The organism is Pseudoalteromonas sp. ABV4_021 (assembly GCF_056159365.1).
This window is the reverse complement of sequence record NZ_JBSWVB010000001.1, coordinates 546,370-603,073: the sequence shown is the minus strand read 5'-3', so window position 1 is coordinate 603,073 and position 56,704 is coordinate 546,370. Positions and strand designations below refer to the sequence as shown.

General features: G+C 39.7%; 63 protein-coding genes and 1 pseudogene (2 of these 64 running past the window's edge). 32 read left to right on the top strand and 32 right to left on the bottom strand.

Annotated elements, in window-relative coordinates:
* The 4 genes from rsmA to ACXAFE_RS02845 all read left to right on the top strand — a co-directional run.
* Positions 1–495: the 3' portion of a 16S rRNA (adenine(1518)-N(6)/adenine(1519)-N(6))-dimethyltransferase RsmA gene (gene rsmA / locus ACXAFE_RS02860; protein ID WP_054979717.1), read on the top strand. 312 nt of this gene lie to the left of the window's left edge; the window shows 495 of its 807 coding nt (coding positions 313–807); its start codon lies beyond the left edge, outside the window; the stop codon is at positions 493–495.
* The gene (apaG, locus tag ACXAFE_RS02855; RefSeq protein WP_010560925.1) at positions 479–862 is read left to right on the top strand and encodes a Co2+/Mg2+ efflux protein ApaG; all 384 of its coding nucleotides are present in this window, start codon (positions 479–481) and stop codon (positions 860–862) included. Before rsmA ends, apaG begins: the two co-directional genes overlap by 17 nt.
* A gap of 10 nt (positions 863–872) precedes the next feature.
* Positions 873–1,703, top strand: coding sequence for a symmetrical bis(5'-nucleosyl)-tetraphosphatase (locus ACXAFE_RS02850; RefSeq protein ID WP_475148326.1), 831 nt, complete (start codon positions 873–875; stop codon positions 1,701–1,703).
* A 161-nt stretch (positions 1,704–1,864) separates the two neighbouring features.
* Positions 1,865–3,880 carry a methyl-accepting chemotaxis protein gene (locus tag ACXAFE_RS02845; protein WP_475148322.1) on the top strand — a complete coding sequence of 672 codons (2,016 nt, stop codon included), beginning with the start codon at positions 1,865–1,867 and terminating at the stop codon, positions 3,878–3,880.
* Between the two features lie 389 nt (positions 3,881–4,269).
* Here ACXAFE_RS02845 and ACXAFE_RS02840 read toward each other — a convergent pair whose 3' ends face one another.
* The 5 genes from ACXAFE_RS02840 to rplU form a co-directional block, all read right to left on the bottom strand.
* On the bottom strand, positions 4,270–4,644 hold the full coding sequence (locus ACXAFE_RS02840; protein WP_475148318.1) for a DUF3718 domain-containing protein: 375 nt from the start codon (positions 4,642–4,644) through the stop codon (positions 4,270–4,272).
* 71 nt (positions 4,645–4,715) lie between these two features.
* Positions 4,716–5,216 carry a type 3 dihydrofolate reductase gene (folA, locus tag ACXAFE_RS02835; RefSeq protein WP_475148313.1) on the bottom strand — a complete coding sequence of 167 codons (501 nt, stop codon included), beginning with the start codon at positions 5,214–5,216 and terminating at the stop codon, positions 4,716–4,718.
* A gap of 82 nt (positions 5,217–5,298) precedes the next feature.
* Positions 5,299–6,456 carry an Obg family GTPase CgtA gene (cgtA, locus tag ACXAFE_RS02830; protein WP_054979722.1) on the bottom strand — a complete coding sequence of 386 codons (1,158 nt, stop codon included), beginning with the start codon at positions 6,454–6,456 and terminating at the stop codon, positions 5,299–5,301.
* Positions 6,457–6,571: 115 nt separating this feature from the next.
* A complete protein-coding gene (rpmA, locus tag ACXAFE_RS02825) occupies positions 6,572–6,829 on the bottom strand; it encodes a 50S ribosomal protein L27 (RefSeq protein ID WP_010560931.1) in 258 nt (85 codons plus the stop codon).
* Positions 6,830–6,846: 17 nt separating this feature from the next.
* Positions 6,847–7,158, bottom strand: coding sequence for a 50S ribosomal protein L21 (rplU, locus tag ACXAFE_RS02820; protein ID WP_010560932.1), 312 nt, complete (start codon positions 7,156–7,158; stop codon positions 6,847–6,849).
* A 291-nt stretch (positions 7,159–7,449) separates the two neighbouring features.
* Here rplU and ispB point away from each other — a divergent pair, with 291 nt between their 5' ends.
* Positions 7,450–8,421: an octaprenyl diphosphate synthase gene (gene ispB / locus ACXAFE_RS02815; protein WP_336434543.1), complete on the top strand. Its 972-nt coding sequence runs from the start codon at positions 7,450–7,452 to the stop codon at positions 8,419–8,421.
* Positions 8,422–8,678: 257 nt separating this feature from the next.
* Here the strand turns inward: ispB and rpoS are convergent, their stop codons facing one another.
* From rpoS to ACXAFE_RS02765, 10 genes are all read right to left on the bottom strand, one after another.
* Positions 8,679–9,635, bottom strand: a complete 957-nt coding sequence (gene rpoS / locus ACXAFE_RS02810; protein WP_010560934.1) for an RNA polymerase sigma factor RpoS — start codon at positions 9,633–9,635, stop codon at positions 8,679–8,681.
* 63 nt (positions 9,636–9,698) lie between these two features.
* Positions 9,699–10,523, bottom strand: coding sequence for a peptidoglycan DD-metalloendopeptidase family protein (locus ACXAFE_RS02805; RefSeq protein ID WP_100912729.1), 825 nt, complete (start codon positions 10,521–10,523; stop codon positions 9,699–9,701).
* A gap of 9 nt (positions 10,524–10,532) precedes the next feature.
* On the bottom strand, positions 10,533–11,177 hold the full coding sequence (locus tag ACXAFE_RS02800) for a protein-L-isoaspartate(D-aspartate) O-methyltransferase (RefSeq protein ID WP_475148296.1): 645 nt from the start codon (positions 11,175–11,177) through the stop codon (positions 10,533–10,535).
* Positions 11,167–11,931 carry a 5'/3'-nucleotidase SurE gene (gene surE / locus ACXAFE_RS02795; RefSeq protein WP_475148289.1) on the bottom strand — a complete coding sequence of 255 codons (765 nt, stop codon included), beginning with the start codon at positions 11,929–11,931 and terminating at the stop codon, positions 11,167–11,169. Before surE ends, ACXAFE_RS02800 begins: the two co-directional genes overlap by 11 nt.
* Positions 11,909–12,949, bottom strand: a complete 1,041-nt coding sequence (gene truD, locus ACXAFE_RS02790; RefSeq protein ID WP_475148284.1) for a tRNA pseudouridine(13) synthase TruD — start codon at positions 12,947–12,949, stop codon at positions 11,909–11,911. Before truD ends, surE begins: the two co-directional genes overlap by 23 nt.
* Positions 12,942–13,415, bottom strand: coding sequence for a 2-C-methyl-D-erythritol 2,4-cyclodiphosphate synthase (gene ispF, locus ACXAFE_RS02785; RefSeq protein WP_010560939.1), 474 nt, complete (start codon positions 13,413–13,415; stop codon positions 12,942–12,944). The genes truD and ispF overlap by 8 nt, the downstream gene beginning before the upstream one ends.
* Entirely contained in the window at positions 13,406–14,116 is a 711-nt protein-coding gene (gene ispD / locus ACXAFE_RS02780) for a 2-C-methyl-D-erythritol 4-phosphate cytidylyltransferase (RefSeq protein WP_475148275.1), read from the bottom strand. The genes ispF and ispD overlap by 10 nt, the downstream gene beginning before the upstream one ends.
* A complete protein-coding gene (ftsB, locus tag ACXAFE_RS02775) occupies positions 14,103–14,387 on the bottom strand; it encodes a cell division protein FtsB (protein ID WP_054979728.1) in 285 nt (94 codons plus the stop codon). The genes ispD and ftsB overlap by 14 nt, the downstream gene beginning before the upstream one ends.
* Before the next feature lie 9 nt (positions 14,388–14,396).
* Complete coding sequence (locus tag ACXAFE_RS02770) at positions 14,397–15,029, bottom strand: hypothetical protein (RefSeq protein ID WP_475148268.1); 633 nt, start codon at positions 15,027–15,029, stop codon at positions 14,397–14,399.
* Positions 15,030–15,112: 83 nt separating this feature from the next.
* The gene (locus ACXAFE_RS02765) at positions 15,113–15,514 is read right to left on the bottom strand and encodes a GtrA family protein (RefSeq protein WP_475148265.1); all 402 of its coding nucleotides are present in this window, start codon (positions 15,512–15,514) and stop codon (positions 15,113–15,115) included.
* Positions 15,515–15,636: 122 nt separating this feature from the next.
* Here ACXAFE_RS02765 and ACXAFE_RS02760 point away from each other — a divergent pair, with 122 nt between their 5' ends.
* From ACXAFE_RS02760 to ACXAFE_RS02745, 4 genes are read left to right on the top strand one after another with little or no spacing between them, the layout of a single operon-like run.
* Positions 15,637–16,665 carry a glycosyltransferase family 2 protein gene (locus ACXAFE_RS02760; RefSeq protein ID WP_475148262.1) on the top strand — a complete coding sequence of 343 codons (1,029 nt, stop codon included), beginning with the start codon at positions 15,637–15,639 and terminating at the stop codon, positions 16,663–16,665.
* The gene (locus ACXAFE_RS02755) at positions 16,652–18,073 is read left to right on the top strand and encodes an ArnT family glycosyltransferase (RefSeq protein WP_475148259.1); all 1,422 of its coding nucleotides are present in this window, start codon (positions 16,652–16,654) and stop codon (positions 18,071–18,073) included. The genes ACXAFE_RS02760 and ACXAFE_RS02755 overlap by 14 nt, the downstream gene beginning before the upstream one ends.
* Positions 18,074–18,751: a response regulator transcription factor gene (locus tag ACXAFE_RS02750; protein WP_475148255.1), complete on the top strand. Its 678-nt coding sequence runs from the start codon at positions 18,074–18,076 to the stop codon at positions 18,749–18,751.
* Entirely contained in the window at positions 18,741–19,985 is a 1,245-nt protein-coding gene (locus ACXAFE_RS02745; RefSeq protein WP_475148250.1) for a sensor histidine kinase, read from the top strand. The genes ACXAFE_RS02750 and ACXAFE_RS02745 overlap by 11 nt, the downstream gene beginning before the upstream one ends.
* A gap of 50 nt (positions 19,986–20,035) precedes the next feature.
* On the opposite strand, the gene ACXAFE_RS02740 is transcribed toward ACXAFE_RS02745, so the two are convergent.
* Positions 20,036–20,509, bottom strand: coding sequence for a DUF2947 family protein (locus ACXAFE_RS02740; protein ID WP_010560948.1), 474 nt, complete (start codon positions 20,507–20,509; stop codon positions 20,036–20,038).
* Positions 20,510–20,628: 119 nt separating this feature from the next.
* Entirely contained in the window at positions 20,629–21,363 is a 735-nt protein-coding gene (locus ACXAFE_RS02735) for a substrate-binding periplasmic protein (protein WP_475148238.1), read from the bottom strand.
* Positions 21,364–21,505: 142 nt separating this feature from the next.
* On the opposite strand from ACXAFE_RS02735, the gene ACXAFE_RS02730 reads away from it, so the two are divergent.
* From ACXAFE_RS02730 to ACXAFE_RS02720, 3 genes are all read left to right on the top strand, one after another.
* Entirely contained in the window at positions 21,506–22,342 is an 837-nt protein-coding gene (locus ACXAFE_RS02730; RefSeq protein WP_475148231.1) for an AAA family ATPase, read from the top strand.
* 5 nt (positions 22,343–22,347) lie between these two features.
* Positions 22,348–23,535, top strand: coding sequence for a vWA domain-containing protein (locus ACXAFE_RS02725; RefSeq protein WP_475148228.1), 1,188 nt, complete (start codon positions 22,348–22,350; stop codon positions 23,533–23,535).
* Between the two features lie 74 nt (positions 23,536–23,609).
* Positions 23,610–24,002 carry an MmcQ/YjbR family DNA-binding protein gene (locus ACXAFE_RS02720; RefSeq protein WP_475148224.1) on the top strand — a complete coding sequence of 131 codons (393 nt, stop codon included), beginning with the start codon at positions 23,610–23,612 and terminating at the stop codon, positions 24,000–24,002.
* A 77-nt stretch (positions 24,003–24,079) separates the two neighbouring features.
* On the opposite strand, the gene ACXAFE_RS02715 is transcribed toward ACXAFE_RS02720, so the two are convergent.
* A complete protein-coding gene (locus ACXAFE_RS02715; protein ID WP_475148220.1) occupies positions 24,080–24,586 on the bottom strand; it encodes a DUF3087 domain-containing protein in 507 nt (168 codons plus the stop codon).
* A gap of 139 nt (positions 24,587–24,725) precedes the next feature.
* On the opposite strand from ACXAFE_RS02715, the gene azu reads away from it, so the two are divergent.
* From azu to ACXAFE_RS02690, 5 genes are all read left to right on the top strand, one after another.
* Positions 24,726–25,178 carry an azurin gene (gene azu, locus ACXAFE_RS02710; protein WP_394227107.1) on the top strand — a complete coding sequence of 151 codons (453 nt, stop codon included), beginning with the start codon at positions 24,726–24,728 and terminating at the stop codon, positions 25,176–25,178.
* 241 nt (positions 25,179–25,419) lie between these two features.
* The gene (locus tag ACXAFE_RS02705; RefSeq protein WP_010560955.1) at positions 25,420–25,590 is read left to right on the top strand and encodes a hypothetical protein; all 171 of its coding nucleotides are present in this window, start codon (positions 25,420–25,422) and stop codon (positions 25,588–25,590) included.
* A 214-nt stretch (positions 25,591–25,804) separates the two neighbouring features.
* Positions 25,805–26,827, top strand: a complete 1,023-nt coding sequence (locus ACXAFE_RS02700; RefSeq protein WP_054979737.1) for a phospholipase C/P1 nuclease family protein — start codon at positions 25,805–25,807, stop codon at positions 26,825–26,827.
* Positions 26,828–27,922: a hypothetical protein gene (locus ACXAFE_RS02695; RefSeq protein WP_475148213.1), complete on the top strand. Its 1,095-nt coding sequence runs from the start codon at positions 26,828–26,830 to the stop codon at positions 27,920–27,922.
* Positions 27,919–28,437, top strand: coding sequence for a hypothetical protein (locus ACXAFE_RS02690; protein ID WP_475148210.1), 519 nt, complete (start codon positions 27,919–27,921; stop codon positions 28,435–28,437). The genes ACXAFE_RS02695 and ACXAFE_RS02690 overlap by 4 nt, the downstream gene beginning before the upstream one ends.
* 27 nt (positions 28,438–28,464) lie before the next feature.
* Here ACXAFE_RS02690 and ACXAFE_RS02685 read toward each other — a convergent pair whose 3' ends face one another.
* From ACXAFE_RS02685 to ACXAFE_RS02670, 4 genes are all read right to left on the bottom strand, one after another.
* The gene (locus ACXAFE_RS02685) at positions 28,465–29,166 is read right to left on the bottom strand and encodes a DUF3581 family protein (protein WP_010560959.1); all 702 of its coding nucleotides are present in this window, start codon (positions 29,164–29,166) and stop codon (positions 28,465–28,467) included.
* A gap of 88 nt (positions 29,167–29,254) precedes the next feature.
* Entirely contained in the window at positions 29,255–29,896 is a 642-nt protein-coding gene (locus tag ACXAFE_RS02680) for an outer membrane protein (RefSeq protein ID WP_475148205.1), read from the bottom strand.
* Positions 29,897–30,041: 145 nt separating this feature from the next.
* On the bottom strand, positions 30,042–31,526 hold the full coding sequence (gltX, locus tag ACXAFE_RS02675) for a glutamate--tRNA ligase (RefSeq protein ID WP_475148201.1): 1,485 nt from the start codon (positions 31,524–31,526) through the stop codon (positions 30,042–30,044).
* Positions 31,527–31,617: 91 nt separating this feature from the next.
* Positions 31,618–33,000 (bottom strand): aminotransferase-like domain-containing protein, encoded by a 1,383-nt coding sequence (locus tag ACXAFE_RS02670; protein ID WP_475148197.1) that lies wholly within the window; start codon positions 32,998–33,000, stop codon positions 31,618–31,620.
* Positions 33,001–33,092: 92 nt separating this feature from the next.
* Here ACXAFE_RS02670 and ACXAFE_RS02665 point away from each other — a divergent pair, with 92 nt between their 5' ends.
* Together ACXAFE_RS02665 and ACXAFE_RS02660 are read left to right on the top strand one after the other, a co-directional pair.
* Positions 33,093–33,698 carry a LysE family translocator gene (locus ACXAFE_RS02665; RefSeq protein ID WP_475148192.1) on the top strand — a complete coding sequence of 202 codons (606 nt, stop codon included), beginning with the start codon at positions 33,093–33,095 and terminating at the stop codon, positions 33,696–33,698.
* A gap of 12 nt (positions 33,699–33,710) precedes the next feature.
* Positions 33,711–34,130 (top strand): GNAT family N-acetyltransferase, encoded by a 420-nt coding sequence (locus tag ACXAFE_RS02660; protein WP_475148188.1) that lies wholly within the window; start codon positions 33,711–33,713, stop codon positions 34,128–34,130.
* Here the strand turns inward: ACXAFE_RS02660 and ACXAFE_RS02655 are convergent.
* On the bottom strand, positions 34,127–34,999 hold the full coding sequence (locus ACXAFE_RS02655) for a LysR family transcriptional regulator (protein ID WP_475148183.1): 873 nt from the start codon (positions 34,997–34,999) through the stop codon (positions 34,127–34,129). The two genes, ACXAFE_RS02660 and ACXAFE_RS02655, sit on opposite strands and share 4 nt — an antisense overlap.
* Positions 35,000–35,105: 106 nt before the next feature.
* Here ACXAFE_RS02655 and maoP point away from each other — a divergent pair, with 106 nt between their 5' ends.
* Together maoP and ACXAFE_RS02645 are read left to right on the top strand one after the other, a co-directional pair.
* Positions 35,106–35,450: a DUF413 domain-containing protein gene (gene maoP / locus ACXAFE_RS02650; protein ID WP_475148178.1), complete on the top strand. Its 345-nt coding sequence runs from the start codon at positions 35,106–35,108 to the stop codon at positions 35,448–35,450.
* Positions 35,450–36,415, top strand: a complete 966-nt coding sequence (locus ACXAFE_RS02645; protein WP_475148175.1) for an ATP-grasp domain-containing protein — start codon at positions 35,450–35,452, stop codon at positions 36,413–36,415. Before maoP ends, ACXAFE_RS02645 begins: the two co-directional genes overlap by 1 nt.
* Before the next feature lie 28 nt (positions 36,416–36,443).
* Here ACXAFE_RS02645 and ACXAFE_RS02640 read toward each other — a convergent pair whose 3' ends face one another.
* From ACXAFE_RS02640 to proB, 4 genes are all read right to left on the bottom strand, one after another.
* Positions 36,444–36,809 carry a hypothetical protein gene (locus ACXAFE_RS02640; RefSeq protein ID WP_475148172.1) on the bottom strand — a complete coding sequence of 122 codons (366 nt, stop codon included), beginning with the start codon at positions 36,807–36,809 and terminating at the stop codon, positions 36,444–36,446.
* 117 nt (positions 36,810–36,926) lie between these two features.
* Positions 36,927–37,298, bottom strand: a complete 372-nt coding sequence (locus ACXAFE_RS02635; RefSeq protein WP_054979748.1) for a glutaredoxin family protein — start codon at positions 37,296–37,298, stop codon at positions 36,927–36,929.
* Between the two features lie 129 nt (positions 37,299–37,427).
* A complete protein-coding gene (locus ACXAFE_RS02630) occupies positions 37,428–38,663 on the bottom strand; it encodes a glutamate-5-semialdehyde dehydrogenase (RefSeq protein ID WP_475148162.1) in 1,236 nt (411 codons plus the stop codon).
* A complete protein-coding gene (gene proB / locus ACXAFE_RS02625; RefSeq protein WP_475148157.1) occupies positions 38,660–39,781 on the bottom strand; it encodes a glutamate 5-kinase in 1,122 nt (373 codons plus the stop codon). The genes ACXAFE_RS02630 and proB overlap by 4 nt, the downstream gene beginning before the upstream one ends.
* 261 nt (positions 39,782–40,042) lie before the next feature.
* Here proB and ACXAFE_RS02620 point away from each other — a divergent pair, with 261 nt between their 5' ends.
* Positions 40,043–40,963, top strand: a complete 921-nt coding sequence (locus ACXAFE_RS02620; RefSeq protein ID WP_475148153.1) for a DMT family transporter — start codon at positions 40,043–40,045, stop codon at positions 40,961–40,963.
* Between the two features lie 426 nt (positions 40,964–41,389).
* On the opposite strand, the gene ACXAFE_RS02615 is transcribed toward ACXAFE_RS02620, so the two are convergent.
* A complete protein-coding gene (locus tag ACXAFE_RS02615; protein ID WP_475146905.1) occupies positions 41,390–42,544 on the bottom strand; it encodes an IS30 family transposase in 1,155 nt (384 codons plus the stop codon).
* Between the two features lie 529 nt (positions 42,545–43,073).
* Here ACXAFE_RS02615 and ACXAFE_RS02610 point away from each other — a divergent pair.
* On the top strand, positions 43,074–43,355 hold the full coding sequence (locus ACXAFE_RS02610) for a hypothetical protein (RefSeq protein WP_475148147.1): 282 nt from the start codon (positions 43,074–43,076) through the stop codon (positions 43,353–43,355).
* Positions 43,356–43,766: 411 nt separating this feature from the next.
* Here ACXAFE_RS02610 and ACXAFE_RS02605 read toward each other — a convergent pair.
* Positions 43,767–44,922: pseudogene (locus tag ACXAFE_RS02605) on the bottom strand (IS110 family RNA-guided transposase).
* Positions 44,923–45,969: 1,047 nt separating this feature from the next.
* Between ACXAFE_RS02605 and ACXAFE_RS02600 the strand changes: the two are divergent.
* The 7 genes from ACXAFE_RS02600 (at position 45,970) to ACXAFE_RS02570 (ending at position 51,657) form a co-directional block, all read left to right on the top strand.
* Positions 45,970–46,362, top strand: coding sequence for a hypothetical protein (locus ACXAFE_RS02600; RefSeq protein ID WP_475148142.1), 393 nt, complete (start codon positions 45,970–45,972; stop codon positions 46,360–46,362).
* A 230-nt stretch (positions 46,363–46,592) separates the two neighbouring features.
* Positions 46,593–47,411 (top strand): hypothetical protein, encoded by an 819-nt coding sequence (locus ACXAFE_RS02595; RefSeq protein ID WP_475148137.1) that lies wholly within the window; start codon positions 46,593–46,595, stop codon positions 47,409–47,411.
* Positions 47,411–47,833, top strand: coding sequence for a hypothetical protein (locus ACXAFE_RS02590; RefSeq protein WP_475148134.1), 423 nt, complete (start codon positions 47,411–47,413; stop codon positions 47,831–47,833). The genes ACXAFE_RS02595 and ACXAFE_RS02590 overlap by 1 nt, the downstream gene beginning before the upstream one ends.
* A gap of 324 nt (positions 47,834–48,157) precedes the next feature.
* Positions 48,158–48,664 carry a hypothetical protein gene (locus tag ACXAFE_RS02585; protein WP_475148131.1) on the top strand — a complete coding sequence of 169 codons (507 nt, stop codon included), beginning with the start codon at positions 48,158–48,160 and terminating at the stop codon, positions 48,662–48,664.
* 91 nt (positions 48,665–48,755) lie between these two features.
* Positions 48,756–49,421 (top strand): AbiV family abortive infection protein, encoded by a 666-nt coding sequence (locus ACXAFE_RS02580; protein ID WP_475148128.1) that lies wholly within the window; start codon positions 48,756–48,758, stop codon positions 49,419–49,421.
* Between the two features lie 892 nt (positions 49,422–50,313).
* A complete protein-coding gene (locus ACXAFE_RS02575; RefSeq protein ID WP_475148125.1) occupies positions 50,314–50,787 on the top strand; it encodes a hypothetical protein in 474 nt (157 codons plus the stop codon).
* A 120-nt stretch (positions 50,788–50,907) separates the two neighbouring features.
* On the top strand, positions 50,908–51,657 hold the full coding sequence (locus ACXAFE_RS02570) for a hypothetical protein (protein WP_475148123.1): 750 nt from the start codon (positions 50,908–50,910) through the stop codon (positions 51,655–51,657).
* Between the two features lie 516 nt (positions 51,658–52,173).
* Here ACXAFE_RS02570 and ACXAFE_RS02565 read toward each other — a convergent pair.
* The 3 genes from ACXAFE_RS02565 to pdsO are packed head-to-tail and all read right to left on the bottom strand — an operon-like array spanning position 52,174 to position 55,533.
* Positions 52,174–52,737: a sortase domain-containing protein gene (locus ACXAFE_RS02565; RefSeq protein WP_475148118.1), complete on the bottom strand. Its 564-nt coding sequence runs from the start codon at positions 52,735–52,737 to the stop codon at positions 52,174–52,176.
* Positions 52,737–54,794: a VIT domain-containing protein gene (locus ACXAFE_RS02560; RefSeq protein WP_475148114.1), complete on the bottom strand. Its 2,058-nt coding sequence runs from the start codon at positions 54,792–54,794 to the stop codon at positions 52,737–52,739. The genes ACXAFE_RS02565 and ACXAFE_RS02560 overlap by 1 nt, the downstream gene beginning before the upstream one ends.
* Before the next feature lie 13 nt (positions 54,795–54,807).
* Entirely contained in the window at positions 54,808–55,533 is a 726-nt protein-coding gene (pdsO, locus tag ACXAFE_RS02555; protein WP_082428631.1) for a sortase-associated OmpA-like protein PdsO, read from the bottom strand.
* Between the two features lie 229 nt (positions 55,534–55,762).
* On the opposite strand from pdsO, the gene pdsR reads away from it, so the two are divergent.
* Positions 55,763–56,452, top strand: coding sequence for a proteobacterial dedicated sortase system response regulator (gene pdsR, locus ACXAFE_RS02550; RefSeq protein WP_105170927.1), 690 nt, complete (start codon positions 55,763–55,765; stop codon positions 56,450–56,452).
* Positions 56,453–56,455: 3 nt separating this feature from the next.
* A protein-coding gene (pdsS, locus tag ACXAFE_RS02545) for a proteobacterial dedicated sortase system histidine kinase (protein ID WP_475148110.1) crosses the window boundary here: on the top strand, positions 56,456–56,704 show its 5' end (the start). Its footprint extends 1,863 nt past the window's final position; 249 of the gene's 2,112 nt are visible here — the first part of the coding sequence; its start codon is at positions 56,456–56,458; its stop codon lies beyond the right edge, outside the window.

Sequence of the window (56,704 nt, the reverse complement as noted above, 5' to 3'; positions counted from 1 at the left end):
CGCAAACTTAAAGTATTTGGTAATTTACCTTATAACGTTTCAACGCCGCTTCTGTTTCATTTATTTGAGTTTTATCAAAATATTGAGCACATGCACTTTATGCTGCAAAAAGAAGTGGTTAAACGCATGGTCGCAAGCCCTGACAGCAAAGCCTTTGGCCGATTAAGTGTGATGACACAATATTATTGTCATGCAATGCCTGTTATTGATGTGCCACCTGAGTGCTTTAAGCCCGCACCTAAAGTGGATTCAGCGGTTATCCGCCTGATCCCTAAATCGCCAGATCAATTAAAGGCAAAGAGCACTAAAATCCTTAACACGGTATGCTTAGAAGCGTTTAACCAAAGACGTAAAACAATTCGTAATAGTTTATCGAATTTATTAACGCCTGAAGAAATTGAAAACTTAGGGTTAGATTTAAAGCTACGCGCTGAAAACCTTTCTCTAGACACTTTTGTAAAGATCGCAAACTGGATTTATGACAACAAGCAGTAATTCTCCAATTAAAGTATCGGTAGAAACGTTTTATGTTGATGGTCAATCTGAACCAGAAAAAGATAAATACGTTTTTGCCTATACTGTAACAATCAAGAACCACAGTTTATGTTCATCTAAGTTGCTTAGCCGCTACTGGTTGATTACCGATGCTAACGGTAAAGAAACCGAAGTTGAAGGTGAAGGTGTGGTTGGTGAAACACCAACAATTGGACCTGGTGAAAGCTACACCTATACATCAGGTGCAGTATTAGATACACCAATTGGGACAATGCAAGGTTATTACCAAATGCGTAACGAGTTTGGTGCTGAATACCAAGCCCCGATTGAAGTATTTCGCCTTGCTAGTGATGTTGTATTACATTAATTAAGCAAATATGGCTAAGTATGTAATTGGTGATCTGCAAGGGTGCTTTAATGAATTTACTTCGTTATTAAAAACAGTAGATTTTAACCCAAGCCGCGATCACCTTTACTTAGTTGGTGATATTGTTGCTCGTGGTCCAGATTCACTGGCGTGTTTAAAATATCTTTTTGCTCAGCAAGGCAGTGTGACTATAACCCTAGGCAATCACGATTTACATTTACTGGCTACGTATTTCACGCAAAACACACCCAATCCAAAAGATAACTTACAAGCCTTATTCAACGCAAAAAAACTACCTGCTTACATTGAGTTTTTAAGACAACAACCGCTAGCGGTATGGCTTGAAAAGTATAATACCTTTATTTCCCACGCTGGGTTAAATCCTCAATTATCATTGCAAAACGCACTTGAGCTTTGTGCTAAAGCACAAAAAAAGTACCAAGGTGACAACGCACAGTTTTACCTAGCAAATATGTATGGCAACAGCGTTAACTGCATTTCACAAGCTAATGATAAACTGTCGCGCTTTACCTACACCGTAAATGCATTTTCGCGTATGCGCTTTGTTAATCAACATGGGCAAATGGACTTTGCGCATAAAGGACCTGCTAGCCAAAATTCACCCGAATTATTTCCATGGTTTGATGTGAATGCAAATAATCATTCAGGTATTAATATTTGCTTTGGTCATTGGGCTGCATTAAAAGGACAAACACCTTATCCAAATTTATTTGCTCTTGATACGGGTTGTGTATGGGGCGAGCATATGACTTTGCTTGAGCTAAAATCAAAGAAAAAACATTATTGCAATAACCACAAAGAACATAAAAACAGTACTTAAGTTGTATTTTAAATACTACAATTAACTATTCAGCTATAAATACTGAAATAAAGTTACGAGTTTGTTAGATTGAACTAAAGTTGTATCCATGTATGTCGATAAATAACAAAAGCCCTCAGAGGCTTACTTATTTTGCCGGCAATTAGTAAACAGGAATGAATATGAAGTTGACTGTCAGCCAACGTATTTGGGGTGGATTTATTCTAATCACCCTACTTTTGATCACCATTGGTATCAACTCACTTGTTAGAATCAATAGCATTAGCAATTCATCTAACCATGTTAATACCCTCTCTATTCCTGCGCTCAGAGCGACAAATGAGCTTCAGGTTTCATTTAATAAAATGCAAGCGCTTGCACTACAAGTTTACTACAGTGACAACAGCAACCAGTTACAAGGGCTAGTAAGCCAGTACCGCGCTGCAGCCGAAGATTTTGATAAATCAAATGAACGTCTAAAACAAGTTGTTAGCAGTGATGCACAATTGGCAAACGCCGCATCAGCTGTTGATAAAACGTATAATAGCTTCGTGGGGCGTGTACAAAACCTTATCAACAATAAGACGACTGCACTGCAAATTGAAAGCAGTTTAACAACGCAGTTAGAGACGCTTGAAATTGCCGCAGAAGATGCCAGCACTGTCGTTCTTGATTTAAGCGATAGCGCCGAGCTTGAAGATAACTCACAACGCCTTTACCAAGCCGTTTCGAATATTGAAAATGCACTTCTTAGCATTGTTAGTAACAGCACAGATCTTAAAAATATTAAAAATGCAGCAACGGTAGAAACGTTATCTAACGAAGTAAACTACAGTCTTGCTGATATTGAGCGCAATATCGAACTGCTTTCAGAAACCTTTAAACAAACAGATGAAGACTTACATCAAGACTTTCAAAGCTATTTTGCGGTTGTGAAAGAAAACGGCCAAGGTAGTAAATCACTCGCTAACGTAAAGCAAAATCATATTAGGCAACTTGAAGAAGCTGCTACTAACTTATCACTTGCAGAGCAAGACACAAATACTGCTAGCTCTCAGCTGGATAAACTGACCTCTCTTTCGGATACGCTTGTTGTAGAGCTTAGAAAAGAAGTTGAGAGCAGCGTGTCAAAAGCTGAGCTGTGGACATGGTTAGGTATGATCATTGCCACTGTAATCGCAATTGTTATTGCGTTTTTAACAGTTCAACGTATCACGAAGCCGTTATCAGAAATCAACAAAGTGCTTGATAACGTGGCGCAAGGCGATATGACAATGCGCCTTGATGATAGCAATAAAGATGAATTTGGTGAATTAGCGAAAAGCCTAAACCGCGTGACCGACAATTTACGTAACTTAATTCAAGGTATTATTTCACGTTCTACACAGCTTGCAGCGGCTTCTGAGGAAACATCAGCTGTAACTGTTGAATCTAGCCAAGCAATTGAAAGTCAACGAGCACAGGTTGAACAAGCGGCAACAGCAACAACTGAAATGAGCAGTACCTCACAATCAGTTACTCAAAGCGCTGAAGATGCATTACATGAAATTAAACAAGCTGACAACGAAGCCGAGCGCGTTAAAACAATTTCAAGTAATAACAAGCTTACTATTGAACAACTTGCGCGTGAAGTGGCTGGAGCCTCTCAGGTTATTAATAAACTGCATCAAGACAGCGCATCAATTGGCGGTATTTTAGATGTAATTAGAGGCATTGCAGAGCAAACAAACTTACTTGCACTAAACGCTGCTATCGAAGCTGCGCGTGCTGGTGAGCAGGGCCGTGGTTTCGCAGTGGTAGCTGACGAAGTACGCTCACTTGCAAGCAAAACCCAAGAATCTACACAAGAAATTCAGGCTATGATTGAATCACTGCAAAGTGGTGCAGAAGAAGCCGTGTCTGTAATGGCAAAAGGCCAACAGCAAGCAGATTCATGTGTTGAACAGTCTGAGCAAGCTGCTTCGGCACTAGAGCAAATCACCCAAGCAGTATCACAAGCACACGATGCGAGTGAACAAATTGCAACAGCAGCAGGTGAGCAGCACCAAGTATCACAAGAGATCAGTGAAAGCTTAGAATCGATTGTTGCGATAGCCGAACAAACAGCTGAGGGTGCAAACCAGACATCAGCGTCAGCAAGTGAAGTTGCTAAGCTTGCAGAAGAGCTAAGACTCTCTGTAGAAGAGTTTAAAGTGTAGCGCTATTAACACACTTTCAAAAACGAAAAGGCTCACTAATCAGTGGGCCTTTTTAATATCTAAACGAAACTCGATTTAAAATTAACTAAGTAACTTAACTGAGTAACTGCTGTACAAGATTAAACAAATCGTCAGCCTAATATGCGAGCATAGAATTTGTTTTCAGAGATGCAGCAAAACTTAATAATAACGACTTAATCGAGTCTGTTATTCAAGATGAAAGATCAAAATAACTGAGATTCAAACGTTTAAACTCCCCTCTTTTTTTATTCCTTAAAGATTACTTTTAACTACACAGCCAGGCTTTAAACTTTAAGAGGATAACGTAAAAACAAAAAAGCCAGCTTAAAGCTGGCTTTTACAAAGGGGAAAACTAATTAAAAACTGTATTAAAGACCCGCACGATCTTTTAACGCAGCAATTACAGCTGAACCTGAATGACCATTTGCATCAGCCCACGCTACATCGCCACCTGCTGCTAAATCGCTTTTTGGTAGCTGCTTAACAATATATTCGCCTGCGCCATCTGCGCCATTAACAATTGCATGGCGAATTAGGTTATTACCACCGCAACTAATGCCCGCATAAACATTACGTAGTTTTACACGTGACTCTTTAAGTTTCTTGCGAATACGGCGTTTATCATCAGCACCTACATAGTCACAAATACTAGCAGCTAATTGCTCATTTGCATTTACTGTGTGAGAGCTTAGTAATGCAACCGAAGATACAGATAGAGTAAATAATAATGTTGATAATTTCATGGTACAGCAACCCTAGTAGCACTTTATACTTAATTTAATTGCAACAATTCTAACAACAAGTTAAATCATCTTCAAGAAATTAAGCCTAATTTCTTATAAATAACAAATTGGTAATGATATTGATTGGTTTCATCCGGTGCGAAGCTTTGAGTTTCTAGCACTTGCCAATCTGCCACAGCTTCGTAGTCAGGAAACTGTGTATCACCATCAACATCCAAATCTATATGCGTTAAGTATAGACGATCTGCACGCCTTAAAAAGTCTAAGTAAATTTTACCGCCGCCGATAATCATAACTTCATCTACATCGCCGGCCAAAGAGAGCGCATGCTCTGGGCTTTCAGCCATTATCGCACCATCTACAACGTACTCTGGATTACGTGTGATTATAATATTATCTCGACCTGGTAATAGGCGACCGATCGATTCATATGTACGGCGCCCCATAATGACAGGTTTGCCCAAGGTGACCGATTTAAAGTGCTTTAAATCAGCAGGAAGGTGCCATGGCATATCGTTATCTTTACCAATAATACGATTATTAGCCATCGCAGCTATCATTGAAATCTTCATAAGAAATTAATACTTTTAACCTAGTTATTTATCATTAGTACTTTTTTATTAAATATAAAAAAAGGTGCGTAAGCACCTTTTATTATCGTTGATAGACGACTTCTACGTCGTAATCATCTTCGTCCCAGTCTTCGTCATCATCGTCATCTTCAAAATCAGATATTGACTCTTCATGGTATGTATCCCACTTAAACTCAACTTCTTGTGGCTCTTCTTCAGCAACAAACTTCTCTTTAGGCATACTTTCTAAAAGCTGCATAATGTCGAAGCATAACTGCTCTGTACCAATTTTATTGAATGCAGAGATCTTATAGGTTTTTTCAGCTTCAAGCGCATCAGCAATCTCAGCGCATAATTCATCTGCTTCTTCATCTAACAACAAATCAATTTTGTTAAATACTAACCAGCGAGGTTTTGCAGCGAGTGCTGGGCTGTAGCGCTCTAGTTCGCCTAAGATTGTGTAAGCATTTTCAACAGGATCAGAACCATCTACAGGCATAATGTCGATTATATGCAGAAGAACACGGCAGCGTTCTAAATGCTTTAAGAAGCGAATGCCTAGGCCAGCACCTTCAGCAGCCCCTTCAATTAATCCTGGAATATCAGCGATTACAAACGATTGATTTTGGCTTGGTCTAACCACACCAAGATTTGGCACTAAGGTAGTAAATGGGTAATCAGCAACCTTTGGCTTTGCCGCAGACACACTGCGAATAAAGGTTGATTTACCAGCATTTGGCAAGCCTAATAAGCCAACATCAGCAAGTAATAGTAGCTCTAAACGTAAATTACGAATTTCACCTGGCGTACCCAGTGTTTTCTTACGAGGAGCTCGGTTAGTACTTGATTTAAAACGAGTATTACCAAGTCCGTGAAAACCACCTTTGGCAACAATAATCTTTTGACCATGTTGCGTTAAATCACCTAGTGCTTCCGCAGTATCGACATCAACAATACGCGTACCTACAGGAACTTTTAAAGTGAGATCTTCACCTTTTTTACCTGTCATATTTCGGCCAGCACCATTAGTGCCACGCTCTGCTTTATGAAAGCGCTCAAACTGATAGTCAATAAGTGTATTCAGGTTTTCATCGGCTTCAATAAAAACACTGCCGCCATCACCACCGTCACCACCATCAGGACCGCCGTCTGGTACAAACTTTTCTCGGCGAAATGAAACTACACCGCTACCACCGTCACCAGCTTCAGCGCGAATTTCAACTTCATCTACAAATTTCATATATTTAGCCTTACACAGCCTAGAATGTACTTATTATACCAAGACAAACGGGTTGTGCGTAATCAAGAAACAAAAAAAGCCCCGCAGTTGCGGGGCTTTTTAAAATTTTTAGGGTTTACTCAGCGATGATGCTTACGTATTTACGACCTAATGGACCTTTTTGCTCAAACTGAACTTTACCGTTTGATGTTGCAAATAAAGTGTGGTCTTTACCCATACCTACGTTTGTACCTGCGTGGAACTTAGTACCACGTTGACGAACGATGATGTTACCCGCTAAAACTGATTCACCACCGTAACGCTTAACACCTAGGCGTTTACTTTCTGAATCACGACCGTTACGAGTACTACCAGCTGCTTTCTTATGTGCCATCTTTCTGTACCTCTAAATTAAGCGTTAATGCCAGTGATTTTAACTTCAGTGAACCACTGACGGTGACCCATTTGCTTGCGAGAATGCTTACGACGTCTAAACTTAACGATCTTAACTTTCTCACCACGACCATGAGATACAACTTCAGCTGTAACCTTACCGCCATTAACGAAAGGTGCACCAATTTCGATTTTCTCACCGTTTGCAACAAGTAATACTTTGTCAAATTCTACTGCTGCACCAGTTTCAGCCTCTAATTTCTCAAGGCGAATCGTTTGACCTTCAGTCACACGGTGCTGTTTACCACCACTTTGGAAAACCGCGTACATAATTAACTCCGTTCTGCGCCCTCAAATCGACGCAACTTAATAATCTTCGATAGGGCGCGAAGTCTACGCGAAATTAGAGCGTAGCGCAAGCCTATTTTCATAAAAAAGACTAAATATGTTGCGTGTTGTAAGGCACACTAAAAAATTTAATATTAATGGCGACGATTCTACCTAATTAAAGCGCTGTAGAAAACTATTATTTTACATAAAATATTGATTCTACTCAGTGCCAAAAATAGTGTACAATCCCCGCAAATCAGCGGATCTTACCTCTTTACTTGTTGGAGACCCATGGATATAAAAGCGATCCAAGCCTTAACAGAACAAGATATGTTGGCGGTTAATCAACTAATCGAACAACAACTGCAATCGAACGTTGCGCTTGTCAATCAATTGGGGCTTTATATTGTCAATAGCGGTGGCAAACGCATTCGCCCAATACTTTCAATCCTCGCTGCAAAAGCGTTAGGACACACAGGTAATGAGCATATTCGTTTAGCAACCATCGTAGAATTTATCCATACCGCTACACTTTTACACGACGACGTTGTTGACGAATCACTTCTACGTCGTGGAAACCCAACAGCTAATGCTGAATTTGGCAATGCAGCCAGCGTGCTTGTTGGTGATTTTATCTACACTCGTGCTTTCCAGCTGATGGTTGGTTTCAATAAGATGCAAGTAATGGATATTTTTGCTCATGCAACGAACGTTATTGCTGAAGGCGAAGTGCTACAATTAATGAATTGTAACGACCCTAATACTAGCGAAGAAAGCTATATGCAGGTCATTTACAGTAAAACAGCAAAATTATTTGAAGCTGCAACTGAACTAGCTGCCATTATTACAGAACAAGATGAAGACGTAATAAACGGATTAAAGTTTTATGGCATGCATCTTGGTACCGCCTTCCAACTAGTCGATGATGTACTCGATTACAGCGCAAACCAAGCTGAACTAGGTAAATCAATCGGTGACGATCTGGCAGAAGGTAAGCCAACATTACCTTTGATCTATGCAATGCAAAATGGATCACAAGCGCAAGCTGAATTGATCCGAGGTGCAATTGAAAAAGCTGATGGCAAAGATTACCTAGACAAAGTTCTCGCTATTCTTGAAGAAACCAATGCGTTAGCACTAACAATGCAAAAAGCACAAGAAGAAGCCGAAAAAGCAATTAACTACCTTTCTGTACTGCCAGATTCAGAGTATAAAGATGCATTAATTGCACTTGCTAAGTTATCAGTCGATAGAAAATACTAATCAAACTGAGCTTTGCTTTAAATAAATACTAAGTTATTTAAATAAAAAACCGCTGATAATAAGCGGTTTTTTATTTTTAACTGGTTGTTATACCAATTCACTTAAGTAGCTGATCATCCTAGCGGACTAAATATCATGCTAACTGCGCTAGAATTTATCAATGTAGATCAACTACATAAGAAAAATTCTGACTTGTTACCATTTCATTTATCCAGCGTTATCCCTGCTCACATACTTAACAGAATTGGTATTATTTATTAAGCTCTAAATAGCGATTCAATATTCAAGCCTTGGTGTGTTAACACCTCTTTTAATCGACGCAACGCTTCAACCTGAATTTGTCTTACGCGTTCGCGTGTTAATCCAATTTCTTTACCTACATCTTCAAGCGTTGAAGGTTCATAACCAAGTAATCCAAAGCGTCGTGCTAACACTTCACGCTGTTTCGCATTAAGTTCTTCAAGCCAATGCACAATATTATTGTGAATGTCTTGGTCTTGAATTTCACCTTCAGGACCACGTCCCTTTTCATCTGCAATGATATCTAATAACGCTTTGTCTGAATCACCGCCGATTGGTGTATCAACAGAGCTGATCTTTTCGTTAAGACGCAGCATTTTACTCACGTCTTCAACAGGACGATCAAGCTTCTCTGCTATTTCTTCTGCGGTTGGTTCATGGTCAAGCTTTTGTGTTAATTCTCGTGCTGTACGTAAATAAACGTTAAGCTCTTTAACAACATGAATTGGTAAGCGAATCGTGCGTGTTTGGTTCATAATCGCACGTTCAATGGTTTGACGGATCCACCAAGTTGCGTATGTAGAAAATCTAAAACCACGTTCGGGATCAAATTTCTCTACCGCTCTGATCAGGCCTAAATTACCTTCTTCGATGAGATCTAATAATGCCAGCCCACGATTGTTATAACGACGCGCTATTTTGACCACTAAACGTAGATTACTTTCAATCATACGTTTTCGTGATGCTTCGCATCCTCGTAAGGCCTTGCGTGCAAAGAATACTTCTTCTTCTGCACTAAGTAGTGGTGAAAAGCCGATTTCGCCAAGATAAAGTTGTGTAGCATCTAAATTTTTAACAACTTCTTCTTTTGCGAAGATTTCGTCTTCTGTATCTTCGATTTCTTCCAAAACCTCGTCTTTAACATCCATATCAACGTTTAGTTCTGTACTATTTTCTTTCTTTGTGCGTCCCATAAGCATCCTCCCGAGTCATTCAGTGACCTTTAAACACTAAAACACGTTCGCGCCCCAACTAACTTAGCGTGGCAAATACCTTAATGGGTTAACCGATTTACCTCGGTATCTTACTTCAAACCTCAGTCCAACCGACTTAGCTTCAGAGTTACCCATAGTGGCTATTTTTTGCCTAGCTGTAACTTTTTGCTTTTCTTTTACCAAAATTTTTTGGTTGTGAGCGTATGCCGTTAGATAATCATCATTATGTTTCACTATGATTAAATTGCCATACCCTCTTAACGCACTTCCCGCATAAACAACAATACCGTCTGCTGCTGCAAGAATGTCAGTCCCTAACTTATTTTTTATTAGAATTCCTTTATAGCCGTTTTCTTTTCCCGAAAACTTGCGGGCTATACGACCTTTAGCAGGCCAATACCAGCGCAACTTACCAGATGTTTTCGCTATCTTTTGTTGCTTTTTTAAACTGGCTTGATTTTCAACATACTCTTGTTGTTTTTTCTGATCAAGTGGTTTTTTTAATGAATTGTTATTTTTTTGTTTATTTTTGGTGGACTTGCTACTAGTAACCGTGTATTTTTTAGCCTTTTTTGCACGTTTGGGTGGTGATACTAAGTGTATTATTTGACCTGGAAATATGGTGTAAGGTGCTTTAATGCCATTGATCTTAGCGAGATCACGGAAGTCTTTGTTTGATCTAAAAGCGATCGAGTAAAGGGTTTCACCTTTCTTAACTTTATAGTTACTTCCATTAATTTTAATTTTTTGTTGCGAACTACTCTTACCAGATGAAAGGTTCGCTACCGGCGCCGGCGTTGTTCTGCTACTGCACGCTATTAACTGAAGACAGATTAAGCAAATAAGTAGTTGAGTTAACAAACGCATTAATATCACCTAATTAATTGCGCCAGCAACCAGCGGTACAAATCTTACAGGTTCTAATGTTTGCGTAATAAACTCATGACCTTGACGCTTCACTGCAACTAAGTTCTGTTGCTCATTACCGCCTACTGGAGAAATAAGCACTCCGCCTTCATTAAGCTGTTCCAGTAATGCTTGCGGCAACTCACTCGCTGCGGCTGTAACAATAATTCCGTCATAAGGCGCGTTAGATTGCCAGCCTTGCCAACCATCAGCGTGTTTCATAGTAACATTGAATAAATCAAGCTGGTGTAAACGTCTTTTGGCCTGCCACTGCAATGCTTTAATTCGTTCAACTGAGTATATCGAGCGAAAACACTGAGCGAGAATTGCGGATTGATAACCTGAGCCTGTGCCAATTTCTAATACCTTGGCATTTGGACCCGTAAGCTGCAACAAAAGCTCGGTCATACGCGCCACAATAAAAGGCTGAGAAATTGTTTGTCCCAAACCAATAGGTAACGCGGTGTTTTGATACGATTTGTGTTTTAACACGTCATCTACAAACAAATGGCGTGGTGTAGCAGCAATAGCATCCAATACTTGCTGAGATCGAATGCCTTGCTCATAAACTAATTGTGCGAGTTGATGCGCACTACGACGATAATTATTCAACACCTGAAATATTCAATCCTTCAACCCAAGATTCCATTTTGGCAATACTTGATTTTGCCGTCATATCAACGGTCAACGGGGTAACTGATGCGTAATGATTAGCTACCGCAAAAAAATCAGTGCCATCGCCAGCATCTTGCGCTTCACCTAAATGACCATACCAATATATTTTTCGGCCCCACGGATCTATTTGTTCCTGCATGGTTTCGGCTTTGTGGCGTGAGCCCAAACGCGTAACCTTAATGCCTTTTAAATCAGCAAGCGGAATATCGGGTACATTCAAATTAATAATTTGGTCTGGACCAAGTGGATGCGCTTTTATTTCTTTGATAATGGAAACAGCAACGGCAGCTGCAGTATCGTAATGTGCTTCCTGTTTTGAGCACAAAGATACGGCAATCGCAGGCAGTCCTAAAAAACGTCCCTCACTGGCGGCTGCAACCGTGCCCGAATACAAAGTATCGTCACCTAAATTAGCGCCATTATTTATGCCCGCCACAACTAAATCTGGCGTAAAATCAAGAAGTTTATTAATTGCCAATTGCACGCAGTCACTCGGCGTGCCGTTAACCGATATAAAACCATTATCATATTGATGTGTTCTTAACGGGTTTAATAAAGTAAGTGAGTTACTTGCACCACTACAGTTTCTATCAGGTGCAACAACCACTACTTCTGCTATCTGCGATAGGGCGTGATAGAGTACTTCAATCCCTTTTGCATTTACGCCATCATCATTGCTCAGCAAGATTTTCATTATTATCCTTATTCTTTAAAGACACATCTTGGCACTCTGCAAGCTCACGCAGTACGGCCGTTGCAAAACACCCTTTCGGCAAACTAAAGCTAAACTCTATCATATCTTGCGTGACTTCAAGCACTTCAAATTTTTCAGGGTAAAGTCGCATATTTCTGCGTTCAGCTTTAAGGCCAAGTTGTGAAAGGTTTTCATGCCAGCTAGCGAATGGGGCTAACCACTCTTTTTCAAGTTCTGTAACGCCCTGCTCGCCTTTACCAACCAAAGGTGCCGATAAGTGAATATCTCCACAAGCCAAACGATTGACGGTTTCAAGGCTAATACGCTCTTTAAAAAATGCATTACTACCATCTAGTAGGAACACTTCTTCGACCATCGTTTTTGCAATACCATATTGCGCAATACGTTGGCTTACAATTTGATTAAAGATATGAGAGCGTGCAGCTGAAATAACAATGCCACGCAGCTTACGATCGTGGATTTCTTTACCTGAGAACAACTGCTCTGCCAGCGTTAAGTTGTGTCCATCATGCCCAAAACGCTGTGCACCAAAATAATTAGGCACACCTTGGCGAACCGCATTAATACGTGTCAAAATGTCCTCAACCATACTGCAGCGCCTAAGCGTAATCGTAAAACGGTTCGCCTTATGGCAACCTGTTTTTAACTTTCGATTATGCCTAACTTGCTGGAGTACTTTCACACTGTCGCTATTCAGCGCTGAAAAATCGATGTGCTTTTTAATCGGCACCGGTACGCTGAACCATTGCGATGTCACTGCATTGCGGTCTTTTAAGCCAGGGTAGCTTACATTTCGAGCTTGTGTGCCCGCTATTTTAGCGATTTGCTTGGCAATATATTGGGTATTTTCTCCCTTCTTTATTACCTGTAAACATACATGCTCGCCACTTCCGCTAAGCTCAAAACCGAGTTCTTCATCTACTCGGAAATCTTCGGCACTGCTTTTGAATTCGGCGGTCGAATTAGGTTTGCCGTATAAATAACTTAAGTTATCCATTTACGAGTAACACCACAGCATGGCTTTCAATGCCTTCTTTACGACCAGCAAAGCCTAGTTTTTCAGTTGTTGTTGCTTTCACATTCACTTGGTCGATTTGAATATTTAAATCTTCTGCAATCACTTCACGCATTGCATTTATGTGTGGCGCCATTTTTGGTGCTTGAGCAACAATCGTGATATCAGTATTGCCAACTTGGTAACCACGCTCAGTCATTAGCGACACTACATGACGCAATAAAATTCGGCTATCGATGTTTTCAAATTCTGCGGCGGTATCTGGAAAATGTTTGCCGATATCACCAAGGGCTAACGCCCCTAAAATTGCATCACACAATGCATGAATCGCCACATCACCATCAGAATGCGCTAAAAAACCAAATTCATAATCAATTTTTACGCCTGCAATTGTTAGCGGTCCTTCACCACCAAACTTATGCACATCATAACCATGACCTATTCGCATGTGTTCTTCTCCAAAATTTGCTTCGCAATCAAAAACTCTGCGATTGCAATATCATCAGGGGTAGTCAATTTAATATTATCTGCACGGCTCGATACTAATTGTACTTTTCCACCAGCCCATTCAATAGCTGAGGCTTCATCAGTAATTGCAACGTTTTCGTTTAAAGCATTAGTCAGTGCCGTGGTTAAATCGTTCAGTAAAAACATTTGCGGTGTTTGCGCCTGCCAAAGAGCCTCTCTTGGTACTGTCGCTTCAACAAACTCACTACCCTGCTTTATAGTATCTCGCACCTTACTTGCCAAAATGCCACCGCAGTGACGCGATTGACAATGTGAAATGAGTGTACGAATATCGCTCGGTAAAACCAGTGGCCGCGCGGCATCATGTACCAATACCCAGTCAACGGGATGATTAGTTGTCAGGTAATTCAGTGCATTTAATACTGAATCTGCACGTTCCTTCCCCCCCAATACAGTTATAACGTTATCGGGTAAGGTTAAATCTGGAAAATAAGCGTCATTTTCACTGATAGCAACAATAATCAATGCATTGGGTATCGTTGCTTTTAGCTTATTAATGGTGTGTTCTAATACCGTTTTGTCGCCAAGTTGAATGTATTGCTTTGGCTTATCGGACTGCATTCTTGCCCCAACGCCTGCAGCAGGGACAACAAATGCAAAAGAGGGATTAATATCTGTCATTTTTATGTGTTACGCGAAAAAAGGTTTCGCCTTGTTTAATCATGCCCAACTCGTTGCGTGCTCGCTCCTCAATGCCCTCAAGGCCAAGTTTGAGGTCTTCCACATCTGCTTTCAGTAATTTGTTTCGTTTTTCTAATCTAGCGTTTACTTTAGTATGTTGAGTAACGGCAGACTGCAGTTTTTTATAGTCTTTTACGCCGTGATGACCAAACCAAAGTTGGTATTGCAAACTTGCAAATAAACACAAAAGCGCTAACTGAAATAATCGCATAGTGAATTTCTATTTTTGAGTTATAAATGGGTGTTTAAAATCTTGCCAATTAATTCGTGCTGCAAGTAACATTTCGCGTAGCGTTAACACTCTGGGTGTTGTTGCCCGGCCGAGTAACCAAACATGGCCACAACACGCCGCAGAAAACGCAGTTTTACTTGGCTTTAATACCTGAATACCAACACCTTCTTGTGATTTTCCTGCCTTATCAACCCAACCAAATTGGTTGCAGTGAAAACCCGACGCGGTTACTTCATCAACGCTATCGATTCTAACAGTTGAGTACTCAGCGTCATATACTAAAACCGGAATAATTAAGCCAACAAAGGCGTTTTTACCAAAAAATAGCGTGTTTTTCTCTAAATCGTACTTAGGTAGGTTACGCGACTGCTTTGCAATCCAGCTGCCATTTTGAGTATCCAATGTAAGCGGACTATTGCCATCTAAAATATGACTGGCGGCTTTTTCAATATAATATGGAAGGCTTGCAAAACGACGCTGTAATCGCTCTACATTATTAAATGATTCTTTACTCAAACGATGGATTTCACGAACATAAAACGTATTACACAACGCATTATATGCATTGCTTTTTGACGAACTACGCCAAAGCTCTGTTTGTTCTTTACACCCTGTTTGCACTTATAAAAAACCCACCAAATACACTTAAGTAACCATAGTACATGATTCTATATTTGGATGTAATATAAGCAGTTGCTTAAATATTAGGTTTGTTTTACATCATGATGAATTTGCGAAGCTGGTGTTCTATAGACCCATTGTGTGGCGAGCATAAAGTTAACGAACGTAGTACATAATATAGCGATAAAAAATGCAAAGATTTGATTGTGTGAAAAATAAAACAATGCGCTAAATAGGCAGTAATTGATAATTGCACCAACCCCGCATGCTACTTGATGTCTTAACCAAGCACTACACCAACCTAACTTACTGGTAATATTTAATGCAAACACTCTATGTCCAACAAAAGTAAGTTGTACTGCAATAATCAAAGCAACCGCACGAGCAAGTTCAACTTTCAAGCCTAACAATCCCAAACAGTAAAAGACTGCGCCGTCACAAACAAAAACAAGTGCACCCACTAATAAAAACCGGACTTTATTCACAATACCCCCCCCCAACTTAAATATTAGGGACGGTTACGTCTAAAAAATGTCATTTCAAAAAAGACATTTATTAGACATTGCAGCCAATACACTCTCTTATGTTTCAACTTGAGAGCTTTACTATGCGAATTATTTCCGACAATTATCACACACCAGCAACAATACAAACTTCGCTTAGTATCGTTGTAGCGGTTTACAACGAGCAAGAGGTGCTAGCAAAGTTTCACTACCAATTAGCCAATGTTTTAACCTCATTGACTCATATTCAAAGTGAAATTATTTACATTAATGATGGTAGCTCTGATAGTACTTGGGATATTTTAAAGTCACTGCCTACTAACGGGCACACAATAAAGTTATTTAACTTAAGCCGAAATTTTGGCAAAGAAGCGGCAATGACCGCTGGGCTTGATCATGCAAAAAGTGACGCCGTTATATTGCTTGACGCAGATCTTCAAGATCCTCCTGAACTCATTCCAAAAATGATCGCATCATGGCAACAAGGTTTTGACGTGGTAAATATGCGGCGAAGCCAACGTCATGGCGAATCCAAATTCAAAAAATGGACTGCGCACGCATTTTATCGCTTGCTCGCTTTGATGTCTGACGAAGTGGTGATTAAAAAAGATGTAGGTGATTTTCGCCTTTTATCACAGAGAGTTGTTCAACAAATCAACAAACTACCTGAGCGTAATCGATATATGAAAGGGCTAATGGCATGGCCTGGATTCAAACAGGTTACTTTGGAGTTTGAACGACCGCAACGAGCAGCCGGTAAGACTAAGTGGAACTTTATTCAATTATTCGCATTAGGATTATCAGGCATTACATCATTTAGCATAAAACCTCTGAAAATTGCCACATGGCTTGGTGTATCAATTTCACTTGCGGCGTTTTTTTATAGTGCATTTTTATTTCTTGAAACACTCATTTTTGGCAACCAAGTACAAGGTTACCCATCTCTAATGCTCGCACAGTTATGGCTTGGTGGTGTACAGTTATTAGCAATAGGTGTACTCGGTGAGTATATAGGGCGAATTTATAAAGAAAGTAAAGGCCGTCCAATTTACATTGTCGAAGAGTCACTACAACTCACACAAAACAAAGCAGATGAAAACCAAGCTGAGCAGGTGACATATGCAAGTAAATAGTCGCTTAATTCAGTTATCGCTTGCGCTTATTTCAATACTTATCAGTGTAAGGTTAATAAGTTTAGCAATGTATCCGCTTTTCGACACAACGGAAGCGCGCTATGCCGAAGTCGCTCGCATAATGTTTGAAACTCGTGACTGGATCACTCCGCAATTTGATTACAACATTCCTTTTTGGGGCAAACCACCGCTTCATACATGGTTTTCAGCTATCAGCTTCACTTTATTTGGTGTCAATGAGTTCAGTGCGCGTATTCCACACTTTTTAACCGGAATACTCTCTTTGCTGACCATCTATTATTTCGCGAAAACGCATTTTTCAAAATTTATAGCTATCAAAAGCATACTTATCCTAACGACATCACTTGGATTTTTAGTAGCTATCGGTATGGTAATGACAGATAGCCTTCTTTTATTTTCAATTACACTCGCAATGGTCTGTTTTTATCATTGCTACTTTAGTGGCAGTAAGTTTGCAGGTCTCTGTTTTTTTGTCGCTCTAGCCATCGGTTTACTCGCGAAAGGGCCTGTAGCAATTATATTAATTGGTATTCCGCTTACCTTGTGGAGTCTCCATCATAAAAGGCTGTGGCACGCACTTAATTCATTACCTTGGCTTGCGGGGTGCACACTAATGCTTGCTTTAACCTTGCCTTGGTACCTAATGGCAGAACTAAAAACCCCAGGTTTCTTGAACTACTTTTTATGGGGTGAACACGTTCAGCGATTTTTAGTTTCTGGATGGCAAGGCGACCTTTATGGTAGTGCCCATAAAGAAGTAAAAGGCACAATTTGGCTATTTTGGTTAGCAGTTGCATTTCCATGGTCATTTATTGCGGCTTGGCAAGTCATACACTCAATTAACTCGCAGCAAAGCGAAAAATCAAATAGCGAAAAAAATGCGATTACTAAAAGGCACTATTTTATTTATTGGACACTCTCACCGATGTTGTTATTTACGTTTGCGGGCAATATTTTACCAGCATATGTATTGCCTAGTTTACCCGCGATGGCTATGTTGTTAGCACGATCAAAAATAACGTTAAGAAAACTGATATTGCTTGCTCTATTGTCAGCCATGCTAATTCTTGCTGCATTGGGTTACTTTATTGCTGGCTACTCGTCAAAAGTTTCTCACCGAGATGTGTTGCAGAACTTAAGCCAAAATCAACTGTCTCAGCCTATATATTATTGGCACAAACGCCCTTTTTCGGCACAGTTTTATTCTAACGGTGCAGCTCAAAGACTTACGACGGTAGAAGAGCTACTCATACTAGATGATAGTGCATTGCCTTTTATACTGGTCACAAGTGAAAAGCATCTCTTTGAGATAGATGTCTACACACAGAGTCAGTGTGCACAAATAAGCAAAGCCAAAGGTTTTGTTCTTTTTCAATGTGGAAACTAAATGCTTAAAATTCTATTAGTCGAAGACAATAAACAAGTTGCCGATATCATTTTCGAGTATTTTGAAGCACTTGATTATGAATTGGATTACGCTGCAACTGGCACACTTGGCTTAAAGTTGGCCGAGCAACATACATTTGATGTAATTATTTTAGATGTAATGCTACCTGGGATAGATGGTATCGGTGTTTGCCAAGCTCTGCGCGCTAACGGTAACGACACCCCAATCATTATGCTTACCGCCCGCGATACCCAACAAGATGAACTACTCGGGCTCTCAACAGGTGCTGATGACTACATTGTAAAACCTTTTGATCTCACGTTACTTGAAGCAAGAGTTAATGCACTACACAGAAGAGCTCAGCAACGGTTATTTTCCAGCAATGAACTTGTGATAGGCCCTTTGAAACTTAAACGCGACGAACATCTTGTATACAGAGAAGAGCAACTAATCAAGCTCAATCCAAGCTGTTATAAAATTCTATTGTGCTTAATGAACAACTATCCCAATGTAGTACCCAAATCAAAAATTGAAGACGTGCTATGGCCTGATGACTTACCTGATCAAGACATTTTACGAAAACATATTTACTTATTGCGCAGTAACCTTAATCAACATTTTGAAAGTGAAATGATTATCACAATTCCTAAAGTCGGATATAAACTAAATGTCGAATAACCCACTGCCCATTGCCAAAAAAATTAGCCGCATTTATCAGATTGTCGCGTTGATAATATTATTGCTCTACGGCTTTATTTTTAAGTTGACGATTCTCGCAACCGAAAACCAAAACAGTATGCATTTACTGAGTATTACTGCTCCTTATCATTTCCAACGGTTTGAAAAAGGCGAGCAAGGTACTCTCAAAATAGATCCGTTATTAACGTTATACGATGAATACACTAATTTACCCCATGAAGTAAAACGTCGTTTAGCGCCAAATAGTGAGGGACTCGAATCCTTTCACTTTGAAGATGACTCAGAACTCGCGGTACTCTCACAAACGATTTCCTCACCACAAGGTGAGAAACTAGTGTGGGCTGTACTCAATATTGACGCAACCGAGTGGAGTGATGCGTCTTTTGCACTCATTGAAATCGGTTTGTTATTTATCGGTGTAATCGTTTTTTTACTAGCAGGTATTGCCATTCAAAAAATCGCAAACCGCTTAGCACAGCCTTTTTCGGATTGCGCAAGGCTACTAAACCAATCCTCAAACCATGAGTTTTCGTCAATCTCAATTGATGGCGAAGTATCATATGAGCTCGCAAATATGATTACCGCAATAAACACGTATCGCAGCCGAATAAATAACGCTATTACACGTGAAAAGAATTTTACGCGCTACATCAGCCACGAAATTCGAACACCCATGACAGTTATTAAAGGAAGCGTTAGCTTGTTACACCGTTCAGAGTACGCAAGCAAAAAACAACTCTCGCGTATATCAGGTGCAGTTAACGAAATGGAGCAGCTAACCAATGTCTTGCTATTGCTAGCAAGACAACAAGATATTATTGAAAAGCCAGTTCGAATAACACAATCACTATTAGAGAAAATAACCAATCAACACAGTCACCTTTTACACGCCAATAATTGTAGTGTGACAACTTACCTTTCAGATACTGTAAATCTTTTTGTAGAACCTCTACTACTAGAGTCATTAATCAACAACCTACTTATAAACGCGATAAACTGCTCTGAAAATAGCGACATAATTATTAAGCTAACAAAAAGTAGTTTAAGTGTTATTGATGCAGGTGTTGGCCTTAATGAAAAACCAAGGGGGTATGAAGGATTCGGTGTTGGATTGACACTAGTACAAGATATTTGTCAGCGCTATAGCTGGCAGTTTAACTTAATTGAGAATACAAATACCGTAGGATGCACTGCAACGGTGAAATTTAGTTGAAAATACAATTAACGTAATAAGCAAGACACGTTATCAAATTCACAAGCGCATCAATCGACGCGCTTGCCTAATTTGGCATAACCAGTTTCTAAAAACTGCACAACTTGATGGCGTTTTTTACCAATCAGTAAACAGCCATCGCTCATAAACAGAAAATTTAACCACGTCGCTTTAAATGTACGCCAATCAGTTTCAATAACATGCTTTCGCGATAAGCAATAATAAACGGTTGTGTTCTCGTCCCAATCTAGGTGATTAATAATTTCTTCGGGAAGCGCTTCGTCATTATCCCACGCCGACTCCCACTTTACTGAGTTACCCCATGTTTTACCATTACCCGGCCAATCTTTAGTGTCGAAAAAATCAGGGTGATCTTTTTCACGGCTGACAAATGTGCACCATAAATTCGTTGCACGGCTATCTGACATTGGCTTTATTTTAGAAAGTAAATTTTCTTCGATAGGCAGTTGTTGATGACGAAATGCCCACGCATATTTAAAATCATCAAGGGATATGTAATTCATACTCGGTCAAATCAGTAAAAAGTCATGAAACTATACCACAATTGATGTTTAAGCTAAATCACAGTAATGCGCAGAGCATAAGGTTGACAGAAACGTAAAAACGCAAAAAATCAGACTAGTTAAAGTTGGCTTGGTAACGTTTGCTGGTACTTATTGTAAATTTCAGCCAGTTTTCCTGACTTTTTTAATTCGGCAAAACGACCATCAAACAGTTGGGCTATTTGTTTACCGCGCTCAGATTTCGAAAACGCCATATACAAATTCAATGAGCCGATATCTACTAATTCAAATTCCGATTTATCAGGCTGCTTAGCCAAATGCGTAGCTAAAATTGTGCGAACATCAATCAAGTAGTCAACTCGATTATGACGCACTAAATTAAAACCACTCTCCGTGCTTTCGGTCGGTACACCTTTCACTTTAGATTTTAATTCACCACTGAGTAATTCATTTCGATACCCTGAACGCCAAACCCCAACTAATTCGGGCAGCTGGGTCAATATCTCAGAATCCAAATAGGCTTTTTTAATTAATACAGAAATTGGTTGGCTTAAAACAATATGCTGCGACATAACATAATTGCTATTAAACGGCATTGCGCCGGTAAAATCAGCATTGCCAGACTTAACCAATTCAAGCGCCCTCAGCCATGGCGCATACTGCACATTAAGTTCTTGTCCACTGTGAAAAACACTACGCATTAATTCGTGATACAACCCAGAACCATCTTTATCTGTGTAGTTTGGCCAAGAGTCAGTTACCCAACGAATTGGAGGTTCAATCTCTTTTTGTTGTGACACACAGCAAGTTGAAAATAACAACAAGCTTAAAAAGCAATAAAATTTAATTTTCACAATGCTTGCTCCAGGATGAATACTACAAAACTAAACTAATTTGCTCTCGTTTACTACTTTTAGCTGCAAGTTTGACCTTTACTTACTCACTTATTATGACAAACTTACAGATCTTACCAGTTCAATTTTCAAAAGGTGCTCCGTGCAATTTAATGGTACACAAGATTACATCGCGTCAGATTCACTTAAGCTGGCAGTAAACGCTGCAATTACGCTAGAAAAGCCACTTTTAATCAAAGGTGAACCGGGTACAGGTAAAACCATGTTGGCCGAAGAATTGGCAAAAGCACTCGATACTGAGTTAATTCAGTGGCATATAAAGTCAACAACTAAAGCACAACAAGGCTTATATGAATATGACGCCGTATCACGCTTACGCGATAGCCAACTCGGCGATGAAAAAGTACATGACATTGGCAACTACATTATTAAAGGTAAGCTTTGGCAAGCCTTTGAAGCGAACAAACGCCCTATTCTATTAATTGATGAAATTGATAAAGCTGATATCGAGTTTCCAAATGATTTGCTGCTAGAGCTCGATAAAATGGAGTTCTATGTGTATGAAACACAACAACGCGTAAAAGCAATCGACCGCCCGATAGTTATTATTACCTCTAACAATGAAAAAGAACTACCCGATGCCTTTTTACGCCGCTGTTTTTTCCATTACATAAACTTTCCAACAGCAGAAGAAATGGCACAGATCATTGAAGTTCACCACCCTAACGTGAAACAGGATTTACTTGCACAAGCACTGCAAGTTTTCTTTGGTTTACGTGATGTAAATGGTCTTAAAAAGAAACCATCTACTAGTGAATTAATCGACTGGCTTAAATTGCTACTTGCCGAAGATATAGACGCACAAACCTTACATGATAAAACTCAAAAAGGCGGACTTATGCCTCTTTTTGGCGCACTGCTTAAAAATGAGCAAGATGTAAGCCTAATCGAAAAACTCGCATTTCTCGCTAAGCGTTAACACTTATGCTAATTGCGTTTTTTTTCACATTAAAAAAACACCGCGTAAATGTGAGCGTGCGTGAACTGTTGGATCTAATTAATGCATTAAAAAAACAGGTCATATTTACCAACATCGACGACTTTTATCACTTGGCAAAACTATGCCTAGTCAAAGACGAAACGCAGTTTGATAAATTTGATCGCGCTTTTGCTGAATATTTTGAAGGGGTTGAGGCTGTTGATATTTTCTCTAAGCTGCAAACCAAGCATCAACTTCCCGAGGCGTGGTTAAAAAAGGAATTTGAAAAGCACCTGAGCCAAGAAGAAAAAGACAAAATTGAGGCCCTAGGTGGCCTTGATAAACTTATGAAAACCTTGGCGGAGCGCTTAAAAGAGCAACAAAAAAGGCATGCCGGTGGTAATAAGTGGGTTGGCACTGGCGGTACTTCTCCATTTGGTGCCTATGGTTATAATCCTGAAGGCATACGTATTGGGCAAGACGGTAACAATCATCGCCGTGCTGTAAAAGTGTGGGATAAACGCCAGTTCAAAAACCTTGACCAAGACGCCGATATTAGCTCGCGTACCATGAAGCTCGCGCTAAAAAAGCTCAGAAAGTTCGCCCGTAGCGGTGAAAGTGACGAGCTTGATTTAAATAACACGATTAGCGCAACAGCCAAACAAGGCGGAATGCTCGATGTAAAAATGAAACCTGAGCGCCACAATGCCGTAAAAGTACTTATGTTCTTTGATATTGGTGGTTCGATGGATGACTATATTCACACCTGTGAGCAACTGTTTAGCGCTGCACACTCTGAATTTAAACACTTAGAGTTTTTCTATTTTCATAACTGCTTATATGAAAACGTATGGCAAGATAACAAGCGCCGTTACAGTGACGTATTGGATACCTTAACAATCATCAACCGCTTTGCGAGCGACTATAAAGTGATTTTTGTTGGTGATGCAACGATGGGGCCTTACGAGATTGATTACTCCGGTGGCAGTGTTGAACATTGGAATGAAGAGCCAGGCAGAGTATGGCTTGAAAGGATCACGCAACACTTTAGTAATGTAGTTTGGCTTAATCCACAACCGAAACAATATTGGCACTACTACCCTTCGATTGGCATTATTGAGCACTTAATGGAAAAGCGCATGTTTCCCCTTACGCTAGATGGGATCGGGCAAGCAATTAAAAGTTTAAATTAGCGCTTACTGCGACTTTACTTTATCTCAATTTGATTAGTAGGATAAAACCCTAATTACAAAATTAGGCATATAAAATGGATAAACACACTGTTACTGAGTACTTTCTGAGTAAGCCTTTCACGAGCGTAAGCCAACCATTTGGAGAAGGCGTAGACGTTTTTAAAGTCAAAGATAAAATGTTTGCAACCTTATCGCTTGGTAACGGTAATGAGAAAGATACAAATGGCAAAATGGCGGGTCACTATTGCATTAATTTAAAATGCGATCCCGACGAAGCACTTGCGCTACGCGATATTTTTGACGCTGTTATTCCAGGTTATCATATGAATAAAAAGCTCTGGAATACCGTGATTCTTGATGGTTCAATACCAAAAGGTGAAATTGAACGCCTCATTGATAATTCGTTTTTACTGGTAGTTAGTAAAATGACTAAAGCGGATAGAGAAATGATATCACTTCACCTGTAACTCTAAGTATTTGCTTAAAAATAAAAAGGGAGTTAAATAATTAAAACTCCCCACTTATTTTTTATTTAAGCAAGCGGTCAGTAGTTTGCAAGGCTTTGCGGATCATATTTTTCAGAATCAAGAATAACATTCACTTCACGGGCTTTTGCATCGAGTTCAGCTTGCCAAATACTCAACTCTTCCATCGTTATCGTATTGTCATCAAGTTGCCAAAGCTGGCGAGAACCAGCATATGAGTAATTGATTATCTGCATAGCGATAACATCGCCTTCCTCAACAGCAGCTTTTAACTTGCGCATTTTACGGGTAATGTAATTTAGCTGTTTTTTAAGCTCCCAAACATACGTTACTTCTGTCATAAAATCGTGATGCTTATATTTTTTTAGCACGCTACCAATCACTAAACAGCTAATCACGACTCCTGCAAGGTTCCAGTGGAAGTGACTTCCTTGCTCATTTGGTAGAACGGCGATGAGCCCCTGTGCAATACCCAAACTGCCGACAACGAGTGCCACAATGCAGCCAACAATCACTTTATTTAAATGATTGCGATAACGAGCTTTATTGATCTCTTGTAATTTCATGCGCGTAAAACCTATAAATAATTCTGACATGTATCAAAGTAAGGCATTTTACCATTTATTAATTGAAACAAAACCTTGCAAGTCAGTTGCTAAAATATAAAATGAAAACGATTATCAATAGCATTAGATAGGAAAACACATGAAATATTTAATTAAGTTAGGTTTTATTACGTTAGCGGGAGCACTATTCTCAGCCAATGCATCAGCTTCGTGCAAAGCAACACTCGAAGCCAACGATATGATGCAATTCAACCAAAAAACACTGAGCTTTTCTAAAGACTGTAAAGAAATTAGCATTGAGTTAAAGCACGTTGGTAAATTACCTGCTCAAACCATGGGTCATAACGTTGTAGTTGTAGACACAGCAAATATTCAGGCTGTTGCAACAGACGGTATGTCGGCAGGAATTGATAACCAATATGTAAAACAAGGCGATGAGCGCGTATATGGATATTCCAAAGTAATCGGTGGCGGCGAAACAACCACACTCACTTTTGCGACTGACAAATTAAAGGCTGGTGGCGACTATTCATTTTTCTGCTCATTCCCAGGCCACTGGGCGATTATGAAAGGTAAGTTAGAGTTCAAATAGGCTGAAAATTCCTACTGGGCGTTTTTTAAACGCCCTTAAGGACAAATGTCCTTACCCCAAACATCTACAAAGCACTATATTGGTGAATCACTTTGAAAATACAGTGTGTAATAATGAACTTTAACGTCATTAAAACGTCATAACTCTGTATTAAGTTAATGGAAATCGCAGGCACCCTGATCCAGTGGCTGTACTTGTAAAACCAGTGTTTACCCTAAACACTTAGATAAGAGAGTCGAAAATGGACTATTTATATCAAGGATCCAAAATCCATGTGGCATTGCCTGTGGACTTTGCATCCATCAACAAAAGCAAGGTGACTTTCGAAGATAAGTCAGGCAATCAACGCGTTGATTTCGAAAACAAAAGCGACGCACGCCAATTCCTTAGCTGGCTAACAAGCCAAAAATAAAAAAACCGCGAAATTCGCGGTTTTTTATGTCTGCTAATAAGTTTGTTAGCTTGGCCAATTAAATAAACCTCACATTTAAACCGCTTACACCAGATAAAAATATTTCGATCTGCTCACATAAGATATAGAGTAAATACTTCATTAAACTGTAAATTAGCTGTAAAACTAAACACTTAACTTAGTACCTTTATTAACAACAAAAATAAGGGTACACATGAAAACCAACGCTATCTCACTACTTGTTGCTGGTGCTATTGCTTGCGCAAGCCAACAAGCGAACGCCTTCTCACAAGAAACACACAAACGCATTGTTATTGACGCAGTAAACTACATGCAACAAAACCCAAGCTCTACTGAATATGCCAAGTTGTCTGCATGGGCGTCTCAACTTAACTTGTCAGTTGCACAGTTGGCTAACCTACTTGGTCAGGCTGCTTACGACGTTGATGATTTTGAAGATACATTCTTTTGTGGCGCAATCACAGGGTCTTGCGTACAAGCGCCTATTTGGGGCGCAGCTGAAAGCATTGTAAAGTACACTAGCTACTGGCACTTTCAAAACCATACCCAAGGCCCTGACCAACACGGCAATGACTTTGGTGGTTATAACTACCAAAAACTTACAGTATGGGGTGACATTGATAATTTAGCCGCAACTTGGTTAAAAGGCGATTACTTGGACGATGGTCGTGGTGGCGAAACCGGTTGGTTTGGTTCAGACTCAACGAAGTACAATAGCTATGGCATTACTGAGGCAAACTACCGCATTGATGGTCACTCACACTACAACATGTATGATGACTTTGAAGAAATGCCGTTCCAACCAATTGATCATTTAGGTCAATACTGGTTTCAAAAGTTTGTCGAAAGCAAAAATCCACAGATCCTAGGATTTGTATTTCACACCACCGATTTACTACAGCCACACCACACTTGGGTAACATCTGCATTAAATCACTCTGGTTGGGAATCGTGGGTAAAAGATTACTACGATAAAGAGCAGCTAAACGACTTTAGTAAAGTCAGCCAAGCACTTGAGTACTACGCAACACTTGATGCAAACCAGCAAGATATTCGCCCTATTCTTACTCAAGGCGGTGCCCTTTCATATTCACAAGGTGGCATTGTACTTAACTCAAAAGATCACTACGACCGCGTAAATACAGGGCAAGTCGTGATCCCACATGCCATTGCTATGGTAGTCCATTTACTTAATCATGCCGTGGTACAGCTATAAATGAAGTTTTTAGTATTATTAAGCACGCTTTTAGCGTGCTTTGCACACGCTAATGTGCAATTTAATAACCAAGAGATTGCTTTTATGAACCAATTTTATGTAAAACAAGGTGAGCAATTAACCAAGCAGCAAACAGAGCAAAGGCTTGCAACTCTATACTTTCATCTTGCCCTCGCTAAACAAAAAGCACCAACATTATTAGATCGTGTTGCAAGTGTTGGCTTTAGCACTAGCTATCATAAAAAGCGCTATATGATCAGCTTATTAAGTAATGAAAATACTAAAGTTTCAGCACCAAACATTACTCTTAGCAGTACTGAACTAAAACAGCTACTGGGTACCTACCCTCATAATGGCGTAGCAACAACGCAACTTTTAGCTAAGTTAACTCAGCCCTTAACTACAAACTATACATTGGCAGATGCTTATAATGATGCATCCATGCAAGCGCGCTTTAACTTGCACCAAGGGGACGTAAAACAACTAACTGAACTTGTAAAAGTAGAAACACATTATCAAACTGTTAAGCAACAGCATCAAAACCCAAATGTTCGCTGGCAGGTACTCGAGTCACTCAGTACAAGTCAGGCTATCACGCCAGCTCTTCTTAACTACCTTGGTGTAAAAGCCAGTATGCATAATGAAAGCCCATACCTCGACAGTTTGAAACAACAAATTTCAGCACCTGAAATTGCTAAATACTACCAACAAAATAAACAGCAATTTCGCTATAGCTCAGAAGTAACAGCTGCATCGCTAATCTATAGCTCTCAAGAAGCTGCAAAAAACGCCTACAAAAATAACGCATTGCCAAAACAGCTTAATAGCAAAAAAGTGGTTATAAAACGTAATGAACTAAACAATAACTTTGTTAATCAAGCTGCATTTAATTTATCAACAAAACAAGGTCCAACGCTTTTACGCACGCCTAAAAACCAATGGGTGATCATTCAAGTATTTGATAAAAAACATGATTACTACTTAGAGAACAGTGAGACTGTTGTTTATCAGGCGAAGACCGCGCTTGCAACAGCACTGGCTAAAAAGCAATATGCCACTGCTAAAAATCAATGGCTAAAAGGCGGCCAATTATGAAATTAAAAATACTGTTAGCTAGCCTAATTATAGGCTTAATTATCGCACTTAGCTGGTTTAGCAATTTGCCAATGAGTCCAAATACTTATACTGCGATTAATAGCAAAAAAACCGAGCACTCAAGTGAAGAACCCGCAGCAAAAATACAATCTATTGAAACAAATACACCAGTATTAACCGTTAACAGTAGATTAAAAACAACATTAAGCAGCCCCGTAAAAACGCATGTTAAAGTAGATATTCCGCCGATATCACCAACTAAGCTAGAAACAACATTTACCGGTGATTTAGATGATCACGACGCTTACTTAGCGTATGAGAATAAACAAGAAGTCGCTCTTAAAACAGCCTATATTCAAGCCGCCAAAGACAAAGTAAAGCTACTTAATAGCTGGCTTGCCAAAGGCATTGAAGCAGAATTAGAACAATCACAACTTGAGTTTGCTAGAGAAAAAATAAAAGCGCTTGAACAACTCACCCAATCATTAGAAGAAGAACTAAAAAAGGCGAGCTAACTGCTCGCCTGTTTCAAATATTTTGCGCTAAGCTGGTTTTAAATCAATTTTACGCTGGTTGTAATAGCTAATAAGATCATCTACTGTTTTTTGGCAATACTCACGAATGCCTGAAACCAGCATATTCTTTTCGCCTTTACCAATTACTTTATCGCCATCTTTAAAAACAAATGGTAGCGTGATTTTTCCGCGTTTTCCTGTTAACTCAAACTCAGGCGTTACAAACTCTAATACAGGCTGTTTAACATCTAGGCTAGAGAACTCAATCGACATTGACTCATACATCACCATCGGGCGTGCAGGGTTAATCATCACCTCTTGCTCACCCATTAGCGGAATAATCACATGCGGGAATGCTTTACCTGAAAATTCCACATAGTTTTTAATTAAACTATTGGTCAGCTCTTCACAGGTTGATGTCTCACCTTCACGGTTTACCGATAAGTACACTTTATCGTCTTGTGTTAACGCAATTTCACTGTCGGCATTTGGAAAAGTAAGCGATACCTTTTCATCTACCATGCCAGCAAAAGTAAAGTGCATTTTTTCACTTACACCGTATTTGTTTAACACCATTGAGAAAAGTAAATCACCTGGTACACAAAAACGCTTTGCATCAATATCATGAAGCGGGTTGTAATCGTCAGCAATCAGTTTTGCAAAACGGCTAGCCTGATCACGGCTGAACGATACTTTTCCTTCAGACTCTTGATAGAAACCAGATAACATAAAATAACCTCAATTTTAACTTGGCCGCGCATTTTATCAGCGTTTTTCTGAATAATTGGTCATACCTGTTGAAAGGCAATCACAACTTCTAAAAGCGCCATTCTAAATTTAAATAATACTTATCCATAGATAAGAAGGTGTGGTGGCTATAACCCGCTTTTAGAGCCCAGTTGCGAGCAAAGTCATACTGTAAACCTAGGCCTAAATTAGCCCCTAAATTAGTTGAATTATCGCGCGCTATTACTTCGCGTTGATCATCTCGCCAATAAGAGAGCTTAGTAGAAACACGTGTAAGAGCTAGTCCGGCAATACCGTAAAACGATAACTTATCATTAATGTGATAAAAATGGTAAATACCATCTAAGGTTAAAATACTCGCATCGCTGTCATGGTACACATTATTCTTACAATCAAAAAAACATAGGTCTAACCAATCAAGTTCAATGCCATAGGTGTAGTTGGCGCGTACTGCTAAGTCGTTTGTCACATAATAACCTAAGCCAACACTTGCGTTAACAATGTCAGAATCGTCACCATTTAAATCATAATCATCCAATAAATCTTGCAGGTTTTGATCTAGTTCGTCGCGCGCATCCTTACTGTTGTAATTGTAATAATTTGAAGCAGCCCCAAAGTTGATAAAATATTGACCTTGCTTTTGGTTTTTTGCCATTGCTGTAGCGGGAATTAAAAGCGTTACTATAAAAATCAGAAAAGAAACCGATTTCATAACATATCCTTTTGTATTTGAATGAAAAATTAAAAACGGATATATCGTACCTAATTTGTGGAAAACGCCTATAAATTAATGGTAATAAAATGTAAAAAGCCAGCATAATGCTGGCTTTTATAAACAATAAATTAAAACGTAATTATTATTGCGCTTGGTACGCCTTATAGGCTTTTTCTAGCTTCTTCGCTTGCTTCTTAGAAACACCGATATGGTTTAACGCTACACGTAAACGTGCACGCGACATATCTGAACCAAGAATCTCCATTGCATCAACAACCGATGTAGACGATGTTTTGCCTGTGATAGCAACAAAAATTGGTTCTAAGAAATCTTTAATTTTAAGCTCAAAATGCGTTGCAAGCGCTTTAGCAATGGCAAAAATCTCTGACTTTTCCCAAGTACGTAGTGCTTCTAATTCCCAAATGAAAATTTGTAACGCTTCACGTACCACGTCTTCTTCTACTTTACCTGCTGTAAGTAATGCTGGGTCATATTCTGGTGTCCCCGCAACAAAGTGGCCAGCTAAATCAACTAAATCAGATAACGTATTAATACGCGTTTTTGCCTGCGGTAATACTTTAGCAAGTAACTCAGGGTTGAATTTCCAGTCAAAGAAACGCGCCATTAACTCTTCGTCAGATAAATTTTCGCGGATCCATAAACCGTTTAACCAGTTAAGCTTGTCGATATCGAAAATTGGACCACCTAGTGATACACGCTTCATATCAAAGTGTTCAATCATTTCATCAAGCGTGAACTTTTCACGCTCATCTGGCATTGACCAACCCATGCGACCAAGGTAATTAAGCAATGCTTCTGGTAAAAAGCCCATCTCTTTATAGTAATTAATCGATGTTGGGTTCTTACGCTTAGATAATTTTGACTTATCAGGGTTACGCAGTAGTGGTAAGTGGCCTAGTACTGGCGGCTGCCAGCCAAAATCTTCGTAAAGTTTTAATAGCTTAGGCGCTGAGTTAATCCACTCTTCACCGCGGAAAATATGGCTAATTTCCATATGGTGATCATCTACCACATTGGCTAAGAAATAGGTTGGGAAACCGTCCGCTTTTAAAAGCACCTGCATGTCTACGTTTTCCCACGGGATTTCAATCTCGCCACGTAAGTAATCGTTAAACTTAAAAGAACCCTCAGCAGGAATTTTCATACGGATAACATATGGCTTACCCGCTTCTAGGTTTGCTTTAATTTCGTCTTCAGACAAATTTAAACCACGGCCGTCATACTTAGGACGAAGACCTTCCGCCATTTGCTCTTCACGCATTTGGTCAAGTTCTTCAGCTGTGGCAAAACAATAAAACGCTTTACCTTCATCAACTAATTGGTGAGCAAACTTTTTGTACATATCAGAACGTTCAGACTGACGGTAAGGGCCAAACTCGCCACCCACATCAGGACCGTGATCCCAATTAAGACCTAACCACTTAAGGCTATCCATAATCGCTTGTTCTGATTCACGCGTGCTACGCACTTGGTCTGTATCTTCAATACGCAGTACAAATTCACCACCTTGCTGTTTCGCAAAGCAGTAGTTAAATAGTGCAATATAGGCCGTTCCTAAATGCGGATCACCGGTTGGTGACGGTGCAACACGTGTACGAATTGTCATCAAATGTCTCTTATAAATCGATAGCGATAAAATTGGCGAAAAGATAGCACACCACGGCTATTTTTCGAAGTCATTCCCTCATTTTTTTAAGCTAAATGACCACTTCAATACCACCATCACGATGCCGTAGCACTTGATCAACACGGGCAAGGCCAAGTTCAAATGCTTGTCGTGAGCTGGGGCCACCTAAAGTAAAGCGAAGTGCGTTGCAATTCGCTTTGCCATTGCGTGTGAATACATCAATGGTTCGCACAATTACGCGATTGGCTTTAAATTGATTTGCCAGTGAGAACATATTGATATGCTCCGGCAGTGGTAAATACACATTCAAGCCCGAAAACACCGCCGCTAAGCCATGTTTTTCAAACAGCGCTCGTAGTAAGTTGATACGCGCTCTTACTTCATCTGCGAGCTGCAATTGGTTCCGTTTAAATTCATCGTCATGTAATGCAAGTGCTAACAACTCAAAATTCATCATAGATACCGACCAACACTGACTGTGAATTTGCTTCAGCACTGCTTGTTGCCACAAAAATGGCGCAATTAAATATCCTGCCCGCAGGCCACCAGCAAAGTATTTTGAAAAGCTACCAATATAAAACACTCTGTCGTTGGCAGTTTGCCAAAGCGGTAAACGCCAGTTTTCAGGCAAACAGTAGTTAACGTCATCTTCAAGAATAAAAAAGTTGTAACGCTGACTGAGTGCAAGCAACCCATCTAGCGTTGCTTGGTCATAGCGAATATTGGTAGGGTTTTGACAGTTTGGTGTTATATAAATCGCTTTTACGGTGTATGACTTACAGTAGGCCTCAAGTGCATTTAAATCGATGCCTTCAGGCGTAAGCCCAATCGGTTTTGTATTTAAACCGAGTGAATCACATGCTTGATAAAAGCCGGGATAACACATTTCCTCATGAAGCACCGTATCACCAGCTTGGCACAATGCAGCAAGCACACTGTAAATAGCTTGCTGAGCACCTTGGCAAAAAATCAGTTCCTGCTTGCCAATTTGCAAACCTTTATCGTTTAACCAAGCTTTAAACGTACTTTGCAGTTCATCGCTGCCATTGAGTTTGTAACGCAAAATATCTGTCAGCGCAGAAGTGCTGTTTGCTAGCTTTCGCATTTGCTCAGCCAATACATTTTGCTGCCCCATAAGCGGCATCATGCTCGATGAAAAATCGGTATCGTCTAATTCATCCAAATGAACTGACTGCGCTTTTATAAACGTGCCTGCCCCAAGTTTTGCCGTAGCAATGCCGCGTTTAACGAGTAAGTCGTAAGCGCGCGTAACCGTGCCATGAGTCACACCAAGGTGATCGGCTAAAATTCGCTGCGCTGGCAATTTTTGCCCCGCAGAAATTACCCCAGATTGGGCGACACGCTCAATTAAATCTGCAAGCGATTGATATTTTGAACTTAATTTACAGAGGTCTTGGTACTCTGCTACATCTGGCAGCCAAATTGTATTCATAACAATATTTAAATTGATCCTTTTTAAACAATATGCCATTGCTAACAATATAAATAAACATGAAATTGTATTGATACAATTGGAGGATCAAAATGGAAACCAGCGCAGTATTGTCATTATTGCCCGCACTTATATTATTTAGCATAAGTGCCACACTCACTCCCGGGCCAAATAATATTCTGCTTGCCTATTCAGGGGCGAATTTTGGTTTTCGTAAAACGCTACCACATATTGTGGGCATTCGTATCGGTATGACGTGTATGCATTTAGCTATGCTGCTTGGCCTTGGCAAGCTGTTTGAGCAGTACCCAATACTGCATCAAGTATTAAGTGTATTTGCTGCCAGCTACATTATTTATTTAGCCATTAAGATTGCTCGCGGTAAGCCAAATAGCAGTAACAGTAGCACCTCTCCCATGACATTTAGCCAAGCAGCGCTATTTCAATTGGTGAATCCTAAATCATGGGCAATGTTGCTCACGTTAGTCACCGCACTTACTTTACCAAATGAACATTACTGGCCCTCGGCATTATTGGGCGTAGTTGTATTTAACTTGGCGACCTTGCCCTGCTCGTTCTTTTGGGTTGCTGTTGGTCGTTTCCTAAATGGCTTTTTACAAAATCCACAAAAGCTAAAACGTTTTAATTTGGTTATGGCGAGCCTGTTACTACTCACATTACCACTTATCTTTTATTAAGGAGTAAACAATATGAAGGTGTGCCATACAATTGATGAGCATGATTTTGAACACATTCACCAGTTTTTATCACTTCATGCATATTGGTGTTTAAATATTCCAAAGCGCACATTAAAAACGGCGTTAAGCAACTCATTATGCTTTGCTATAAAGAATGAAGACGGCGAATTGCTCGCATTTGCACGGGTAGTCAGTGACTATGCCACATTCGCTAATTTATTGGATGTGTTTGTGTTACCCGAATACCGCGGAGCAAGTGTTGGAAAAACACTGGTAAAAGCCGTTGTTGAGCATCCTAAGTTACAAGGTTTAAGGCGTTTCACCCTTGCCACTAAAGATGCTCATGTGCTTTACCAACAATTTGGTTTTAAGACGCCTAAATTCCCAGACGCAAATATGGAAATCTATTTACCCGATATTTATCGAGATTAAGGCACAATAATAGTGGGAGCTTCAGGCTCTTCTTTACCTAACATACGGCGAATAGCGTGTAGCTTTTGTGCATGCTCATTCTCTTTGTGATACGCAATATACACGTCACGCTTAAACTCAGGTAATGCGTCTAATCGGTGCAACGTTCCTTGCTCAATAAAAGGTTCTACTAATACATCGGGCAAATAGGCTGTGCCGCCACACTGCAACATTAAATCAAGTGCGATACGTGCTGTACTGGTTCGCATTAATGGTGTAGCCATGCCTTTAAGCTCTTTACCATGCCATGCAGTAAAATTAGTGCCCCAATCAACGCGAATATAACGGGTTACATCACTTGGGCTAGCAATTGGTTCGCTTGAAGTTGATACTGGGATTAATGCAAAAGTATGCAGTAATTCAATTTTAAGCTCTTCCGCTTTCGGTGGATCAAAAATAATTGCGATATCTAGCGAGCGTTCTAACAATTGTCGCGTGATCTGCTCTCGCGCTAAAATTTCAGCCACTAAGCTTACATCGGGTTGCGTTGCGTAAATTTTTGAAATCGCATCATGAATGTAGGTATCCCAGGTATTTGGTGTACCTGCGATAGAAATTTGCGTCACTTGGTCTTGGGTTAATGCCACATCCTGTTTAGCCATACGCAATGTTTGCATCATCACTTCGGCGTGCGAAACAAACCGTTCGCCCGCAGGCGTTAGTTGAATATTGTTACGGTTGCGAATAAATAGCTCTACGCCAAAATACTGCTCAAGCTGGCGAATTCTCGAACTTACAGCAGCTTGCGTTAAATATAAATTTTCAGCCGCCTTACCAAAATGGCGACAATTTTTTACTTCTATAAAGGTTTTAACTAATTCGATATCCAAAGCAGCTTCTCTTATCGTGACGATAAATTTTTATTGTTGTACTTAGTAAACACAATTCACGCATACTCCGCCAAAATGGGCAAAGTTGTCAACATGAGTATCTCATATGGACTTATTACATGGTTTTGTAAAAACAAGCAATTTCTATGATGACCTGAATTTTCCACAAGGATTTAACCGTAGCGGCCACTTTACAATTCAAGAAGCAGAATTATTAACAGCCATCGGTAAGCGATTATTTCAATTAGAACATCAACTAGCAGAGCCACAAAATCACACTGAAGAGAATTTTCTGGCTATGTGCGTTACAAAACGAGACCCCGAAACTCGATTAGAGAGTTTGTGGCATAAGTATAAATCGGCTACTCAAAGCAAACGATTTCATACGCTAAGTAGTTCAGTTAAAGCCAATGTTGACAACGCATTTAATGAATTAGAAGGTAATTACTAATGCGTGGTTGGATAATTTACAAACATAATGACTTACTACTACGACAAGAAGCATATGAGGTTAATCGCTTAGTTGAAGTCGCAAAAGAAGAAAATATTGAATTACAGGTATTTTCACCAGATCAGTTCGATCTAACGGTAACCCGTGATGACGAAAAAAGTATTCTAATTGATGGTAAACGTCAGGAACTTCCTGATTTTGTAATGCCGCGCATGGGTGCTGGCACAACCTACTTTACTCTTGCGATTATTCGTCACTTAGAGCGCTTAGGTGTTTACTGTGTAAATAGCTCGCATTCTATTGAAACCGTAAAAGATAAGCTGTTTGCACAGCAAATCTTAGCTGAGAAAAACTTACCAACACCCGATACCATGCTGGTTAAGTTCCCAGTAAATGTGGCTTTAGTTGAAAAGCAAATAGGCTTTCCTGTTGTTGTAAAAACCCTGTCGGGTTCACAAGGCAGCGGTGTATTTTTATCAAAATCTCCAGGCGAATTTGATGACTTAATGCAACTGATTGAAGCAACAAGTCCAAAAGCGAATATTATTTTGCAGCAGTTTGTAAAAGCGAGTCACGGTAGAGATTTGCGTGTATTTACCATAGGTGGTCGTGCAATTGCCTGTATGGAACGTAACTCAAACGGCGAAAACTTTAAAGCAAATGTAAGCTTAGGTGGCGTTGGTAAACTTTACCCTATTACTCCTGAAATTGAATGGCTCGCCACACAAACTGCCAATGTGCTTGGCTTAGATGTAGCAGGTATAGATTTATTATTCGATCAAGAACACTTTAAGATTTGCGAAGCGAACTCATCGCCTGGCTTTGAGGGATTAGAAAACGCGGTCGATATTGACGTACCACGCGAAATCTTTCACTTTATTCGCATTCGCTTGGGTATTTTTGATAAAACCTCTGCTAAAAAGGTAACCAAGCCAGTTGCAAAGCAAGTGCAAGAAAAAAGCTAATTAATCGCTTTAATAACGAAAACGCAGCCTAGAGCTGCGTTTTTTGTTTCTTTAATAAGTAGCTTTGAATTTGTTTTGGTAATTTGCATTTACCCGCTGTTGTACCATCACATTCATGCGCTGCTACTTTCATCAGTTTACTGTCTGCTACAGGCACAATGTACTTTTCACAGCGTTTACCTTTTTGAACATAGCCTTTAATGCACTGCCATCCGCCTTCGCCATTATCAATAGCAAATTCAGGCAAACCATAACTGACACATTGACCATAGCGCCAATCCTTACCAATAGGGCAAACACATCCTCCGCCTACTAAGGATTTGTCCATGTCTTTGCTACATTGGCTCGCATATAAATTTAGTGGAAAAAATAAGAGTAATATCAGCCATTTCATTCGTCACTCCATAACAAAAAGAAAAACAACACTGTGACATATTACATATAAAGCATTAAAAAACAAAAAACGCAGCGGAAGCTGCGTTTTGTAAAACTTTTTACTACTTATTGAAAATTAAGCGGCTTTATTGGCTACTTCATTTTCTAAAAAGGCAATAATATCGTTAGACTCGTAAAGCCATGTTACTTTGTCGTCTTGCTCAATACGCAAGCATGGTACTTTTACTTTGCCGCCTTCAGCTGCAAGTGTTTCACGGTGAATACCTTCGGCTTTTGCATCACGCAATTCAATATTTAAGCTATTGCGCTTCATAGCGCGGCGTACTTTTACGCAAAATGGACACGCCTTAAATTGATATAAGCTTAAGTTTTGGGTTTTTGTGTCTATTTCAGCTTGCAGCTGTGCATCGCGCTTAACACCTCGTGGTGTTGTAATAAAATCAAAAAATAAAATAATGCGGCCTAATAGCCAACGAACAAACTTCATACAACCTCCAATCTATTTGGCGGCATTTTACTGTAATAGTGGCAATGAATAAAGATAAGTAATTAGACAATAAAATCCCACCAGCAACGGTGGGATTTTATAGTTTAACCAAACCTCAGGCTATTAAGCTTATTGGCGAATAAGGTAATCACCTTCGCCTACCCATTTATAGGTGGTTAATGCCTCTAAACCCATCGGTCCACGGGCATGCAGTTTTTGTGTTGATACTGCAACTTCAGCACCTAAGCCAAACTGCGAACCATCGGTAAAGCGCGTGCTCGCATTTACATACACTGCCGCAGAATTTACCGCTGCAACAAACTTATTGGTGTTACTTAAACTCTCAGACAAAATACCATCTGAGTGACCTGATGAGTGTTCACGAATATGCATTATCGCTTGGTTAATACCATCAACGACTTTAATACCAAGCGTTAGGCTTAACCATTCTTTGCTGTACTCACCATCAGCAATTTCGCTAACACCCTCACTAAGCGCAGCTGCTCGTTCGCAGCCTTTAAGCGTTACTTGCTCTAAACGTTGTGCTAATAATGGCACTAACTGCTTTGCAATTGATTCATCTATAAGCACAGTATCAAGCGCATTACACACACTTGGGCGCTGCACTTTGGCGTTTTCAATCACATCCAATGCTTTTTGCAAATCAGCAGAAGCATCAACATATAAATGACAAATGCCAATACCGCCTGTGATAACGGGTATTGTGCTGTTTTCAACGCATACTTTTTGCAATGTATCGCCACCGCGCGGAATAATCATATCGATGTACTTATCTTGCTTTAAAAGCTCAAGTACTAAGGCGCGATCTGGGTTGGTAATTAATTGCACTGCGTCTTTATTAATGCCGGCATCGACAAGCGCTTTGCCAATTAATTCAACTAAGTAAGTGTTAGTATTAAGTGTTTCTTTACCGCCGCGTAAAATACTGGCATTACCGGTTTTTAAACATAAACAGGCGATATCTAACGTAACATTGGGGCGCGCTTCATAAATAACGCCTACCACACCTAATGGCACAATTTGTTTTTTTAAGCGCAGGCCATTTTCAAGCGCTTTTCCGTCATATTCACCACCAACAGGATCATCCATTGCAATTAAGCTTTGAATATCATTGGCAATGCCTAAAATGCGTTCTTTGTTTAATAATAAACGATCAAGTAAGGCCTCGGTTAAGCCATTTTCTTTACCTGCATTAATATCGCGCTGGTTCACTTGTTCGATTTGCTCGGCATTTTCTAAAATGATGGAGCGAATATTTTCTAATGCTGTATTTTTCTGTGCTGTTGTCGCCACAGCGAGATCAAAACTTGCTAACTTTGCCTGCTGTGCTAATTGCGTAATCACGTTAATCCTCCAAAAAGTACTAAATCATCGCGGTGAATCACCACCGCCCCGTAGTCGTAACCGAGCAATTGATTGATTTGCTCGGAATGTTGCCCTTTTATCTGGGCCAGATCGCTTGATGAATAACGACAAATGCCCCGTGCTATTTGCGCCCCATTTTGGTCGCATAATTTCACCATGGCACCGCGTTCGAATTTACCAAGCACATCACTCAAGCCTTTTGCTAACAAGCTTGATCCTGAGTGTTTCATTGCGCTCACTGCGCCTTCATCTAATATTAGCTCACCGCTTGCTGGCGGCCCTGCCATTAACCACTGTTTACGGCTTTCTGTCACTGACGCTGTTGCTACAAACCGTGTGCCAACATCTTTGCCAAGTGCCGCGTCTACAATTACATTGTCTTTATGGCCTGCGGCAATAATCACTTCAACACCTGCACGGCACGCAATATCGGCTGCTTGCAGTTTGGTTGCCATGCCGCCAGTACCTAAATGCGTACCCGAACCACCTGCTAATGCTTTTAAATTAGCGTCAATCTTATCGACCAAGTTAATCAACTTGGCATCTGGATTAGCGCGCGGGTCTGCGGTAAACAATCCCGGCTGATCCGTTAGTAACAACAATTTATCGGCCTTAGCGAGAATGGCAGCCAAAGCCGATAAATTATCATTATCCCCAACTTTAATTTCTTGTGTTGCTACCGCATCATTTTCGTTAATGATCGGCACAATATCGTGCTTAATCAATGCCTTTAGCGTATCACGTGCGTTTAAATAACGCTCACGGTCGTCTAAATCTGCGCGGGTTAACAACATTTGCCCTACATGCATACCGTATAAGTTAAATAAGGTTTGCCATGTATGGATCAAATGACTTTGGCCAACCGCTGCAAGCATTTGTTTATTGTTCACATTGCTTAAATCACAACTTAAATGCAAATGCTCTTTACCTGCTGCAACCGCACCGCTCGAAACCAAAATAATTTTGTGCCCTTTCTTTTTTAATTGGGCACACTGGCGCACTAATTCAACCATATGCGCTTTATCTAAGGTAAAACTGCCACCGGTTAATACACTTGTACCCAGCTTTACTACAATTGTTTGACTTGTTGCACTCATTCCCCACACCCTAAACGACGGGCCAGTGTCTTTGTTATATCAAAGCTGAGAAAATCAACAAGGGTAAAATGGTCTCACACAAAAAAATATCATGCAAACCACCTAATCAACCAAATATAAATAAGAAAATCTAATCTATAGCAGCATAAAATTTTGCATTTTTATAATTTACTATTCTTTGGTCGACACTCATCGCTTGATGCTTATTGCACCGATAAAAGTCTGATAAAATTCATTGCCCCTAAAATTTGAGTTGTGTTTATGCCCGCTAGTTTATGTTTACTAATCGCCACATTTTTGTGGGGAAGCTCGTTTATTGCCTTAAAGTACGCCATTGATTTATACCACCCTGCGGTGGTGATTTTCCTGCGTATGCTCACTACATTTGCCCTATGCATGCTGCTTTGGCGCCAAGTGAAAAAGTTTGACTATCAAAAAGGTGATTGGAAGTATCTATTCGGTATGTCACTTGCAGAGCCCTGTTTGTATTTTTTATTTGAAGGCTATGCCCTTGAATATACCTCTGCCAGTCAAGCCGGTGTGATTGTGAGTTGCTTTCCTCTGATTGTGGCATTGCTCGCGTTTGTTATGCTGAAAGAGTATTTATCAAAATCCATCATCACCGGGTTTGTTTTTTGTATTGTAGGTGGCATTGCACTTACGCTTGTTTCACCCGATACCAGCGCCGCACCAAACCCCACATTAGGTAACTTTTTAGAGTTTCTAGCTATGGTCTGCGCGGCCTATTACTCAGTATGTGTAAAACATTTAGCTCATCGTTATTCACCAATAAGCCTTATAGCTCTGCAAGGTATAAGCGGCACATTATTCTTTACGCCATTTTTGTTTTTTGTCGAAATACCGAGTGAAATGTCAATTGAAGGCATTGCCGCTATTATCTACTTAGGCTCGTTTGTAACACTCGGTGGTTACGGCATGTATAACTATGCCATTTCAAAAGTATCGGTGTTAACCGCCGCCGCGTTTTCAAACCTTATTCCTGTATTCACCTTGTTACTTGCGTCATTACTTCTCAACGAGTTTTTAACGTGGCAGCAGTGGCTCGCCATTGGCTGTGTATTTATTGGGGTAGTTATCGCACAACGTCATAAACCCAAGCCACAAGAAGATGCCGAACCGCAAATGGATACCATGCCGGTAGAGGTTGGGAGTGAAAGGTAAGTGATTTTACGTGAGTATTGCGTTAATTCGATACTCACGTCTTCATATAAAACTTATCCTTAGATTTAACTTGTGCCATCCATGGCACACTCTTGTTCATTTTTGTTACACGACAAAAACGAACCAAAAAACGTGCCCCTAAATCAAATTAACTCTTCAAACATAATTTAAATGTGAACATAAACGCCATCAAGCAACATCCCTGTCGCTACATGGCTTGCTCGACCGCTTCGCTCCCTGTCTCGCATTATTCATTTAAATTATGCTTTCAGGTTTGATTAAAGGGAGTGATAAATCTTAGCAACGCTTTTCAATATCAGCTTTGAGCGAATTTGTATCTTAGATAACTCAATTAAACATTGACCTCCCTTTTTATCATAAAGCCCATCCATGGGCTTCATGTTACTTTTCTTTGCTTCTGTGTGATCAATCAGTCAATGCAACACACTCTTTAAATTTGTCTAACGGTGTACAAAATCCAAGAGTTTTTCTCGGTCGACTATTAAGTGCTTGTGCTACATCATCTAATTCCTCCTGAGAATATATTGATAAATTTGTACCCTTCGGGAAGTATTGTCTTAACAATCTATTAGTATTCTCATTTGAGCCTCGTTGCCAAGGACTTTGAGGATCGCAAAAGTACACATCAATATTTGTTTGTTCTGAAAACGTTTTATGACCTTTGAGCTCTGTACCTCGATCCCAAGTCAACGATTTATATAAACTACTAGGTAATTTTTGAGCATGCTTTATTAGTTGAGGAATGACATTATGCGTGCTTTTATTTTTTACTTTAACAAGACATACATACCTAGTTTGCCTTTCAACTAATGTTGCTATATAGCTTTTTTGACTACCTTCAATAAGGTCACCTTCCCAATGACCTGGTATAGCCCTATCTTCAATCGAAGCGGGGCGTTCACTAATTGAAATTAGCTCTTGAATATGACCTCTTTGGTTTTTTTCTTTAGTTCTAGCTCCTCTTATTCTTGGCTTGGAGCGAAGGCATTTAAGTAACTCTTTTTTCAATACTCCCCTAGTTTGGATATATAAGCTTTTATAGATTGTTTCGTGAGACACGTGCCAACTCTTATCATTTGGGTATTGTAACTTTAGCCAACCAGCTATTTGTTCAGGTGACCACAAATTTTTTAACTTATCAGCTATTAATAATGCGAGTTCTTGATTTAATTTTAGTTTACAAAGTTTAGGTCTTTTAGCACGTTTCCAAGCTTTATCGTCAGCGGCACAAGCCCTGTATTTATGAATACCGCCGTTACGTGATACTTCTCTACTTATAGACGAAGGCGCTCGTTTGAGTTCTTTAGCAATTACCCTAAAAGACTTATTTTGAGCTATACCTCGTGATATTTCTTCTCGTTCATTTAAAGACAGATGATTCTTAGAGCGTTTTCGTTTAAACCGTTTTACACCACCATATTTAGATAAAACATGATAAATTGAAGGCGCTTTGCGTCCCAATATATTGCCGATAGCACTCAAAGATTCACCAGACTTCCATCTTCGCCAAACTTCATCTTTTTCTTTATCGGTAAAACGAACAGCTGAACTATTACTCATTAACAGGCTCCACTTTTATGAATAAATAAAGTGTTGCACTGATTAATTGAATCTACATCGCCAAAGATAAAGTAACCAAAAGAAAGGCGACCGCACTATCAAACTTAATCCTCAAATCAACTTTGAATTTTATGATAAACGCCATGAAGCAACGTCCATGTTGTACATGGCTTGCTCGACTCGCTTCGCTCCCTGTCTCGCATTATCAATTCAAACTTGATTTTCGGGTTTGATAAAAGCGGATGGTAATCTCAGCAACAGCCTTCAAGGTCGCAATTGAGCGATTAACGGTCATTAGAAAATTATTTTTCAGCACTGATTTTATGGCCAGTTGCTAAGTGTTTCTCCTATGTTCAAGAAAACGACCCATTTTGTCGTTTTTATCCTTTTAATAATTTCTAAAATGACTAAAAGTATATCTGTAGCAACAAGTTAGTTAATGTGGTAGAAATGGTACAATGATAAAAATGACCCGAGGCTCGGTAGAACAACGACCCAGTGGGTCGATATTAAATTGTTAGGTTACTAAATGGAAATTTACTTCGTACACAACGGATACTGCGGTTGGTCATATGGAACACCAAGTGATCCACAAGTTATAAGTGTTAATGACGCAGCGGAAATAATGAAGCGGGCTAATTTAACCTCTGACCAAGTAAAATCTGTAATTCCTCCAGCTCAATACGCGGACGAAAACGACGATTTGTACAAACTTACGGGTGGTAATAGGCTTATTTGTTTTGGTGACATTAAATCATGTGCCGATATTGATGAAAGCAAAATTAAAACACCAATTTCAGTTCACTGGTAAAGTAACCTAACAAGCTGTTTAACAAGGACAAAATACAGTTGGCTTTTGCTCCTTCGTCGCTAATTTTAGCCAACTATATTTTGCCCATTAACAGGGCGTTGGTATGACTCCCACTGTCAAGTTAAACGCACTGATCCTCGCCTATCTTTTTAAGCCATAATTATTTCAACTCGAATTAGAGCGAGTTAATACATAGGATGAAGCAAGTAATTTCGTCGGTTATCTTGCTGGTATTCGTTGATTATTACTATTTAAAGTTACAGAGCAGACTTTACTTAATTCGACGTGGCACCTGTCTTCAGTCTATGTTCGTGGTTCAATGCTGTGTGAGCAGCATCGCCATCCTAACGCCGTCGGTGGTTGTGCCACACCCGATGCTTGATCCAATGCATTAACTCTAATTCGTTCATATTAAGCAGGTACTCTTGCCAATCTCAGTTTTACATTGACAGGCGTAAGCACCACTTCTTTTGCAATTGCCCATATGTACGCAATCATTTCTCGGGCTATAGCAGTGACAACAAGGTTGTAATGCTTACCTTTGTTAATGAGCTTTTTATAACGTTTGCAGAGCCTAAGTTGAGCTTTCCAGGCGATATCAATAATGTTTTTTGGTAAACCTTCTTGTCGTTTTTGCATATCTGTCGATATATTTGCTGCATAGCGATATGTGTGCGCACCTTCAACAAGGAGGCGTCTTGCACGGCCATTTCCGCATTTTGTGATGGCGCCAATATGGCGTTTGCCACCACTCGAGTGTTCACTGGGTACAAGACCCAGATAACTCATTAATTTACGGGGATGGTCGAAGCGTGATAAATCGCCAAGCTCAGCAACAACGCCAGCGGCCACGAGCAAGCGAACGCCGCGCATCGCTTGGATTGCTTTCACTACGGGATAGTAACGCCATTGATAAACATGATGAGAGAGTTCGTTGTCGAGTCGCTCTAATCGAGTAGTTCGTTCAGTGATAGTTTGTATAAACTCTTGTAACACAATGTGTTGTGCGGGGGGGGGGTAATACCAGTTCGGTGAGCCAACGTAAGTGTTTGAGAGACCAATTTGCTGTGCCTGCATAGTTGATATTGTTGCGAAGAAGCAGTGCTTTTAGCTGGTATTTAGCATCTTTTAAGTCTTTCATCGCAACCTCTCGAGCGCGAGATAAATCACGAACCGCTTCATCTTCTGGCTCAGGTACATAAATAGGGGTTAAGTCCTCAGACTTAAGTAATTTAGCCAGTTTAAGGGCATCACGCTTGTCAGTTTTTACGCGTTCCCCTGGCTTTTTAGGAATAAGGGAAGGGGCAACCACGTAGCAGCAATGCCCAAGAGAAGTGATTAAACGATAAATCCAGTAACCACAAGGGCCAGCTTCATAAACGAAATGCAGAGTTGCATTAGGGTATTTAGATTCAAATTGCCTGATAAGTTTTTTAATAGCGACTTTAGCAGAAGAAATGCGACCGAAATGAATGGGTTGAGCGCCCCGATTATCTTCAATGTACGCCACTTCCACAAACTCTTTATGAGTATCTAAGCCAATGAAAAGTATGTTATGTTTAGTCATGCTAGCCTCCGCTATTTAGTTATTTGACAAACTAATTATGGCTCTGGCTTTAAGCTAACCCACGAAAATGCGGAGGCTAGCACCGTGTGGGAGTCATTATGTCTATACACCCTTGGGCAAATGACGAAATTTAAATTTAGTAAATCACCTTTTTGGGACTCGGTACTTAGGAATACAATTTTCCTAGAGTTGTCGATTTTGCTTATTGCATTTATAAAGGTCTTCGGGGATGGTGGTCTAAAAGACGTCACATTTTTAAATTTACTTTACGCTTTGGCTATTACATTACCTTGTTCACTGTTGATTTCGTTGATTGTCACTCTATTCGACAAAAGCAAAGAGAAATAGGTTGTATAACAAAGCAAATTAAAAGCGCGGACAAAAAACAGTTGGCTTTGTTCGTACCTCACAAATTTTAGCCAACTATTTTTAGCCTCTTAATGAGGCGCTAGGGTTACAAATTGAGCTGGATTTTAATTGCGAAGATATTGTCTCCAATTATAGGGTTATTTCTATTTTTTAAAGTGGAAAATGCGAGAAAGTCTAATTTAGGGATAAACTCAAATAGAGTGCATTGTCCTAATTGTCAGCTAAAAATGCCTATAATCAGACGCCCCCTGAATGAGTTTCAAAAGAACTATGGTGGGTGGACGTGCAAAAAATGTGGAACCATGATGAATAAATGGGGTAAGGAAGTTGACGAAGATGGTGAGATTATTCCGTAACCCTAGCAAATACTTCAACCAAGGCCGCAAAACAGTAGGCTAGTTCTCTTTCGTCATCAATTTAAGCCTGCTATCTTGTGCCGTTGACGGCAAGTGTACGAATGACAGTTGTTGGCACAAAACGAAAGTAACCCTCTGAATTTAATTATGTATCTGACAGTAATGAGCGAACAGCGGCCGTTGATATAAAGTGAATCAATATGCATAATTAAAACATTACTCCTAATTATGACGTGCTTAGCGACGACTTTAGTTAATGCTACACCTATTGAGAAAGCCCACAATAAAAAACAATAAATTAACTTCCTTGATAATCCTTGTATTGATCATTTTATATATATGGTCTGAAAAAACCGCAGAGTTAGATAAGAAGGAATCAATAGAATTAGCTTTTTTTTCTGCCATCAACGAAAACACTAAATACACTCTTTTTTATGGAGATAATGTAAAAAAAGGTATTTTTGGGGAGTTTTATCATTGTATTAAAAAGCGAAGAAGTATTTTAGATTTAAGAGCTCAGGAAGGGACTGTACAAGATCTGATACTAATGACTCAAAAAGGGTTTGTTATTGATATGAGTGCAATAAGTGATGAAGTGTATAGATATGTAATTATAAAAAGTGACAAAGCTTACTCTATTGAAAATAGTCCGAATAAAAAAGTTCAAAACTCCAAAGGGTTCGCCGTAAATTGTTCCTTGGGTTTGCTTCAGTAACAGCCAGTGAAAAGCACCATCTGCATTTTTGAGAGCAATTGATATCTTTGGTAATACAATAGATTTGAGTTAGCACGAATGACACTTGTTGGCACAAAGCGGAAGTAACCCTTTGAATTTCTTTATGTATCCGACAGCAATGAGCGAATAGCAGCCGTTGCTAAAGAAGCATCAAAAATGCAAAATAGAGTGGTTTAACTTTAAAGAAGATTATTAAAAGGAATTAAAAAATGCTCTTTGTAGAACTTAATAAACAGCTTGATAAATCAGCGTGGCATACGCAAGACCCTCAGTGGCTGAAAGCCCGTAAAAAGCACTGGCAAACCTTAGTTAAATTTTTTAAAGCACATAAAATACTGCGTCCTGACAGCATTAAATATTATCAAACCTACTTTTTGACTGGTGAGTTACAAAATACTCAAGAAATAGGGTATTTTCCGAGAGAAGTGAATGCATTTTTAGTGATGATGTTCCATCCTGATCAATCAAAGTCAAATTTGAAAGCCGTTTTCGATAGTTTTTGCAATACGCTTAATCCACAAAAAATAAAACCATGCTGTGATAAAAGCATCGACTTTTTCGAAAAAAATATTATGGCGTTTGTTGAAGACCAAGAAGGAGTGTTAGGTGGGAATGAATCCTTTTATTGCGACATCCTATATGGTGAAACAAAAGAAGAGCAACTAAAGCGTCGTTCTCATAAAAATAAGCATAACTTTCCGGCGTTATGCAGTAGTTTAAGTAAGTTTGTTTTAGGTGATAGTCATTATAATTATGACTATTTTCAATATATCATTGATTTCTGCTTTATTACTATAGATGCTAATAGACTTGAAAGTCCAAGAACAAAACGGGAGCTACCTGCGAAACTATCTATTTTTGCTAACTACGAGCAGCTTGACCCATTTAAAGATAGCAATCCCGAGCGATATGAAAGCGCTTGGAAAGTGGTTAATAAACTGAGAACAAAATTTGACAATGAAGACCTGCCAGATGAGCTCAAAACATTATGGGCTCAAGCGCAAAATCAAGAAGTCAGCTTAAGCTAATGGAATTAGTAATAAAGTTGGTTGGTAAAACATCAAAGCAATCAGTAAAAGGCTTTATAGCAAAGATGCTGAGCGAGGATGCACCTTTATTTGAGGATGAAGTTGACGCAGAATACCGCACGACATTTGATGCCTTATCCTATTTTGAACAGCCAGACTACATAAAGGTTTCAGGAAAAGAATTACTCGCACAGTGGGAGATCGGAGGAGATGCCGAATATGAAGAAATATTACTCTCATTAAATGAGGCTGGGTTAGACAAAATTGTTGCTTATATAAATCTTGACCAAGCTGAAAAAGTCGTGAAATGTGAAAACGACAGTTTATTTGAGCTGCCATTCGATTCACTCAACCAGCTTAACAAAGATGAAAATTCTCAGGCGCGCCAATTTGAATTTTTATTGAGCCTTTTGCGAGATTGATACAGAAAACGAGTGACCGAGTTTGGCACAAAACGGAAGTAACCCTCTGAATTTAATTATGTATCTGACAGTAATGCAGTCATTAGAAAATTATTTTTTAGCACTGATTTTATGTCCAGTTGATATGTATTTCTCCTATATTCAGGAAAACGACCCATTGGATCGTTTTTACCCTTTTCATAATTTCTAAAATGATTAAAAGTTTATCTGTAGCAACAAGTTAGTTAGTGTGATAGAACTGGTACAATAATAAAAATAATCCGTGGCTCGGTAGAAAAACGACCCAATGGGTCGATATTAAATTGTTAACTTCCTCGGTGGATTATGCGTAAAATTTTAATACTGTTGTTATTTTTCACTGCTGGAATAGTCGCAGAAGAAGCTCCGTATAAGCATTCGGTTGCTGGCTTTAAATCAGAATCAGAGCTAAAACCATTTTATCTAAAAGTAAAAGCAGCAATACTCTCAAAGGACTACGAGGCAATCGCTGCAATGCTTTCATTTCCTACTTCGCTTTATGTTGACGGTGTTCCCACGAGGGCTATATCAAAGGAAGAATTCATTATAAATGGCGACAAAATTATCAATGAAAGAATTTTGAGGGCTGTTTATTGCTCTACGTACGAAACTCTTTGGTCAAATTACAGTGGTGTAATGCTCGGACAGGGCGAGCTATGGTTCAATAAAATCAAAGAAAAAGATGAAGACCCATGGCAAACTGTAATTTGGAAAATTAATAACAAACCCAGTTTTGGTAGCAGCACCCGTAGTGATTCTGAGTGTTTTTTCTCAGAGGAAGTTAACAAGCTGTTTAATAGTGGACAAAATTAAGTTGGCTTGGTTTCGCTCCGCTTCACATTTTAGCCAACTATATTTTGCCCATTAACAGGGCGTTTTATAACCCTTTTCAAATGAGGTGTTCATGTCTAAAGGATTAGGTCAATGGAAAAATTCACTCAAGCCTGCTCAAATTGCAGAGGGGATGAATGCTGCCAACAAAAACGCCCGACGGTTAATCGAAGATGCAGAAATATTGTTTGATCTAAATCGCTTTCCTTCTGCATTATCTTTGTCGGTTTTATCTATCGAGGAGTCGGGAAAAGTCAGTATTTTAAGGGAGCTGGCATTGGCTAAAAATGGAGACCAAGTAAAAGAAGCATGGAAGGCTTATCGTTCACATACCAAAAAGAATATCATGTGGCTATTTCCTCATTTAGCTTCAAGTGGCGCAAGCAAACTAGATGAGTTTAGATCCCTGTTTGATAAAAAGGCCGATCATCCATTGCTCTTAGATAACCTTAAACAAATAGGTTTTTACACAGATTGCCTTGGTAAAACTCATTGGTCAGTTCCTGAACAAATAATCAATAGAGATAATACTGAAGATATACTCAAAGTAGCCAAGTTGATGTGTAAAGATAGAGTTTATACAACGAAGGAAATAGAGCTTTGGGTAAAGCACATTAAACCAGTATGGAAGGGCTCAATGGATTCAATGAAAACGGCTTTAAATAACTGGTTTGATGAAATGGTAAAAGAAAATCTTATCTCTGAGGGGCAGTATAGTTTTAAAGACTTTGTTGGGTAGCCAGCGGGTTATAACAAAGGCTTTAACCAAGGGACGTAAAACAGCAGGCTTGCGCTCCTTCGTTGCTAATTTTAGCCTGCTTTTTTGCGCCGGTTAAGCGAGGCGTTAGGTGTCAGGGATGAAACCGATACTACTATCATTTATTTTCATTGTATTATCTGGGTGCTCGTCAGTCACCAAGACTACTATCCATCTCCATTCCAACGGAGTTAGCGAAGCAAAGCTAACTAACCTAAGAGTCAAGTTAGAAAAAAGTGGATACACCGTAGTAATTGGCAATCAAGACTTCTCACATTTCTTAATTACGCCACTCATAGTTGTTCCAAAGAAATCAAGATTCAATATCCCAGAGCTTCAACAACAAATAACTAACATTTTAGGCTCTATCCCAATTGTAAAACAAGGTAACTTTAAGAATCATAAGTATCTGGGTAACCATATTGGTGTGTATGTTCGGGGTGACACTGCCACCTAACAAAAATAAAGTCGTTCCCGTCGGCAACTGAGACGAATAGACGTGAGCTGTTTCGCATTTTAGCCCACGCGCCTGCGATCTTATTTAAAAGTTATGAATGACAGTCTGGGCACAAAACGGAAGTAACCCTCTGAATTTAATTATGTATCTGACAGTAATGAGCGAAAAACGGTCATTAAAAACTATTTTCAGCACTGACTTTATGTCCAGTTGCTATGAGTTTCTCCTATATTCAAGAAAACGACCCATTTGGTCGTTTTTATGCTTTTCATTATTTCTATAATGATTAAAAGTTTATCTGTAGCAATGAGTTAGTGAGTGTGGTAGAAGTGGTACAATGATAAAAGTGACCCGAGGCTCGGTAGAAAAACGACCCAATGGGTCGATATTAAATTGTTATGCGTAATGGGAAAGTTTGTGAAAATTTTAGGAAAGATAGTAACAGGCATATTTTGTATTTATCTCTTTTCATGCTTCTTTCATTCAATTTCATATAGCAATAACGCCTATATTTTATTCTTTGTTTTTACACCTATCATAACCAGCATTTTTTTCTTGTTTTGGAAAAAAGCAGAACACCACCCTATAAGAAAAAAAGATCTACCAATCGTAGTCGGAATGATTTTGCCAAGTTTTACGTTTTTTAGCTGGCTTATTGTCAACTCTATATTTGTTAGCTTTATAAATTTTGATTTATTAGCTTACGAAACATCTCAAGTTGAAATTGATGTCGCAGGCAAATCTTGTTCAAACATACAAGGTCAAGTAAATTGCTACTTAACAATTGGTAGTGAGAGGTACTATCTACCAATTGAACGTTTGCAAAATGTTCAACTAGGTAAAGCTGTTATAACAACAAAAGAGTATTGGTTAGGTGTGAAAGTAGAGTAAATTACGCATAACAAGCCAAGTCAACGGGACAATTTTAAGCTGGCTCCCGTCGCTTCGCTCCTAATTTTAGCCAGCTCAAAGTTGCCCCTGCTTGGGGCGTTAGGCATACAAGGAGTTTCAATGCCAGATAAAATCCCATGCAAACAATGTAGCGCGTTAGTCTTGCCTAGTACAGCAGACAAAAATGAAGGCTTGTGTATGCCTTGCAAAAAAGGCACTAGGAAAAATATTGATATACAGAAAAAACAAAGAGAAACTAAGGAAAATTTCAATATAAAAATTTATGACTTACTCAAGAGTAATGGTTTGGTATCAATAAATAACCCAGAGCAAATAACGTTTGAGTGTGAAGTTTCAGATCTTTTAAAAAAACTAATTCCTGAAAGAATTGTTGAACTACATTCTATTGAAACTGGATTTCGAGATGAGGATGAACATGGCGTTGAATATGAGGAGTTTTTTTATCAAATAGCAAAAGCTTCAAATAATGCAATAGTTATAGAAAGCATTAACACCATAAGCCCAACGCCTTCTGAAGGTGACGAAGTGGAAATGATGGATATACGGCTTATTGTAAAATCAAATAAGGGGCGTCATAAGTTTAAATTTAGAAGTTATTACGAATCTATTGTGTTCTATAAGATTTTAAGTTGGTCTAAAAAGGTTTTAGCAAGTGATGTTATGTTTTTAGGAGATGAGGATTTCTCTGTATATTGTTTACCGAAAGAAATTATTGATCAATTAGAAGCTTGTGGAGTAAAAACAGTAAGTCCGAGACAATGTATTGGAAATATTTATTTGCTCAATAAATTTGAGTTATTTTTTGACTCTATTTCTAATATATTTGAAAAGTTAAAAAAGAGTACATAATAAACACATAATTTTATAAAACGTGTATGTCTAACAAAACAATCAAAACGAAAAAAACTAACTTGCTTTGTCAGAACGCTAGATTTCTCCGCTTATCGTAAGCATCACGAATGACAGTTGTTGGCACTAAGCAGTCTTTAGAAGCAGGTATATCGATTCACTCCATACCCATTAATCAAACCTGAAAGCAGAATTTAAATGAATAATGCGAGACAGGGAGCGAAGCGGTCGAGCAAGCCATGCTGAGGCATGGATGCCGATTCATGGCGTTTATGTTCACATTTAAAATGTGTTTGAAGAGTCAGTTTGATTTTTGGGGCGCCGAGGGATTCCAAAGGGAGGCCGGCGTTAGCCTCCCTTTGGCTGCCGTCGCCAGCGCGACAAATATGCGTTCTAATTTGCATTACTGCTAATAATTAGCTTCCCCGTCAAAGCTCTGAGATCCTGAAACAAGTTCAGTGGGACAGTATTTTGCACCTTGGCTTTCCGCTGTCTTTATGTCGCATGTCGCAAAATCTAAATCACTGGCTCTGCCACTACCACCACTCTCCCCTCTGGCACTAAATCCAAACTATTGCGTCGCTCACAGGTGATCAGCACCAAATACCCTTCTAGCCCTAACAACCAATTAGAATCACGGTAATCCACATGCATTTTATTCACTATTTTATAGTGTTGCGGGGCTTTACCTTGTGCTTGATAACTAATTTGCTCTCCCAGCTGTAACGCTTTAACAAAGCTAAAGTGGGTGTCGTTATGTGCGGCCACTAAAATATTGTTACTTGGGTGATGCCAAATACCGGGGGCAAATGCAAGGTTACGGTTACTCGCCTCATTAAGCACGATTTGTGAAATGCTTTTGCTTTTTATAATGAGTTCGCCAACTGGATAACCATCGGCGTAGTACCATGCTTTTTGCTTATGATTGGCATCCGCTTTATTTTCTTGCCATGCTTGCCACAGTAGAAACTGAGCAAGCTGCGCTTTGCCATACACATAGCTTGATTTAAATACTAAAACTAAACCTAGCATGGCAATACAAAGCGCCAACAGGCGTAACAGTTTACGCCTACTTCTCATTATTCTGAGTCCTCTTTTTGTCCCCAAATAGCTAATAAAAAACCGCCAATTAGCAATAAAATACCTAACCAAAGCAAGCGGTCGTTATTGCCAGATGTTTGAGGCATTGCACTACCTTGCGGCAGCATATTTGGCGCCTCGAATGATTTATCGGCAACATCGCCAAAGTATTCTTCCACCGCGATAAAGGCTGTGTATGGCGTTAATAAGCCATGGCGAATGCCAAGCTTTGTGATTTCAGCTTTATCTTGTACTAAATCTAACGTGTTAATGTGCTCTTTAGCGTAAGCGCGGGCGATGCCTTTTGCTGCAATCGCATTTTCAAGCGAAACCCGTTTTAAGAACTTACCATTTACTCCGTCACCTGCGATCTGCACCGCTTGAGCCGATTGCGCTAATTTAAAGTAAGCCACCAACGGCGATGAAAAATACAGATCAGCCGTTGGTAAGCTATCAACTAGTGGTAAGCCCATATCATTTAATACACGAATATTTTGAAGTGCCGGGTTACTCAGCTTGTCGCTTAACAGCGCAACTTCGCTCGCGATATTTTCAAGGTTATTAATAAACAAGGTTTCACCTTTGCCATGCTTAGCTAATAAGCGCATTAAATGGCTATTCGGTGCACTACCAATACCTATGGTAAACAGCTTACTATCGGCACGGCGATTTTTTACTAAGCCCTTAACCGATTCGGCATCGGCGACCGCACCATCGGTTAACAGCACCACTTGGCGTACTCGCGTTTCATCAAATTGACCGTCAAAACTGGCTGCTAGTGCACTATTAATTTCGGTGCCACCGTCAGCTTCTAGCCCTGCAACAAAACGTTTAGCCGCTTGCAGCTGTGAGTACGTTGCCGCAACAGCTTCTGGTTTAAACAATTCAACTTGATGATCAAATGCCACAATATTAAAGAGATCATCTGTACCGAGTTTTTCCAACGCTAAAATTAGTGCCTGTTTTGCTTGTTCCATTGATGTTCCCGCCATAGAACCCGAGGTATCTATTACAAACACCAATTCACGGGGTAAACTGTGCGACACAAAATCCGATTTAGGCGGCATCATCATCACTTTGTAAAATGACTCACCATTAATATTTTCATGAAATACTTGCGTGGTAATTTGCTCATTTAAAAGCGGCACAAATTTAATATCAAAGTCGCGATTTGCCACTAAGCTTTGTGGCGCAGGAATAAGTTGATACTGTGTATTTCCGGTTTGCACGACCGACAACATATGGCTTGGGCTGGTGATGCTATCGAGTTCAAAACCTAAGTTCACATCAAAATTGATAGTAATCTTGTTGTTTACATTGAAACTGGTTAACACAGTGTTTTGCAAAAAATCGAGAGTTGGCGCCTCCTCGGCCATCAATGAGTTGGTTTGAAAACTGCTTTGCGAACGCGTTTGAAAATGGCTAATCGGGTCATTTTCATCAAGGTCAAGATTATTGAAATAGCGCGGTGCAACCACTGTCGGTAAGCGCAAGCTAAACACTTCATCTTGATAGGTTAATGGAAATTGAAAACTCAGCTTAACAGCAACTTCTTGCCCAGGCTCAATATTAGCAACCTTGGTTTTAAATACATTGGCGCTTTGGTTTTTAACTAATGCGGCTTTATGACCTTGTTGCTGAGCTTTTTTATAAATCACCTCAGCCTGTTGTTTTTCTTTAATTTCACCAATAATTTTGCGGTTATCAAGCATCATTTCCATGGCAAACACCGCGCTACTTTCAGGCAATGGAAACTGGTAACTGCCATTTAGCGTTTCTAATGCTGGGTTTTGATAGACCTGTTTTAATTCAACGAACGCCAGCATGCCTTTTACTTGAATATCAAGGTGGGTCGATTTAAGCACACTTTGCTCAACTTCTTGCCCCGCTTGATTAGTTAGAATAAGCCCTTGCGCCGACACTTTCGCGCTAAACAAAATGGCCGAGGCAAGCCAAGCAACAAAAAGAATGGCAAGGTTGATGAAAAGGCGCATATGCGCGCCTTTTCGTTTACCTTGTTGTTCTTTTTCACCTCCTGTTGTGTGTTTTGGTAACATTACTAGCCCCTCTCTAGTATTGGTTGTTAGCGGTTTGAGATTGCTCTTTAAGTCGTGCATGCACTGTTACACGGCGGTCAAATACGTTGCTTTCGAAGCTGTCTTCTGCATTTTGTTTGGCGATACTTTGGCTTTCACCAAAGCCATGAGTGCTTAAGCGGTTATGGTCAACACCTTGTTTAATTAAAAATGCGGCTACGTTGTCGGCACGTTTAGTTGATAGTGCTAAATTGTTTTCATCATCACCGCGTTGGTCAGCAAAACCATTCAGGTCGAGATAAATTTCTGGCTGCTGTTTCATCACTTCAGCAAGCTCAATCAATTGCTCAGCAAAGTGTGGTTCAATTTCTGATGAACCCGAGCGGAACTGCACCGACATTGCTAGTAAGTTATCGATTCGCTGCTGCGCAATATGCTCAAGTTGTGATTCAAGTTGCTGTTTTGAGGCAACCAGTTCTTGGTAATCTGAAGTTTTGTGTTGTAGTGCAACAATGGTTTGTTGCTGCTTTGATATTTCGGCTTGCTGCTCTTTAATATCAACTTTATCGCCTTCTATCTTGCCGATAAAAATACCTACAATACCGCCTGCTACCGCGCCAACCGGGCCGCCGATTAACGCACCTACCGTTGCGCCAGCACCAAAGCCAATTAGCGGCTCTTTTTCAAAGTCTTGCTCTTTGGCCATTGCTGGGTTGCTAAGTGCTAATGCGATAACTGAAACTAAAAGTGCCTTTTTCATAATATTCTCCAAGAATGTTTTAATTTTTTTAAATACGTTGTTTTGTGTTGATGCTGCTGCACCGTTTGCGTTGGAGTAATTAAAACAAGCTGATCTGGCAATTTTTGGTTTGAAAAAAGGCAATGCGATGAGCAATTGTGGCAAAAAAATGGCAATTGCTCCGATTCTCTATTTTTTGCTCATTTTTTAGGTATAGTGGCGGCTATCAGTACGCAATTAACCGTAATCAATGAAAAAAATCGCCATCATAGAAGATCAAGACGCCATTCGTGAAAACTATATTGATATGCTAGAAAGCCAAGGCTATTTAGTAAAAGGCTATGCTGATCGCATCAGCGCACAAGACGAGTTATTAGCAAATCTGCCAGATTTAGCGATTATTGATATTGGCCTAGGTGATGAAATAGATGGCGGCTTTATGTTGTGCCAAGCATTGCGTGCAAAAAGCCAAACCTTACCGATTATTTTTTTAACAGCCCGCGATAACGAAATCGATACGGTATCGGGTTTGCGCATGGGCGCTGATGACTACCTTACAAAAGACATCAGCCTTGCCCATTTAGCCGCGCGTATTTCTGCAATTTTTCGTCGCCAGTTGGCGCTCAATACTCCCCAGCAACAAGCACAACTTATTGAACGCGGCGAACTAGTGATAGACCCTGAGCGCATGCAAGTCACTTGGCAAGGCGTTACTATTGATTTAACCGTGACAGAATATTGGTTAGTGCATGCCCTTGCTATTCGCCCCGGTCATGTTAAACAGCGTAACGATTTAATGAATGAGGCAAAAATTTACGTTGATGACAGCACCATCACTTCACATATTAAGCGTATTCGTAAAAAGTTCTTAAAAATTGATGACGCATTTGATCATATCGATACCGTGTATGGCATGGGTTACCGCTGGGAGGCAAAATAAGCCATGAGAATTGGTCTGCGCACTAAAGTTGTTGTTCTTTCAAGCTTTTTGTTATTACTGCCATGGCTTGGTCATCAGTATGTGGCTGAAATGGAAAACTTTTTACGCTTAGGGCAAGAAAAAAACTTAGTTGCCACCAGCCGCGCTTTGGCAACCGCCCTACACGACAGACCAAAACTATTCGATAGCCAAGCGAGCTTTTTAGAATCGGTTGAAAAAGGCCGCGATCTTTACGCGTACAATATTGTAGGA

What these genes read in the sequence shown, in the direction of transcription:
- ACXAFE_RS02850 (WP_475148326.1), top strand. Translation starts at nt 873, where the DNA reads ATGGCTAAGTATGTAATTGGTGATCTGCAAGGGTGCTTTAATGAATTT.
- rplU (WP_010560932.1), bottom strand. Translation starts at nt 7,158, where the DNA reads ATGTACGCGGTTTTCCAAAGTGGTGGTAAACAGCACCGTGTGACTGAA.
- proB (WP_475148157.1), bottom strand. Translation starts at nt 39,781, where the DNA reads ATGAGTGCAACAAGTCAAACAATTGTAGTAAAGCTGGGTACAAGTGTA.
- ACXAFE_RS02720 (WP_475148224.1), top strand. Translation starts at nt 23,610, where the DNA reads ATGGATAAACACACTGTTACTGAGTACTTTCTGAGTAAGCCTTTCACG.
- ACXAFE_RS02685 (WP_010560959.1), bottom strand. Translation starts at nt 29,166, where the DNA reads ATGTTATCTGGTTTCTATCAAGAGTCTGAAGGAAAAGTATCGTTCAGC.
- ACXAFE_RS02695 (WP_475148213.1), top strand. Translation starts at nt 26,828, where the DNA reads ATGAAGTTTTTAGTATTATTAAGCACGCTTTTAGCGTGCTTTGCACAC.
- ACXAFE_RS02715 (WP_475148220.1), bottom strand. Translation starts at nt 24,586, where the DNA reads ATGAAATTACAAGAGATCAATAAAGCTCGTTATCGCAATCATTTAAAT.
- ispB (WP_336434543.1), top strand. Translation starts at nt 7,450, where the DNA reads ATGGATATAAAAGCGATCCAAGCCTTAACAGAACAAGATATGTTGGCG.
- ACXAFE_RS02805 (WP_100912729.1), bottom strand. Translation starts at nt 10,523, where the DNA reads ATGCGTTTGTTAACTCAACTACTTATTTGCTTAATCTGTCTTCAGTTA.
- ACXAFE_RS02590 (WP_475148134.1), top strand. Translation starts at nt 47,411, where the DNA reads ATGGAATTAGTAATAAAGTTGGTTGGTAAAACATCAAAGCAATCAGTA.
- pdsR (WP_105170927.1), top strand. Translation starts at nt 55,763, where the DNA reads ATGAAAAAAATCGCCATCATAGAAGATCAAGACGCCATTCGTGAAAAC.
- ACXAFE_RS02740 (WP_010560948.1), bottom strand. Translation starts at nt 20,509, where the DNA reads ATGAATTACATATCCCTTGATGATTTTAAATATGCGTGGGCATTTCGT.
- ACXAFE_RS02645 (WP_475148175.1), top strand. Translation starts at nt 35,450, where the DNA reads ATGCGTGGTTGGATAATTTACAAACATAATGACTTACTACTACGACAA.
- ACXAFE_RS02640 (WP_475148172.1), bottom strand. Translation starts at nt 36,809, where the DNA reads ATGAAATGGCTGATATTACTCTTATTTTTTCCACTAAATTTATATGCG.
- ACXAFE_RS02705 (WP_010560955.1), top strand. Translation starts at nt 25,420, where the DNA reads ATGGACTATTTATATCAAGGATCCAAAATCCATGTGGCATTGCCTGTG.
- azu (WP_394227107.1), top strand. Translation starts at nt 24,726, where the DNA reads ATGAAATATTTAATTAAGTTAGGTTTTATTACGTTAGCGGGAGCACTA.
- ACXAFE_RS02680 (WP_475148205.1), bottom strand. Translation starts at nt 29,896, where the DNA reads ATGAAATCGGTTTCTTTTCTGATTTTTATAGTAACGCTTTTAATTCCC.
- ACXAFE_RS02620 (WP_475148153.1), top strand. Translation starts at nt 40,043, where the DNA reads ATGCCCGCTAGTTTATGTTTACTAATCGCCACATTTTTGTGGGGAAGC.
- ACXAFE_RS02755 (WP_475148259.1), top strand. Translation starts at nt 16,652, where the DNA reads ATGCAAGTAAATAGTCGCTTAATTCAGTTATCGCTTGCGCTTATTTCA.
- truD (WP_475148284.1), bottom strand. Translation starts at nt 12,949, where the DNA reads ATGGATAACTTAAGTTATTTATACGGCAAACCTAATTCGACCGCCGAA.
- ACXAFE_RS02660 (WP_475148188.1), top strand. Translation starts at nt 33,711, where the DNA reads ATGAAGGTGTGCCATACAATTGATGAGCATGATTTTGAACACATTCAC.
- ispF (WP_010560939.1), bottom strand. Translation starts at nt 13,415, where the DNA reads ATGCGAATAGGTCATGGTTATGATGTGCATAAGTTTGGTGGTGAAGGA.
- rpoS (WP_010560934.1), bottom strand. Translation starts at nt 9,635, where the DNA reads ATGGGACGCACAAAGAAAGAAAATAGTACAGAACTAAACGTTGATATG.
- ACXAFE_RS02745 (WP_475148250.1), top strand. Translation starts at nt 18,741, where the DNA reads ATGTCGAATAACCCACTGCCCATTGCCAAAAAAATTAGCCGCATTTAT.
- ACXAFE_RS02725 (WP_475148228.1), top strand. Translation starts at nt 22,348, where the DNA reads ATGCTAATTGCGTTTTTTTTCACATTAAAAAAACACCGCGTAAATGTG.
- apaG (WP_010560925.1), top strand. Translation starts at nt 479, where the DNA reads ATGACAACAAGCAGTAATTCTCCAATTAAAGTATCGGTAGAAACGTTT.
- ACXAFE_RS02690 (WP_475148210.1), top strand. Translation starts at nt 27,919, where the DNA reads ATGAAATTAAAAATACTGTTAGCTAGCCTAATTATAGGCTTAATTATC.
- ACXAFE_RS02585 (WP_475148131.1), top strand. Translation starts at nt 48,158, where the DNA reads ATGCGTAAAATTTTAATACTGTTGTTATTTTTCACTGCTGGAATAGTC.
- ACXAFE_RS02615 (WP_475146905.1), bottom strand. Translation starts at nt 42,544, where the DNA reads ATGAGTAATAGTTCAGCTGTTCGTTTTACCGATAAAGAAAAAGATGAA.
- ACXAFE_RS02700 (WP_054979737.1), top strand. Translation starts at nt 25,805, where the DNA reads ATGAAAACCAACGCTATCTCACTACTTGTTGCTGGTGCTATTGCTTGC.
- ACXAFE_RS02610 (WP_475148147.1), top strand. Translation starts at nt 43,074, where the DNA reads ATGGAAATTTACTTCGTACACAACGGATACTGCGGTTGGTCATATGGA.
- ACXAFE_RS02635 (WP_054979748.1), bottom strand. Translation starts at nt 37,298, where the DNA reads ATGAAGTTTGTTCGTTGGCTATTAGGCCGCATTATTTTATTTTTTGAT.
- surE (WP_475148289.1), bottom strand. Translation starts at nt 11,931, where the DNA reads ATGAAAATCTTGCTGAGCAATGATGATGGCGTAAATGCAAAAGGGATT.
- ACXAFE_RS02595 (WP_475148137.1), top strand. Translation starts at nt 46,593, where the DNA reads ATGCTCTTTGTAGAACTTAATAAACAGCTTGATAAATCAGCGTGGCAT.
- ACXAFE_RS02840 (WP_475148318.1), bottom strand. Translation starts at nt 4,644, where the DNA reads ATGAAATTATCAACATTATTATTTACTCTATCTGTATCTTCGGTTGCA.
- ACXAFE_RS02750 (WP_475148255.1), top strand. Translation starts at nt 18,074, where the DNA reads ATGCTTAAAATTCTATTAGTCGAAGACAATAAACAAGTTGCCGATATC.
- rpmA (WP_010560931.1), bottom strand. Translation starts at nt 6,829, where the DNA reads ATGGCACATAAGAAAGCAGCTGGTAGTACTCGTAACGGTCGTGATTCA.
- ACXAFE_RS02580 (WP_475148128.1), top strand. Translation starts at nt 48,756, where the DNA reads ATGTCTAAAGGATTAGGTCAATGGAAAAATTCACTCAAGCCTGCTCAA.
- ispD (WP_475148275.1), bottom strand. Translation starts at nt 14,116, where the DNA reads ATGACAGATATTAATCCCTCTTTTGCATTTGTTGTCCCTGCTGCAGGC.
- ftsB (WP_054979728.1), bottom strand. Translation starts at nt 14,387, where the DNA reads ATGCGATTATTTCAGTTAGCGCTTTTGTGTTTATTTGCAAGTTTGCAA.
- ACXAFE_RS02570 (WP_475148123.1), top strand. Translation starts at nt 50,908, where the DNA reads ATGCCAGATAAAATCCCATGCAAACAATGTAGCGCGTTAGTCTTGCCT.
- pdsO (WP_082428631.1), bottom strand. Translation starts at nt 55,533, where the DNA reads ATGAAAAAGGCACTTTTAGTTTCAGTTATCGCATTAGCACTTAGCAAC.
- ACXAFE_RS02665 (WP_475148192.1), top strand. Translation starts at nt 33,093, where the DNA reads ATGGAAACCAGCGCAGTATTGTCATTATTGCCCGCACTTATATTATTT.
- ACXAFE_RS02760 (WP_475148262.1), top strand. Translation starts at nt 15,637, where the DNA reads ATGCGAATTATTTCCGACAATTATCACACACCAGCAACAATACAAACT.
- ACXAFE_RS02670 (WP_475148197.1), bottom strand. Translation starts at nt 33,000, where the DNA reads ATGAATACAATTTGGCTGCCAGATGTAGCAGAGTACCAAGACCTCTGT.
- ACXAFE_RS02845 (WP_475148322.1), top strand. Translation starts at nt 1,865, where the DNA reads ATGAAGTTGACTGTCAGCCAACGTATTTGGGGTGGATTTATTCTAATC.
- ACXAFE_RS02560 (WP_475148114.1), bottom strand. Translation starts at nt 54,794, where the DNA reads ATGTTACCAAAACACACAACAGGAGGTGAAAAAGAACAACAAGGTAAA.
- cgtA (WP_054979722.1), bottom strand. Translation starts at nt 6,456, where the DNA reads ATGAAATTTGTAGATGAAGTTGAAATTCGCGCTGAAGCTGGTGACGGT.
- ACXAFE_RS02565 (WP_475148118.1), bottom strand. Translation starts at nt 52,737, where the DNA reads ATGAGAAGTAGGCGTAAACTGTTACGCCTGTTGGCGCTTTGTATTGCC.
- folA (WP_475148313.1), bottom strand. Translation starts at nt 5,216, where the DNA reads ATGAAGATTTCAATGATAGCTGCGATGGCTAATAATCGTATTATTGGT.
- gltX (WP_475148201.1), bottom strand. Translation starts at nt 31,526, where the DNA reads ATGACAATTCGTACACGTGTTGCACCGTCACCAACCGGTGATCCGCAT.
- maoP (WP_475148178.1), top strand. Translation starts at nt 35,106, where the DNA reads ATGGACTTATTACATGGTTTTGTAAAAACAAGCAATTTCTATGATGAC.